The organism is Escherichia sp. MOD1-EC6819 (assembly GCF_002965765.1).
Lineage (GTDB): Bacteria > Pseudomonadota > Gammaproteobacteria > Enterobacterales > Enterobacteriaceae > Escherichia > Escherichia ruysiae.
Map to the genome: position 1 here is coordinate 57,672 of NZ_PTRG01000010.1, position 57,313 is coordinate 114,984.

General features: G+C 51.2%; 55 protein-coding genes and 1 riboswitch (2 of these 56 only partly in view). Of the genes, 28 read left to right on the top strand and 27 right to left on the bottom strand.

Going from position 1 to position 57,313, the window contains the following annotated elements; translation table 11 throughout:
- Positions 1-145 carry the 3' end of a 6-phosphogluconolactonase gene (pgl, locus tag A7Z06_RS15515; RefSeq protein WP_000815435.1) on the top strand. It extends 851 nt beyond the left edge of the window, so only the last 145 of its 996 coding nucleotides appear in the window; its start codon lies beyond the left edge, outside the window; it ends in the stop codon at positions 143-145.
- Between the two features lie 40 nt (positions 146-185).
- Here pgl and A7Z06_RS15520 read toward each other — a convergent pair whose 3' ends face one another.
- Positions 186-1,139 (bottom strand): LysR family transcriptional regulator, encoded by a 954-nt coding sequence (locus A7Z06_RS15520; protein ID WP_000679976.1) that lies wholly within the window; start codon positions 1,137-1,139, stop codon positions 186-188.
- Between the two features lie 184 nt (positions 1,140-1,323).
- Here A7Z06_RS15520 and A7Z06_RS15525 point away from each other — a divergent pair, with 184 nt between their 5' ends.
- From A7Z06_RS15525 to A7Z06_RS15535, 3 genes are all read left to right on the top strand, one after another.
- Positions 1,324-2,376, top strand: a complete 1,053-nt coding sequence (locus A7Z06_RS15525; RefSeq protein WP_000723674.1) for a 4-oxalomesaconate tautomerase — start codon at positions 1,324-1,326, stop codon at positions 2,374-2,376.
- Positions 2,377-2,451: 75 nt separating this feature from the next.
- Positions 2,452-3,885, top strand: coding sequence for an anion permease (locus A7Z06_RS15530; protein WP_001036486.1), 1,434 nt, complete (start codon positions 2,452-2,454; stop codon positions 3,883-3,885).
- Positions 3,886-4,067: 182 nt separating this feature from the next.
- Positions 4,068-6,329, top strand: a complete 2,262-nt coding sequence (locus A7Z06_RS15535; protein ID WP_000593970.1) for a hydratase — start codon at positions 4,068-4,070, stop codon at positions 6,327-6,329.
- Between the two features lie 140 nt (positions 6,330-6,469).
- Here A7Z06_RS15535 and A7Z06_RS15540 read toward each other — a convergent pair whose 3' ends face one another.
- The 3 genes from A7Z06_RS15540 to bioA all read right to left on the bottom strand — a co-directional run bounded on the left by A7Z06_RS15540 (position 6,470) and on the right by bioA (position 9,729).
- Positions 6,470-7,753, bottom strand: a complete 1,284-nt coding sequence (locus tag A7Z06_RS15540; protein ID WP_105279486.1) for a putative acyl-CoA thioester hydrolase — start codon at positions 7,751-7,753, stop codon at positions 6,470-6,472.
- A gap of 151 nt (positions 7,754-7,904) precedes the next feature.
- On the bottom strand, positions 7,905-8,381 hold the full coding sequence (locus A7Z06_RS15545; RefSeq protein ID WP_105279487.1) for a kinase inhibitor: 477 nt from the start codon (positions 8,379-8,381) through the stop codon (positions 7,905-7,907).
- A gap of 58 nt (positions 8,382-8,439) precedes the next feature.
- Positions 8,440-9,729 carry an adenosylmethionine--8-amino-7-oxononanoate transaminase gene (bioA, locus tag A7Z06_RS15550; protein ID WP_010347406.1) on the bottom strand — a complete coding sequence of 430 codons (1,290 nt, stop codon included), beginning with the start codon at positions 9,727-9,729 and terminating at the stop codon, positions 8,440-8,442.
- Positions 9,730-9,815: 86 nt separating this feature from the next.
- On the opposite strand from bioA, the gene bioB reads away from it, so the two are divergent.
- From bioB to uvrB, 5 genes are all read left to right on the top strand, one after another.
- Positions 9,816-10,856 (top strand): biotin synthase BioB, encoded by a 1,041-nt coding sequence (bioB, locus tag A7Z06_RS15555; RefSeq protein WP_000951210.1) that lies wholly within the window; start codon positions 9,816-9,818, stop codon positions 10,854-10,856.
- The gene (gene bioF / locus A7Z06_RS15560) at positions 10,853-12,007 is read left to right on the top strand and encodes an 8-amino-7-oxononanoate synthase (RefSeq protein WP_000220207.1); all 1,155 of its coding nucleotides are present in this window, start codon (positions 10,853-10,855) and stop codon (positions 12,005-12,007) included. Before bioB ends, bioF begins: the two co-directional genes overlap by 4 nt.
- Positions 11,994-12,749 carry a malonyl-ACP O-methyltransferase BioC gene (gene bioC, locus A7Z06_RS15565; protein ID WP_000246808.1) on the top strand — a complete coding sequence of 252 codons (756 nt, stop codon included), beginning with the start codon at positions 11,994-11,996 and terminating at the stop codon, positions 12,747-12,749. The genes bioF and bioC overlap by 14 nt, the downstream gene beginning before the upstream one ends.
- Positions 12,742-13,422 carry a dethiobiotin synthase gene (gene bioD / locus A7Z06_RS15570; protein ID WP_000044852.1) on the top strand — a complete coding sequence of 227 codons (681 nt, stop codon included), beginning with the start codon at positions 12,742-12,744 and terminating at the stop codon, positions 13,420-13,422. Before bioC ends, bioD begins: the two co-directional genes overlap by 8 nt.
- Before the next feature lie 573 nt (positions 13,423-13,995).
- Positions 13,996-16,017: an excinuclease ABC subunit UvrB gene (gene uvrB / locus A7Z06_RS15575; RefSeq protein WP_000042545.1), complete on the top strand. Its 2,022-nt coding sequence runs from the start codon at positions 13,996-13,998 to the stop codon at positions 16,015-16,017.
- Positions 16,018-16,227: 210 nt separating this feature from the next.
- Here uvrB and yvcK read toward each other — a convergent pair whose 3' ends face one another.
- Positions 16,228-17,136 carry a uridine diphosphate-N-acetylglucosamine-binding protein YvcK gene (gene yvcK, locus A7Z06_RS15580; RefSeq protein ID WP_010347415.1) on the bottom strand — a complete coding sequence of 303 codons (909 nt, stop codon included), beginning with the start codon at positions 17,134-17,136 and terminating at the stop codon, positions 16,228-16,230.
- Positions 17,137-17,401: 265 nt separating this feature from the next.
- A riboswitch (molybdenum cofactor riboswitch) is annotated at positions 17,402-17,546 on the top strand.
- Between yvcK and moaA the strand changes: the two genes are divergently transcribed.
- The 7 genes from moaA to A7Z06_RS15615 all read left to right on the top strand — a co-directional run bounded on the left by moaA (position 17,534) and on the right by A7Z06_RS15615 (position 23,044).
- Positions 17,534-18,523 carry a GTP 3',8-cyclase MoaA gene (moaA, locus tag A7Z06_RS15585; protein WP_001295301.1) on the top strand — a complete coding sequence of 330 codons (990 nt, stop codon included), beginning with the start codon at positions 17,534-17,536 and terminating at the stop codon, positions 18,521-18,523. It overlaps the preceding riboswitch by 13 nt.
- Before the next feature lie 21 nt (positions 18,524-18,544).
- A complete protein-coding gene (gene moaB, locus A7Z06_RS15590) occupies positions 18,545-19,057 on the top strand; it encodes a molybdenum cofactor biosynthesis protein B (protein ID WP_000084634.1) in 513 nt (170 codons plus the stop codon).
- A gap of 2 nt (positions 19,058-19,059) precedes the next feature.
- Complete coding sequence (gene moaC, locus A7Z06_RS15595) at positions 19,060-19,545, top strand: cyclic pyranopterin monophosphate synthase MoaC (protein ID WP_000080885.1); 486 nt, start codon at positions 19,060-19,062, stop codon at positions 19,543-19,545.
- On the top strand, positions 19,538-19,783 hold the full coding sequence (moaD, locus tag A7Z06_RS15600) for a molybdopterin synthase sulfur carrier subunit (RefSeq protein WP_000598612.1): 246 nt from the start codon (positions 19,538-19,540) through the stop codon (positions 19,781-19,783). The genes moaC and moaD overlap by 8 nt, the downstream gene beginning before the upstream one ends.
- Before the next feature lies 1 nt (position 19,784).
- Complete coding sequence (moaE, locus tag A7Z06_RS15605) at positions 19,785-20,237, top strand: molybdopterin synthase catalytic subunit MoaE (RefSeq protein WP_000852302.1); 453 nt, start codon at positions 19,785-19,787, stop codon at positions 20,235-20,237.
- Between the two features lie 135 nt (positions 20,238-20,372).
- Positions 20,373-21,077: a Bax inhibitor-1/YccA family protein gene (locus A7Z06_RS15610; protein ID WP_000373623.1), complete on the top strand. Its 705-nt coding sequence runs from the start codon at positions 20,373-20,375 to the stop codon at positions 21,075-21,077.
- Between the two features lie 305 nt (positions 21,078-21,382).
- The gene (locus tag A7Z06_RS15615; RefSeq protein WP_024165207.1) at positions 21,383-23,044 is read left to right on the top strand and encodes a phosphoethanolamine transferase; all 1,662 of its coding nucleotides are present in this window, start codon (positions 21,383-21,385) and stop codon (positions 23,042-23,044) included.
- A gap of 219 nt (positions 23,045-23,263) precedes the next feature.
- Here A7Z06_RS15615 and A7Z06_RS15620 read toward each other — a convergent pair whose 3' ends face one another.
- From A7Z06_RS15620 to A7Z06_RS15630, 3 genes are read right to left on the bottom strand one after another with little or no spacing between them, the layout of a single operon-like run.
- Positions 23,264-24,220 (bottom strand): lysylphosphatidylglycerol synthase domain-containing protein, encoded by a 957-nt coding sequence (locus A7Z06_RS15620; protein WP_000045485.1) that lies wholly within the window; start codon positions 24,218-24,220, stop codon positions 23,264-23,266.
- Positions 24,220-25,461, bottom strand: a complete 1,242-nt coding sequence (gene clsB / locus A7Z06_RS15625) for a cardiolipin synthase ClsB (RefSeq protein ID WP_000650350.1) — start codon at positions 25,459-25,461, stop codon at positions 24,220-24,222. Before clsB ends, A7Z06_RS15620 begins: the two co-directional genes overlap by 1 nt.
- Complete coding sequence (locus tag A7Z06_RS15630; protein WP_001113361.1) at positions 25,458-26,219, bottom strand: endonuclease/exonuclease/phosphatase family protein; 762 nt, start codon at positions 26,217-26,219, stop codon at positions 25,458-25,460. Before A7Z06_RS15630 ends, clsB begins: the two co-directional genes overlap by 4 nt.
- 132 nt (positions 26,220-26,351) lie before the next feature.
- Between A7Z06_RS15630 and A7Z06_RS15635 the strand changes: the two genes are divergently transcribed.
- A complete protein-coding gene (locus tag A7Z06_RS15635) occupies positions 26,352-26,762 on the top strand; it encodes a YbhQ family protein (protein ID WP_000871987.1) in 411 nt (136 codons plus the stop codon).
- Here A7Z06_RS15635 and A7Z06_RS15640 read toward each other — a convergent pair.
- Genes A7Z06_RS15640 through cecR form a run of 5 tightly spaced genes read right to left on the bottom strand, consistent with a single transcriptional unit; the run spans position 26,724 to position 32,365 of the window.
- Positions 26,724-27,830, bottom strand: coding sequence for an ABC transporter permease (locus A7Z06_RS15640; protein WP_000469031.1), 1,107 nt, complete (start codon positions 27,828-27,830; stop codon positions 26,724-26,726). The genes A7Z06_RS15635 and A7Z06_RS15640 overlap by 39 nt on opposite strands.
- A 10-nt stretch (positions 27,831-27,840) precedes the next feature.
- Positions 27,841-28,974 (bottom strand): ABC transporter permease, encoded by a 1,134-nt coding sequence (locus tag A7Z06_RS15645; RefSeq protein WP_000070112.1) that lies wholly within the window; start codon positions 28,972-28,974, stop codon positions 27,841-27,843.
- Positions 28,967-30,703 carry an ATP-binding cassette domain-containing protein gene (locus A7Z06_RS15650; protein ID WP_105279488.1) on the bottom strand — a complete coding sequence of 579 codons (1,737 nt, stop codon included), beginning with the start codon at positions 30,701-30,703 and terminating at the stop codon, positions 28,967-28,969. The genes A7Z06_RS15645 and A7Z06_RS15650 overlap by 8 nt, the downstream gene beginning before the upstream one ends.
- Positions 30,696-31,691, bottom strand: coding sequence for a secretion protein HlyD (hlyD, locus tag A7Z06_RS15655; RefSeq protein ID WP_024165208.1), 996 nt, complete (start codon positions 31,689-31,691; stop codon positions 30,696-30,698). Before hlyD ends, A7Z06_RS15650 begins: the two co-directional genes overlap by 8 nt.
- Positions 31,692-31,693: 2 nt before the next feature.
- Positions 31,694-32,365, bottom strand: coding sequence for a DNA-binding transcriptional regulator CecR (cecR, locus tag A7Z06_RS15660; RefSeq protein ID WP_010347468.1), 672 nt, complete (start codon positions 32,363-32,365; stop codon positions 31,694-31,696).
- Positions 32,366-32,593: 228 nt separating this feature from the next.
- On the opposite strand from cecR, the gene rhlE reads away from it, so the two are divergent.
- The 5 genes from rhlE (at position 32,594) to ybiE (ending at position 38,839) form a co-directional block, all read left to right on the top strand.
- The gene (gene rhlE, locus A7Z06_RS15665; protein ID WP_000007076.1) at positions 32,594-33,958 is read left to right on the top strand and encodes an ATP-dependent RNA helicase RhlE; all 1,365 of its coding nucleotides are present in this window, start codon (positions 32,594-32,596) and stop codon (positions 33,956-33,958) included.
- Positions 33,959-34,347: 389 nt separating this feature from the next.
- Entirely contained in the window at positions 34,348-36,498 is a 2,151-nt protein-coding gene (gene dinG, locus A7Z06_RS15675; protein ID WP_001218651.1) for an ATP-dependent DNA helicase DinG, read from the top strand.
- 27 nt (positions 36,499-36,525) lie between these two features.
- Positions 36,526-37,488, top strand: coding sequence for a DNA-binding protein YbiB (gene ybiB, locus A7Z06_RS15680; protein WP_000386505.1), 963 nt, complete (start codon positions 36,526-36,528; stop codon positions 37,486-37,488).
- 140 nt (positions 37,489-37,628) lie between these two features.
- Positions 37,629-38,714, top strand: coding sequence for a malate/lactate/ureidoglycolate dehydrogenase (locus tag A7Z06_RS15685; protein ID WP_000443549.1), 1,086 nt, complete (start codon positions 37,629-37,631; stop codon positions 38,712-38,714).
- Between the two features lie 65 nt (positions 38,715-38,779).
- Positions 38,780-38,839 (top strand): protein YbiE, encoded by a 60-nt coding sequence (gene ybiE / locus A7Z06_RS22075; protein ID WP_211180490.1) that lies wholly within the window; start codon positions 38,780-38,782, stop codon positions 38,837-38,839.
- 102 nt (positions 38,840-38,941) lie between these two features.
- Here the strand turns inward: ybiE and ybiJ are convergent, their stop codons facing one another.
- The 5 genes from ybiJ to mcbA all read right to left on the bottom strand — a co-directional run bounded on the left by ybiJ (position 38,942) and on the right by mcbA (position 43,334).
- Positions 38,942-39,202 carry a DUF1471 family protein YbiJ gene (ybiJ, locus tag A7Z06_RS15690; RefSeq protein ID WP_000849295.1) on the bottom strand — a complete coding sequence of 87 codons (261 nt, stop codon included), beginning with the start codon at positions 39,200-39,202 and terminating at the stop codon, positions 38,942-38,944.
- A gap of 264 nt (positions 39,203-39,466) precedes the next feature.
- The gene (gene ybiI / locus A7Z06_RS15695) at positions 39,467-39,733 is read right to left on the bottom strand and encodes a C4-type zinc finger protein YbiI (protein WP_000146362.1); all 267 of its coding nucleotides are present in this window, start codon (positions 39,731-39,733) and stop codon (positions 39,467-39,469) included.
- A gap of 73 nt (positions 39,734-39,806) precedes the next feature.
- On the bottom strand, positions 39,807-40,484 hold the full coding sequence (ybiX, locus tag A7Z06_RS15700) for a PKHD-type hydroxylase YbiX (RefSeq protein WP_000990155.1): 678 nt from the start codon (positions 40,482-40,484) through the stop codon (positions 39,807-39,809).
- Positions 40,485-40,525: 41 nt separating this feature from the next.
- Entirely contained in the window at positions 40,526-42,808 is a 2,283-nt protein-coding gene (locus tag A7Z06_RS15705) for a catecholate siderophore receptor Fiu (RefSeq protein ID WP_000430028.1), read from the bottom strand.
- A 265-nt stretch (positions 42,809-43,073) separates the two neighbouring features.
- Complete coding sequence (gene mcbA, locus A7Z06_RS15710) at positions 43,074-43,334, bottom strand: DUF1471 family periplasmic protein McbA (protein WP_010347475.1); 261 nt, start codon at positions 43,332-43,334, stop codon at positions 43,074-43,076.
- Positions 43,335-43,609: 275 nt separating this feature from the next.
- On the opposite strand from mcbA, the gene rlmF reads away from it, so the two are divergent.
- Positions 43,610-44,536 (top strand): 23S rRNA (adenine(1618)-N(6))-methyltransferase RlmF, encoded by a 927-nt coding sequence (gene rlmF / locus A7Z06_RS15715; protein WP_010347477.1) that lies wholly within the window; start codon positions 43,610-43,612, stop codon positions 44,534-44,536.
- On the opposite strand, the gene ybiO is transcribed toward rlmF, so the two are convergent.
- The 6 genes from ybiO to rhtA form a co-directional block, all read right to left on the bottom strand.
- Positions 44,533-46,758 (bottom strand): mechanosensitive channel protein, encoded by a 2,226-nt coding sequence (gene ybiO, locus A7Z06_RS15720; RefSeq protein ID WP_001267279.1) that lies wholly within the window; start codon positions 46,756-46,758, stop codon positions 44,533-44,535. The two genes, rlmF and ybiO, sit on opposite strands and share 4 nt — an antisense overlap.
- 116 nt (positions 46,759-46,874) lie before the next feature.
- Entirely contained in the window at positions 46,875-47,597 is a 723-nt protein-coding gene (gene glnQ, locus A7Z06_RS15725; RefSeq protein ID WP_000569080.1) for a glutamine ABC transporter ATP-binding protein GlnQ, read from the bottom strand.
- Positions 47,594-48,253, bottom strand: a complete 660-nt coding sequence (gene glnP, locus A7Z06_RS15730) for a glutamine ABC transporter permease GlnP (protein ID WP_001159053.1) — start codon at positions 48,251-48,253, stop codon at positions 47,594-47,596. The genes glnQ and glnP overlap by 4 nt, the downstream gene beginning before the upstream one ends.
- 133 nt (positions 48,254-48,386) lie before the next feature.
- Positions 48,387-49,133, bottom strand: a complete 747-nt coding sequence (gene glnH, locus A7Z06_RS15735) for a glutamine ABC transporter substrate-binding protein GlnH (RefSeq protein WP_000843874.1) — start codon at positions 49,131-49,133, stop codon at positions 48,387-48,389.
- 402 nt (positions 49,134-49,535) lie between these two features.
- The gene (gene dps, locus A7Z06_RS15745) at positions 49,536-50,039 is read right to left on the bottom strand and encodes a DNA starvation/stationary phase protection protein Dps (RefSeq protein ID WP_000100800.1); all 504 of its coding nucleotides are present in this window, start codon (positions 50,037-50,039) and stop codon (positions 49,536-49,538) included.
- Positions 50,040-50,337: 298 nt separating this feature from the next.
- Complete coding sequence (gene rhtA / locus A7Z06_RS15750) at positions 50,338-51,225, bottom strand: threonine/homoserine exporter RhtA (protein WP_010347491.1); 888 nt, start codon at positions 51,223-51,225, stop codon at positions 50,338-50,340.
- Between the two features lie 234 nt (positions 51,226-51,459).
- Between rhtA and A7Z06_RS21725 the strand changes: the two genes are divergently transcribed.
- Positions 51,460-51,525, top strand: coding sequence for a hypothetical protein (locus tag A7Z06_RS21725; protein ID WP_123058184.1), 66 nt, complete (start codon positions 51,460-51,462; stop codon positions 51,523-51,525).
- 52 nt (positions 51,526-51,577) lie between these two features.
- Positions 51,578-52,093 carry an outer membrane protein OmpX gene (ompX, locus tag A7Z06_RS15755; RefSeq protein ID WP_024212356.1) on the top strand — a complete coding sequence of 172 codons (516 nt, stop codon included), beginning with the start codon at positions 51,578-51,580 and terminating at the stop codon, positions 52,091-52,093.
- A gap of 49 nt (positions 52,094-52,142) precedes the next feature.
- Here ompX and opgE read toward each other — a convergent pair whose 3' ends face one another.
- Positions 52,143-53,726 (bottom strand): phosphoethanolamine transferase, encoded by a 1,584-nt coding sequence (opgE, locus tag A7Z06_RS15760; protein ID WP_001054642.1) that lies wholly within the window; start codon positions 53,724-53,726, stop codon positions 52,143-52,145.
- Positions 53,727-53,997: 271 nt separating this feature from the next.
- Positions 53,998-54,126 (bottom strand): manganase accumulation protein MntS, encoded by a 129-nt coding sequence (mntS, locus tag A7Z06_RS15765; RefSeq protein WP_001001762.1) that lies wholly within the window; start codon positions 54,124-54,126, stop codon positions 53,998-54,000.
- A gap of 185 nt (positions 54,127-54,311) precedes the next feature.
- On the opposite strand from mntS, the gene mntR reads away from it, so the two are divergent.
- Complete coding sequence (mntR, locus tag A7Z06_RS15770) at positions 54,312-54,779, top strand: manganese-binding transcriptional regulator MntR (RefSeq protein WP_000091012.1); 468 nt, start codon at positions 54,312-54,314, stop codon at positions 54,777-54,779.
- On the top strand, positions 54,776-55,894 hold the full coding sequence (locus tag A7Z06_RS15775) for an anion transporter (protein WP_000056471.1): 1,119 nt from the start codon (positions 54,776-54,778) through the stop codon (positions 55,892-55,894). Before mntR ends, A7Z06_RS15775 begins: the two co-directional genes overlap by 4 nt.
- A gap of 57 nt (positions 55,895-55,951) precedes the next feature.
- Here A7Z06_RS15775 and ldtB read toward each other — a convergent pair whose 3' ends face one another.
- On the bottom strand, positions 55,952-56,872 hold the full coding sequence (gene ldtB, locus A7Z06_RS15780; protein ID WP_001056379.1) for a L,D-transpeptidase: 921 nt from the start codon (positions 56,870-56,872) through the stop codon (positions 55,952-55,954).
- 218 nt (positions 56,873-57,090) lie between these two features.
- On the opposite strand from ldtB, the gene A7Z06_RS15785 reads away from it, so the two are divergent.
- A protein-coding gene (locus A7Z06_RS15785; protein ID WP_000961452.1) for an ABC-F family ATPase crosses the window boundary here: on the top strand, positions 57,091-57,313 show its 5' end (the start). Its footprint extends 1,370 nt past the window's final position; 223 of the gene's 1,593 nt are visible here — the first part of the coding sequence; its start codon is at positions 57,091-57,093; the stop codon falls past the right edge of the window.

The window sequence follows — 57,313 nt, forward strand, 5'->3', positions numbered from 1 at the left end:
CAGTGGCAAGTATCTGATTGCCGCCGGGCAAAAATCTCACCACATCTCAGTTTACGAAATTGTCGGCGAGCAGGGGCTACTGCATGAAAAAGGTCGCTATGCGGTCGGGCAGGGGCCGATGTGGGTGGTGGTGAACGCACACTAACCGTTGAGTTACCCGGCGCAGTATTTCCTGCGCCGGGGTATTACCCCATCTCCTGTAACGCATGTCTCTGGCGTTCGACGATATTGGTCCATAAATTGTCTTTATCATCAGTCCACAAATTAATCAGCAAGGCAAAAAAGCGTTCTGCTGCCGGAGAAAGCACGGCATCTTTGCGACGAATAATCCCCAATGTCCGACGTATAACGGGTTCCACCAGCGGGATACCAATAATAGAAGAATAGGGCGCATGAGGCATTGCCAGGCCAGGAAGCGCCGAAATCCCCAGTCCTGCTTCCACCAGTCCTAATGACGTCGAAAGATGACGCACTTCGTAAAACCAGTCCAGCTTCCAGGGTTTGTCGGACAATTTTTGCTCAATCAGCAGTCGGTTGCCGCTGGAGGAGCGCACGCCAATCATTTTGTAACCTACCAGTTCCTGCCATTCCACCAGCTGCTTTTTGGCTAATGGGTGGTCACGCCGACAGGCCAGCACAAACGGCTCGTTGACCAGTGGCGTAAAATCGATGGATGAATTTGTGATGTTGTTCATGTTTATGCCAAAGTCCGATTCGTTGCACAGCACCGATTCCATGCAATTATTCGTGCCTTGTTCCAGAATTCGCACTTTAATATTGGGATATAGCTCATTAAATTTGCCAATTGCCAACGGCAAGAAATAAAAAACAGCGGTAGGAATACACGCTAATGTCACCATACCACGATGATAAATATTCATATCGCGAATATTAAACAGTGTTTCATCGAATTTCTTTATTAATTCCCGCGCCTCAGGAAGCAACATTCTCCCCGCTTTTGTTAAAGTAACCTTGCGAGTTGTACGCTCAAAGAGTTGAATATGTAAATCCTCTTCCATCTTTTTTATTCTGCGCGTTAATGCAGGTTGCGTAATATTAAGTAATTTAGCAGCATTGTTAAATGAACTGGACTCTGCCAGCGTGACAAATGCTTTCATACTTGATAACTCATGCTTCATTATTACTCCGGAAAATGGAAGCGGTGCTTTTTAGTGATTTGCAGTTAAACCAGTTTAACTGCCTTTTAATCACTTAAATTAATGAAAAAATGTTATTAATCGTGAAGCTAAAGTCATTAGAGATGCTTTGCCCTTAATGTAACCATATCGCAATAAGTTATGTTTTTAAATTGAGGGCATTATTATGAAAAAAATACCCTGCGTGATGATGCGAGGTGGAACCTCGAGGGGCGCGTTCCTGTTAGCGGAACATTTACCCGAAAATCAAACGCAGCGCGATAAAATATTGATGGCAATTATGGGTTCCGGTAATGATCTGGAAATTGACGGTATCGGCGGAGGTAATCCGCTGACCAGTAAAGTCGCCATTATTAGCCGTTCCAGCGATCCGCGTGCTGATGTCGATTATTTGTTTGCGCAGGTAATCGTCCATGAGCAACGTGTCGATACCACACCTAACTGCGGCAATATGTTGTCTGGTGTTGGGGCATTCGCCATTGAAAATGGTTTGATTGCAGCGACATCACCGGTCACCCGCGTGCGTATCCGTAACGTCAATACAGGCACGTTCATCGAAGCCGATGTGCAAACGCCAAACGGTGTCGTCGAGTATGAGGGTAGCGCCAGAATTGATGGTGTGCCAGGGACGGCCGCGCCGGTCGCGCTCACTTTTCTGAATGCAGCAGGAACGAAAACCGGAAAAGTCTTCCCGACAGATAAACAAATTGATTATTTTGACGATGTCCCGGTGACTTGTATCGATATGGCGATGCCAGTCGTTATTATTCCGGCTGAATATCTGGGAAAAACAGGCTATGAATTACCAGCGGAACTGGATGCCGACAAAGCATTATTAGCCCGCATTGAATCTATCCGTCTACAAGCGGGTAAAGCAATGGGCTTGGGCGATGTCAGTAATATGGTTATCCCTAAACCTGTACTTATTTCTCCAGCACAGAAAGGTGGGGCAATTAATGTGCGTTATTTTATGCCGCATTCTTGCCATCGCGCGCTGGCGATAACTGGTGCTATTGCCATTTCCAGTAGCTGTGCGCTGGAAGGCACCGTCACCCGACAAATCGTCCCTTCTGTAGGATACGGCAATATCAATATTGAACACCCCAGTGGTGCGCTTGACGTTCATTTAAGCAATGAAGGTCAGGATGCCACGACGTTACGTGCATCTGTTATTCGGACGACTAGAAAAATATTTTCCGGTGAAGTTTATCTTCCTTGAAAAAATTCGTTGTCAGGATAAGGACAATCAATAAAGGACTTCTGTATGAGTCATACAGAAAGAACAGGATTTTAAATGAATAAGAAATCGTTATGGAAGCTAATTCTGATATTAGCGATCCCATGTATTATTGGCTTTATGCCTGCTCCGGCAGGATTAAGCGAACTGGCGTGGGTACTGTTTGGTATCTACCTGGCGGCAATTGTTGGTCTGGTTATTAAGCCATTCCCGGAACCTGTCGTACTGTTAATTGCGGTTGCCGCTTCAATGGTCGTCGTGGGTAACTTATCCGATGGTGCGTTTAAAACCACCGCCGTATTAAGCGGTTACTCTTCCGGTACAACCTGGCTGGTGTTCTCTGCGTTCACCTTAAGCGCCGCGTTTGTTACCACCGGCTTGGGTAAACGTATCGCCTATTTGCTGATTGGTAAAATTGGTAGCACAACCCTCGGGCTGGGTTACGTTACCGTATTCCTCGATCTGGTACTGGCTCCGGCAACACCGTCTAACACCGCGCGTGCGGGCGGCATTGTGTTACCGATCATCAACAGCGTGGCGGTGGCTTTGGGGTCAGAACCGGAAAAAAGCCCGCGTCGTGTTGGACATTACCTGATGATGTCCATTTACATGGTCACCAAAACCACCAGCTACATGTTCTTTACCGCAATGGCGGGGAACATTCTGGCGCTGAAAATGATCAACGACATTCTGCACCTGCAAATTAGCTGGGGTGGATGGGCGTTGGCCGCCGGTTTGCCGGGCATCATTATGCTGCTGGTCACTCCGCTGGTGATTTACACCATGTATCCGCCAGAAATTAAGAAGGTGGATAACAAAACTATCGCTAAAGCGGGTCTTGCCGAACTGGGACCGATGAAAATCCGCGAAAAAATGCTGCTCGGTGTCTTTGTGCTGGCGCTGCTGGGCTGGATTTTCAGTAAGTCTCTGGGGGTTGATGAATCCACTGTGGCAATCGTTGTTATGGCAACCATGCTGCTGTTGGGTATTGTGACCTGGGAAGATGTGGTTAAAAATAAAGGCGGCTGGAATACCTTAATCTGGTACGGCGGTATTATCGGTTTAAGCTCCTTATTATCAAAAGTTAAATTCTTCGAATGGTTAGCTGAAGTCTTTAAAAATAACCTGGCATTTGATGGTCATGGCAACGTTGCCTTCTTTGTCATTATTTTCCTTAGCATCATCGTGCGTTATTTCTTCGCTTCTGGTAGCGCCTATATCGTTGCTATGTTGCCGGTATTTGCCATGCTGGCGAACGTCTCCGGCGCACCGTTAATGTTAACTGCGCTGGCGCTGCTGTTCTCCAACTCCTACGGCGGCATGGTCACTCACTATGGCGGCGCGGCTGGTCCGGTTATCTTCGGTGTTGGCTATAACGACATTAAATCCTGGTGGTTGGTCGGTGCGGTACTGACGATATTAACCTTCCTGGTGCATATCACCCTTGGCGTATGGTGGTGGAATATGCTGATCGGCTGGAACATGCTGTAAATATACTCGTCATACTTCAAGTTGCATGTGCTGCGTCTGCGTTCGCTCACCCCAGTCACTTACTTATGTAAGCTCCTGGGGATTCACTCGCTTGTCGCCTTCCTGCAACTCGAATTATTTAGAGTATATCCATTTATTATCTTTCTGCGCACTTTACGGTGCGCAGATATCTGGAGCATTTGATGATCAAGTTATCTGAAAAAGGCGTGTTTCTCGCCAGTAATAACGAAATAATTACCGAAGAACATTTCACCGGCGAAATTAATAAAGAAGAAGCAAAAAAAGGCACTATTGCCTGGTCTATTCTCTCTTCTCATAATACATCCGGAAATATGGACAAACTTAAAATTAAGTTTGATTCATTAGCCTCTCACGATATTACCTTTGTTGGTATTGTACAGACCGCTAAAGCGTCCGGTATGGAACGTTTTCCGCTACCGTATGTGCTGACCAACTGCCATAACTCACTGTGCGCAGTTGGCGGCACCATTAACGGTGATGACCATGTTTTTGGTTTATCGGCAGCGCAGCGTTATGGCGGTATTTTTGTGCCTCCGCATATTGCTGTAATCCATCAATATATGCGTGAAATGATGGCAGGCGGCGGCAAAATGATCCTCGGTTCAGACAGCCACACCCGTTACGGTGCATTAGGGACAATGGCGGTCGGTGAGGGCGGCGGCGAGCTGGTAAAACAACTGCTTAATGATACCTGGGATATCGACTATCCGGGGGTTGTTGCGGTGCATTTGACCGGAAAACCAGCACCTTATGTGGGACCGCAAGATGTGGCGCTGGCGATCATCGGCGCGGTGTTCAAAAACGGCTACGTCAAAAATAAAGTGATGGAGTTCGTGGGGCCGGGTGTTGCTGCGCTCTCTACCGATGTCCGCAACAGCGTTGACGTGATGACCACTGAAACCACCTGTTTAAGTTCCGTCTGGCAAACCGATGAAGAAGTCCATAACTGGCTGGCGCTGCACGGTCGCGGCCAGGATTACTGCCAGCTTAATCCACAACCGATGGCGTACTACGATGGCTGCATCAGCGTTGATCTAAGCGCCATCAAACCAATGATTGCGCTGCCGTTCCACCCAAGCAACGTGTATGAAATCGACACGCTGAACCAGAACCTGACCGATATTCTGCGTGAGATTGAAATTGAGTCCGAGCGCGTGGCGCACGGTAAAGCCAGACTCTCGCTGCTGGATAAAGTGGAAAATGGACGCCTGAAAGTACAACAGGGGATTATCGCCGGCTGTTCTGGCGGTAACTATGAAAACGTTATCGCCGCAGCAAATGCGCTGCGCGGTCAATCCTGTGGCAATGATACCTTCTCGCTGGCGGTTTACCCGTCATCGCAGCCGGTGTTTATGGATTTAGCCAAAAAAGGCGTGGTAGCAGATTTGATTGGCGCAGGCGCAATCATCAGAACCGCGTTCTGCGGCCCATGCTTTGGGGCGGGTGATACGCCAATCAACAACGGTTTGAGTATTCGCCACACCACGCGTAACTTCCCGAACCGCGAAGGCTCTAAGCCAGCTAATGGGCAGATGTCAGCGGTTGCATTAATGGACGCCCGTTCTATCGCTGCGACTGCGGCAAACGGTGGCTATTTAACCTCTGCCAGCGAGCTGGATTGCTGGGACAACGTGCCGGAGTACGTTTTCGATGTGACGCCGTATAAAAATCGTGTCTATCAGGGTTTTGTGAAAGGGGCGACCCAGCAACCGTTGATCTATGGACCGAACATCAAAGACTGGCCGGAATTGGGTGCGCTGACTGACAATATCGTCCTCAAAGTGTGCTCGAAGATCCTCGACGAAGTGACCACTACCGACGAATTGATTCCTTCCGGTGAAACCTCTTCTTATCGTTCAAATCCGATTGGTCTGGCGGAGTTTACCCTGTCACGCCGCGATCCAGGCTATGTTGGCAGAAGTAAAACCACTGCTGAGCTGGAAAATCAACGTCTGGCGGGGAATGTCAGCGAGCTGGAATCCGTATTTGCCCGTATTAAACAGATTGCTGGTCAGGAACATATTGATCCGCTGCAAACTGAAATTGGCAGCATGGTTTATGCGGTCAAACCAGGTGATGGTTCTGCGCGTGAACAGGCGGCGAGCTGCCAGCGTGTGATTGGCGGTCTGGCGAATATTGCCGAGGAATACGCGACTAAACGTTACCGTTCTAATGTCATCAACTGGGGGATGTTACCGCTGCAAATGGCAGAAGTGCCGAACTTTGAAGTGGGGGATTACATTTATATTCCTGGCATTAAAGCGGCGCTGGATAATCCAGGTACGACCTTCAAAGGTTATGTGATCCATGAAGATGCGCCGGTTACGGAAATCACGCTGTATATGGAAAGTCTGACTGCTGAAGAGCGCGAGATTATCAAAGCGGGTAGTTTGATTAACTTCAATAAAAACCGTCAGATGTAAAAAGCGCCATGTGAATGTAGGTCGCATCCGGCACTTATTGTCGGATGCGATGCTGGCGCATCTTATCCGACCTACGAATCGCATCGACCCGTAGGCCGGATAAGGCGTTTACGCCGCATCCGGCAAATAGTTAGCAACGCTTATTTCTTTGCTTCTGCAACCACTTTGCTACCCACGCCACGGTTATTGTATTCCCACATGCGGTTGTAGTTAGTGTCATTCAGATTGCGCTGTACTTCGTCGTTATCATCAACGCTGCCGGTATTACCCGCAAATGGACGATTAGAAATCACCGCGTCGGCCCACGGTTTAGCCGTGTTAAAGCCTTCGTTGATGGCGCTATCACGGATCACTACCTGACCGTTGGTATTGGCATCAACATCCAGCGAGCGGCCCAGCTGTGCGACGCCATCACCGGAGGCATTGAAACGGCTATTTACGGCAAGGAAACCGTAGTAAATATTGGACAGCGTAGCCGGTGCGAACACATACGCTTCTTGCTGAGTACGTGAGTTCACCACGCGGAATTCGGTATTATCGAACACCACTGCACCACGGCCGGAAACGATATCCACATCCCCTTCGATGTAGCTATTAGTTACCAGAGTACGCGGCTGACGATTCGTTTCCAGACGGTTTTGTACACCGCTGTTGGTGACAAAGAAGGTATTCTGACGACCAAGAATGTTAACGTTGTTGATCTGTACTTTGTCGCCATCAGTACGCAACGCCACCGCCGGATGGTTACCCGCATCTACGCTATCGCCCAGAGTGTTTTCGATGGTCAGGTTTTGCAGTTGCAGGCCATTGTTTTGTGACCAGAAGACCGCAGAACAGAGAACGCCGATGCTGTTGCTGCGTTTGCTCTGGCAACTATCGTACATATACCACGCTGGTTTACCGGGCATATATTTGCCGCGTGGGTTAACGTCATGACGCCAGTCAGCAGGGCTCATTCCACCATCAAGGGAAAGTCCAATTTTCACATCAATCGGTTTTTCGCCCATGCCGTAGACAGTGATTCCGCCCGGTGCCGCAGGGACATAAACCGTACCTTCATACTCACCTGGCATCACGGCAATATACTGGCGCTTATTAGTACGCTTGATAATTGCCGCATCTACCGCCGCCTGAATCGTGGTATGCGTTACACCTTGAGTACCCGCCGTGCCGACAACAAAGTCAGGTTGCGCAGGCAGGGTAATCGGGGAAGGATTCCATGCTGCAGCACCTGGCGTCAGGGAGGCAAAATAGTGTTGAGCATCGAAATTCTGCGCTTCTTTTGCCGACAGAATCGGGCGAGAAGACGTACCAGGTGCTACTTGATCGGAAGGGCGTTGATCGGGCGGTGTTGAGCTACAGGCGGTCAGCGTCACGCCAAAAGCCAGTGCCAGCGCCAGACGGGAAACTGAAAATGTGTTCACAGGTTGCTCCGGGCTTTGAAATGGAAAAATGAATCCGTTGAAGCCTGCTTTTTTATACTAACTTGAGCGAAACGGGAAGGTAAAAAGACAAAAAGTTGTTTTTAATACCTTTAAGTGATGTCAGATGGCCTTGCACCATCTGACAGAACATTTAACTGAACATCGCGGTAATTGATGCGCTGGCGAGAGAGTGGAAATGAACGTTAAAACCGACCATCGCGCCGCTGGCACCTTCATCGACATCAATACGTTCTACATTCAGCGCGTGAACAGTAAAAATGTAGCGATGAGTTTCGCCTTTCGGCGGCGCTGCGCCATCGTACCCGGTTTTACCAAAATCGGTGCGTGTCTGGAGCACGCCATCAGGGATTGCTACCAGACTAGAGCCAAATCCTTGCGGCAATACACGGGTATCAGCGGGTAAGTTAACAACTACCCAGTGCCACCAGCCGGAGCCGGTTGGCGCATCCGGGTCGTAGCAGGTGACAACAAAACTTTTCGTTCCCGCAGGAACATCATCCCACGCCAGATGTGGCGAAATATTATCGCCATCGTAACCCATGCCGTTAAAGACATGACGATGCGGCAGCTTATCGCCATCGCGCAGATCGTTACTGATGAGTTTCATGAACCCTCCTTTCTTGTTTGCAGAAAGTGTAGCCAGAAACCCTCACGCTGACTTCCCGTTATTGGCAAAAAAATGTTTCATCCAGTACGGCGCGATTTACCGCTGCGGTCAGGCGCTGCAACTGTTCCGGGCGAATAATATAGGGCGGCATCAGGTAAATCAGTTTGCCAAAAGGCCGGATCCACACACCCTGCTCGACAAAGAATTTTTGCAGTGCTGCCATATTCACCGGACGAGTGGTTTCGACTACGCCAATTGCCCCCAGCACGCGCACATCGGCAACCATTTCGGCGTCACGGGCTGGTGCCAGTTGCTCACGTAGTTGCGCTTCAATATTTGCCACCTGCTGGTGCCATTTACCGGATTCAATAATCGTCAGGCTGGCGTTCGCTGCCGCGCAGGCCAGTGGATTGCCCATAAAAGTTGGCCCGTGCATAAAGCAACCAGCTTCGCCGTTACTGATAGTTTCTGCAACCTCGCGCGTGGTGATCGTGGCGGAAAGGGTCATCGTGCCGCCGGTTAAGGCTTTACCGAGGCACAAAATGTCCGGCGCGATTTCTGCATGTTCACAGGCAAACAGTTTGCCGGTTCGACCAAATCCGGTGGCGATTTCGTCAGCAATCAGCAAGATACCTTCACGATCGCACATTTTGCGGATTCGTTTTAACCATTCCGGATGATACATGCGCATCCCGCCTGCGCCCTGGACAATCGGTTCAATGATCACCGCAGCGATTTCATGACGATGCGCTGCCATCAGGCGCGCAAAGCCCACCATATCGCGCTCATCCCATTCGCCGTCCATGCGGCTTTGCGGGGCTGGAGCAAACAAGTTTTCTGGCAGATAGCCTTTCCACAGGCTGTGCATAGAGTTGTCAGGATCGCATACCGACATCGCGCCAAAAGTATCGCCATGATAACCATTGCGGAAGGTCAGAAAACGCTGGCGTGCTTCGCCTTTGGTCTGCCAGTACTGCAACGCCATCTTCATCGCCACTTCCACCGCTACGGAGCCGGAGTCCGCGAGAAAAACGCACTCCAGCGGTTGTGGCGTCATTGCCACCAGTTTGCGGCATAGCTCGATGGCGGGCGCATGGGTGATACCGCCAAACATCACATGCGACATGGCATCAATTTGCGACTTCATCGCCGCATTAAGCTGCGGGTGATTGTAACCGTGGATCGCCGCCCACCAGGACGACATACCGTCAACCAGGCGTCTGCCGTCAGACAAAATCAGCTCGCAACCTTCCGCGCTCGCCACCGGATAAACCGGCAGCGGGGAGGTCATGGATGTGTACGGGTGCCAGATATGGCGTTGGTCAAAGGCAAGATCGTCCATTGTCATAATCGACTTGTAAACCAAAATGAAAAGATTTAGGTTTACAAGTCTACACCGAATTAACAACAAAAAACACGTTCTGGAGAAGCCCCATGGCTCACCGCCCACGCTGGACATTGTCGCAAGTCACAGAATTATTTGAAAAACCGTTGCTGGATCTGCTGTTTGAAGCGCAGCAGGTGCATCGTCAGCATTTCGATCCTCGTCAGGTACAGGTCAGCACTTTGCTGTCGATTAAGACCGGAGCTTGTCCGGAAGACTGCAAATACTGCCCGCAAAGCTCGCGCTACAAAACCGGGCTGGAAGCCGAGCGGTTGATGGAAGTTGAACAGGTGCTGGAGTCGGCGCGCAAAGCGAAAGCGGCGGGATCGACACGTTTCTGCATGGGCGCGGCGTGGAAGAATCCGCACGAACGCGATATGCCCTATCTCGAGCAGATGGTGCAGGGGGTAAAAGCGATGGGGCTGGAGGCGTGTATGACGCTGGGGACATTAAGTGAATCCCAGGCGCAGCGCCTTGCGAATGCCGGGCTGGATTACTACAACCACAACCTCGACACCTCGCCGGAGTTTTACGGCAATATCATTACCACGCGTACCTACCAGGAACGCCTCGATACGCTGGAAAAAGTGCGCGATGCCGGGATCAAAGTCTGCTCAGGTGGCATTGTGGGCTTAGGCGAAACGGTGAAAGATCGCGCCGGATTATTGCTGCAACTGGCAAACCTGCCGACGCCGCCGGAAAGCGTACCAATCAACATGCTGGTGAAGGTGAAAGGCACGCCGCTGGCGGATAACGATGATGTCGATGCCTTTGATTTTATTCGCACCATTGCGGTGGCGCGGATCCTGATGCCGACCTCTTATGTGCGCCTTTCTGCCGGACGCGAGCAGATGAACGAACAGACTCAGGCGATGTGCTTTATGGCCGGAGCTAACTCGATTTTCTACGGTTGCAAACTGCTGACCACGCCGAATCCGGAAGAAGATAAAGACCTGCAACTGTTCCGCAAACTGGGGCTGAATCCGCAACAAACCGCCGTTCTGGCGGGCGATAACGAACAACAGCAACGTCTGGAACAGGCGCTGATGACCCCGGACACCGACGAATACTACAACGCGGCAGCCCTATGACCTGGCAGGAGAAGATTAACGCGGCGCTCGATGCGCGGCGTGCTGCCGATGCCCTGCGTTGCCGTTATCCGGTGGCACAAGGCGCCGGACGCTGGCTGGTGGCGGACGAACGGCAGTATCTGAACTTTTCCAGTAACGATTACTTAGGTTTAAGCCATCATCCGCAAATTATCCGTGCCTGGCAGCAGGGTGCGGAGCAATTTGGCGTCGGTAGTGGCGGTTCCGGTCACGTCAGCGGTTATAGCGTGGCGCATCAGGCGCTGGAAGAAGAACTGGCCGAGTGGCTGGGTTATTCGCGGGCGCTGCTGTTTATCTCCGGTTTTGCCGCTAATCAGGCGGTCATTGCCGCGATGATGGCGAAAGATGACCGCATCGTTGCCGACCGGCTTAGCCACGCCTCCTTGCAGGAAGCGGCCAGTTTAAGTCCGGCGCAGCTTCGCCGTTTTGCTCATAACGATGTCGCTCATCTGGCGCGCCTGCTTGCTTCCTCCTGTCCAGGGTTGCGACTGGTGGTGACAGAAGGCGTATTCAGTATGGACGGCGATAGTGCGCCGCTGACGGAAATCCACCGTGAGACGCAACAGCACAATGGCTGGTTGATGGTCGACGATGCCCACGGTACGGGTGTTATCGGTGAACAGGGGCGCGGTAGCTGCTGGCAACAGCAGGTGAGGCCGGAATTGCTGGTTGTTACGTTTGGCAAAGGATTTGGTGTCAGCGGTGCGGCGGTGCTTTGCTCTGAAACTGTGGCGGATTATCTGCTGCAATTTGCCCGCCATCTTATCTATAGCACCAGTATGCCGCCCGCTCAGGCGCAGGCATTACGTGCGTCGCTGGCGGTCATTCGCCGTGATGAGGGTGATGCACGGCGCGAAAAACTGGCGTCACTCATTGCGCGTTTTCGTGCCGGAGTACAGGATTTGCCGTTTACGCTTGCTGATTCATGCAGCGCCATCCAGCCATTGATCGTCGGTGATAACAGCCGTGCGTTACAACTGGCAGAAAAACTGCGCCAGCAAGGCTGCTGGGTCACGGCGATTCGCCCGCCAACCGTACCCGCTGGTACTGCGCGACTGCGCTTAACGCTAACCGCAGCGCATGAAATGCAGGATATCGACCGTCTGCTGGAGGTGCTGCATGGCAACGGTTAATAAACAAGCCATTGCAGCGGCATTTGGTCGGGCAGCCTCACAGTATGAGCAACACGCAGAGTTACAGCGTCAGAGCGCCGATGCCTTGCTGGCAATGCTCCCGCAACGCAAATACGCCCGTGTGCTGGACGCTGGCTGTGGACCTGGCTGGATGAGCCGCCACTGGCGCGAGCGCAGCGAGCAGGTGATGGCGTTAGATCTCTCGCCGCCAATGCTTGCCCAGGCACGCCAGAAGGATGCCGCAGATCATTATCTGGCGGGGGATATCGAATCCCTGCCGTTAGCGACTGCGACGTTCGATCTTGCATGGAGCAATCTCGCGGTGCAGTGGTGCGGTAATTTATCCACGGCATTAGGTGAGCTTTGTCGCGTAGTACGCCCCGGCGGCGTGGTGGCATTTACCACGCTGGCGCAGGGATCGCTCCCTGAATTACATCAGGCGTGGCAAGCGGTAGATGAACGGCCTCATGCTAATCACTTTTTACTACCCGCTGACATTGAACAGGCGCTGAAAGGCTTATGTTATCAACACCATCTTCAACCCATCACTCTGTGCTTTGATGATGCGCTCAGTGCCATGCGTTCGCTGAAAGGCATTGGCGCAACGCATCTTCACGCAGGGCGCGATCAGCGAGTATTAACCCGTTCACAGTTACAACAACTGCAACTGGCCTGGCCGCAACAGCAGGGGCGATATCCCCTGACTTATTATCTTTTTTTGGGAGTAATTACTCGTGAGTAAACGCTATTTTGTCACCGGAACGGACACCGAAGTGGGTAAAACCGTTGCCAGTTGCGCACTGTTGCAGGCCGCGAAGGCCGCAGGTTACCGGACGGCAGGCTACAAACCCGTTGCCTCTGGTAGCGAAATGACTGCAGAAGGTTTACGCAACAGCGATGCACTGGCGTTACAGCGCAACAGCAGCCTGCAGCTGGATTACGCCACGGTGAATCTATATACCTTCGAAGAGCCGACCTCGCCGCATATCATCAGCGCGCAAGAGGGCAGGCCAATTGACCCATTGGTGATGAGTGCCGGATTACGTGCGCTGGAACACCAGGCTGAGTGGGTGCTGATAGAGGGCGCGGGCGGCTGGTTTACGCCGCTTTCGGATTCCTTCACGTTTGCAGATTGGGTAACGCAGGAACACCTGCCGGTGATACTGGTGGTAGGCGTGAAACTCGGCTGTATTAATCATGCGATGCTGACAGCACAGGCAGTACAGCAGGCAGGGCTAACACTCGCAGGCTGGGTGGCGAACGATGTCACGCCGCAGGGTAAACGCCACAGTGAATATATGGCTACGCTCACCCGAATGATCCCCGCGCCGCTGCTGGGGGAAATTCCCTGGCTTCAGGAAAATCCAGAAAGTGCGCTAACCGGAAAATATATAAATCTCACATCACTGAAGTAGCAAAAAAATTGGTTGAATTGCGAGCGAGATCGCGTCTTCGGTCGCCCGTAATTTAACCAACCAAATGCTAAAAAAATCGCGAAAAAAATTTTACCCCGGCATTATACGATTAGTATGGGAATTGCCCAGGCGGCTGGACATAGGGGCTGCAGGTAGTTATCCACTATTCCTGTGGATAACCATGTGCATTAGAGTTAGAAAACGTAAGGTAAGCGAGAGAATACGCGGCTTGCACGCAAATTGGCGCTAAAGACGGCTTAAATAAATATTTTTTATTTTTCAATCTGTTAGATAAATGCAATGGCTGTCAGGAAAGTGTCATCTCCTGCAATAAATCCGTCATCAGCCATCTTGACAAATGTTAAAAAAGCCATTGCTCTGGGGATAACCCTGCAGACCAGAGTTTTATCTCGTCACAGGGTCAATTTTGCCTACGGTTGAGACCTTAGTTTACGGCGTAACAGAAATGTTGTGGTGTGAGACTGTTTTTTTATCCAGTATAATTTATTGGCATTATTAATCATGACGAGTAAAATTACACACCTGCCCGCCCATTCCTTCAGGTAGCAACTCATGAGTAAACCATTCAAACTGAATTCCGCGTTTAAACCTTCTGGCGATCAGCCGGAGGCGATTCGACGCCTCAAAGAGGGGCTGGAGGATGGCCTCGCGCATCAGACTCTGCTTGGCGTGACGGGGTCGGGGAAAACCTTCACTATTGCTAATGTCATCGCTGACCTGCAACGCCCAACTATGGTGCTGGCGCCCAACAAAACGCTGGCAGCGCAACTATATGGTGAGATGAAAGAGTTCTTCCCGGAAAACGCGGTGGAGTATTTCGTCTCCTATTACGATTACTATCAGCCAGAAGCCTATGTTCCGAGTTCAGATACGTTTATTGAGAAAGATGCCTCAGTAAACGAACATATCGAACAGATGCGACTTTCAGCAACCAAAGCGTTGCTGGAGCGGCGAGATGTCATTGTCGTAGCGTCAGTTTCCGCAATTTATGGTCTGGGCGATCCTGATTTATATCTCAAGATGATGCTGCACCTCACGGTCGGTATGATTATCGATCAGCGCGCGATCCTGCGTCGCCTGGCGGAGTTGCAATACACCCGCAACGACCAGGCATTCCAGCGCGGCACTTTTCGCGTGCGGGGTGAGGTGATCGACATCTTCCCGGCAGAGTCCGACGACGTTGCGCTACGTGTAGAATTGTTCGACGAAGAAGTGGAACGTCTCTCGCTTTTCGACCCACTAACCGGGCAGATTATCTCGACCATTGCGCGTTATACCATCTACCCGAAAACGCACTATGTTACGCCGCGCGAGCGCATTGTGCAGGCGATGGAAGAGATTAAAGAAGAACTGGCGGATCGGCGCAAGGTACTGCTGGCAAATAACAAGTTGCTGGAAGAGCAGCGGCTGACCCAGCGTACCCAGTTTGATCTGGAGATGATGAATGAGCTGGGATATTGCTCGGGCATCGAAAACTATTCTCGCTTTCTTTCCGGGCGTGGGCCTGGCGAGCCACCGCCGACGCTGTTTGATTACCTGCCTGCCGATGGGCTGCTGGTGGTTGATGAATCACACGTCACCATTCCGCAGATAGGCGGTATGTATCGCGGCGACCGGGCGCGTAAAGAAACGCTGGTGGAGTATGGTTTCCGCCTGCCATCGGCGCTGGATAACCGTCCGCTGAAGTTTGAAGAGTTCGAAGCATTAGCCCCGCAAACCATCTATGTTTCCGCGACGCCCGGCAACTATGAACTGGAGAAATCTGGCGGCGACGTGGTGGATCAGGTGGTGCGTCCAACCGGATTGCTTGATCCAATTATCGAAGTGCGTCCGGTCGCGACCCAGGTCGATGATCTTCTTTCAGAAATTCGCCTGCGGGCGGCAATTAACGAACGCGTTCTGGTGACGACGCTGACCAAGCGGATGGCGGAAGACCTCACCGAATATCTCGAAGAACACGGCGAGCGCGTGCGTTATCTTCACTCCGACATTGATACCGTTGAACGTATGGAAATCATCCGCGACTTGCGTCTGGGCGAGTTCGATGTGCTGGTGGGGATCAACTTACTGCGCGAAGGTCTGGATATGCCGGAAGTGTCGCTGGTGGCAATCCTCGACGCCGACAAAGAGGGCTTCCTGCGTTCTGAACGTTCGTTGATCCAGACCATTGGTCGTGCGGCACGTAACGTTAACGGTAAAGCGATTCTCTACGGCGATAAGATAACCCCGTCAATGGCGAAAGCGATTGGCGAAACCGAACGTCGCCGCGAGAAACAGCAGAAGTACAACGAAGAGCATGGCATTACACCACAAGGGCTGAACAAGAAAGTGGTCGATATCCTGGCGCTGGGGCAGAACATTGCTAAAACCAAAGCCAAGGGCAGAGGGAAAGCGCGCGCGATTGTTGAGCCGGATAATGTGCCGATGGATATGTCGCCAAAAGCGTTGCAGCAGAAAATCCATGAACTGGAAGGGCAGATGATGAAACACGCACAAAACCTGGAGTTCGAAGAGGCGGCGCAAATTCGTGACCAGTTGCATCAGTTGCGTGAGCTGTTTATTGCGGCTTCGTGACGAGATGAAAAAGCCGGAATGTTCTTCTGGTTTGAGGCTGATGAGAAACGTAAAATTGCCTGATGCGCTACGCTTATCAGGCCTACATGCACTCTGCAATATATTGAATTTGCGCGATTTGTAGGCCGGATAAGGCGTTCACGCCGCATCCGACATGAACAACGCGCACTTTGTCTGCAATCTGACGCGGAATGTTCTTCCGGTTTTCCGTTAACCCAACGCCTGTAACGCCTTTTCCAGTGCGTTATGTAACAACTGGCGGTCATGACGATAGGGGATATCGCTGGCCTCCAGTACATCCTGAATCACTATTCTGTCGGTGACCGCAGAAACATCCACTTTCGGCCCAACGACGACGGCATCAATAACCTTCTTGCCGACATACTGCTCCATAATCGCCAGCTTATTTTCCAGTTTCAGATTCGCCGCTGGTAGGCTAAGTTCACGTCCCAGATTGCCGATATAGACCATCGGTGCTGGCGTGCGGCGTAATGCCTGCGCCATTTCCTTAAGCAGCAGGATCGGCATCAGGCTGGTATAAAAACTGCCTGGCCCGATAAGAATCAGATCTGCTTCATTGATAGCATGTACAGCTTCACGCGTAGCAGGCACATTAGGGGTTAACAGTAATTCCTGAATCGGCGTGGTTAACTGGTCAATATTTACCTCGCCGTAAACTTCATGCCCCTGATCGTCAATCGCCATCAGATCAACGGGATGCTCTGACATCGGAATCAAATGCGCATCCACTTTCAGCAGATTACGAATTAAATTGATGGCTTCCAGAGGCCGCACGCTAAGGTGGTCCAGCGCCTTTAACATCAGGTTTCCAAGGTTATGCCCGGAAAGCTCGCCATTACCGCCAAAACGATATTCAAACATCGCGGAAGCGACGCTGGGTTCTGTAATTAACTGATTAAGACAGTTGCGCATATCGCCCCAGGCAATACCGCCTTCTGAGCGGCGAATACGCCCTGTTGAACCACCGTTATCGGTGGTGGTCACAATGCCCGTTAAACGAGAACCCAAAGACGAAAGTGATGAGAGAACGCGTCCCAGTCCATGCCCTCCGCCGAGAGCAACGACACGATCAAGGTCAGCCAGCGTACGATTGCGCATATAAATTCCTGAAGTCAGATTATCCGCGCTACAGTAGCGCAACTGACAGGGAAACAGCAATTAACCCGCCAATATTGAGGATACAAATAATTGTTTTCTACCTCTAAAGGACGATATACGCACTGCATTGCTGATGATGTACATCAAAGTAAAACCATCATTTTCCCTTATTCTGTAGGGAAATAGCACGATCATGACGCTATATACATGATTACATAGCGGAAAGTGTGAATGGTAAAAATCTCATTTACACGCTAGTATCGGCATAACCACTAAACACTCTAGCCTCTGCACCTGGGTCAACTGATACGGTGCTTTGGCCGTGACAATGCTCATAAAGATTGCCACCAGGGCGAAGGAAGAAATGACTTCGCCTCCCGTATCTGGAAAGGTGTACATGGCTTCACAACTGACTGATGCATTTGCGCGTAAGTTTTACTACTTGCGCCTGTCGATTACCGATGTGTGTAACTTTCGTTGCACCTACTGCCTGCCGGATGGCTACAAGCCGAGCGGCGTCACTAATAAAGGCTTCCTGACCGTCGATGAAATTCGTCGGGTTACTCGCGCCTTCGCCAGTCTGGGCACCGAAAAAGTGCGTCTGACAGGCGGCGAGCCGTCTTTACGTCGCGACTTTACCGATATCATCGCCGCTGTGCGGGAAAACGACGCTATTCGCCAGATTGCGGTCACCACCAATGGTTATCGCCTGGAACGCGATGTCGCGAACTGGCGCGATGCAGGCCTGACGGGCATTAACGTCAGCGTTGATAGCCTCGACGCCCGTCAGTTTCATGCCATTACCGGGCAGGATAAATTCAACCAGGTAATGGCAGGCATCGATGCTGCATTTGAAGCCGGGTTTGAGAAGGTTAAAGTCAATACCGTGCTGATGCGGGATGTCAATCATCATCAACTCGACACCTTTCTGAACTGGATCCAGCATCGCCCCATTCAGCTGCGTTTTATCGAACTGATGGAAACGGGCGAGGGCAGCGAACTCTTCCGCAAGCACCATATTTCTGGTCAGGTTCTGCGTGACGAGCTGCTGCGTCGCGGCTGGATCCATCAGCTTCGTCAACGCAGCGACGGCCCCGCACAAGTCTTTTGTCATCCGGATTACGCCGGAGAGATCGGCCTTATCATGCCGTATGAAAAAGACTTCTGCGCCACCTGCAACCGCCTGCGCGTCTCCTCCATTGGTAAACTCCATCTCTGCCTGTTTGGTGAAGGCGGCGTTAACCTGCGCGATCTGCTGGAAGACGATACCCAGCAACAGGCGCTGGAAGCGCGTATTTCGGCGGCGCTGCGGGAGAAAAAACAGACCCATTTCCTGCATCAAAACAACACCGGTATTACGCAAAACTTATCGTACATTGGCGGTTAAAACGTCAAAAGGAGAGATCAGATGAGTCAGGTAAGCACTGAATTTATCCCGACCCGTATTGCTATTCTTACGGTTTCTAATCGTCGCGGTGAAGAAGACGATACCTCCGGTCACTATCTGCGCGACTCGGCGCAGGAAGCAGGCCATCACGTTGTCGATAAAGCCATTGTCAAAGAAAACCGCTACGCCATTCGCGCTCAGGTATCTGCGTGGATCGCCAGTGACGATGTACAAGTGGTGCTGATTACAGGTGGTACTGGCCTGACAGAAGGCGATCAGGCGCCAGAAGCACTGTTGCCGCTGTTCGATCGTGAAGTCGAAGGCTTCGGCGAAGTGTTCCGTATGCTGTCGTTCGAAGAGATTGGCACCGCAACGCTGCAATCTCGGGCGGTGGCGGGTGTTGCTAACAAAACGCTGATTTTCGCGATGCCCGGCTCGACTAAAGCGTGCCGCACCGCCTGGGAAAATATCATCGCCCCGCAGCTGGATGCCCGTACGCGTCCGTGCAATTTCCATCCACATTTGAAGAAATAAGTATGTCGCAACTGACCCATATCAACGCCGCTGGCGAAGCGCACATGGTGGATGTCTCCGCCAAAGCGGAAACTGTGCGTGAAGCGCGCGCCGAAGCCTTTGTCACCATGCGCAGTGAGACGCTGGCGATGATCATTGATGGTCGCCATCACAAAGGCGACGTATTTGCCACTGCGCGCATTGCCGGTATTCAGGCGGCAAAACGCACCTGGGATCTGATCCCGCTTTGTCATCCGCTGATGCTCAGCAAAGTTGAAGTCAATTTACAGGCTGAGCCGGAACATAATCGGGTACGAATTGAAACGCTTTGCCGCCTGACCGGGAAAACGGGTGTCGAAATGGAAGCATTAACCGCAGCCTCCGTGGCGGCGCTGACCATTTATGACATGTGCAAAGCGGTGCAAAAAGATATGGTGATTGGTCCGGTACGTTTGCTGGCGAAGAGCGGCGGCAAGTCGGGTGATTTTAAGGTGGAAGCGGATGATTAAAGTTCTTTTTTTCGCCCAGGTGCGCGAGTTGGTGGGAACAGATGCAACCGAAGTGGCTGCGGATTTCCCAACCGTTGAAGCGTTACGCCAACACCTGGCAGCGCAGAGCGATCGCTGGGCGCTGGCGCTGGAAGATGGCAAATTGCTGGCTGCCGTCAACCAGACGCTGGTGAGTTTTGACCATCCGCTGACTGACGGCGACGAAGTTGCTTTCTTCCCGCCGGTAACCGGAGGTTAAGATGGCAGAAACCAAAATTGTTGTCGGATCTCAGCCTTTTAGCGTTGGGGAAGAGTACCCGTGGCTGGCTGAGCGTGACGAAGATGGTGCAGTGGTCACGTTTACCGGTAAGGTGCGCAACCATAACCTGGGCGACAGCGTCAAAGCATTAACCCTCGAACACTATCCGGGGATGACGGAAAAAGCACTGGCGGAAATCGTGGATGAGGCGCGTAACCGCTGGTCGCTGGGGAGAGTCACGGTGATTCATCGCATTGGCGAATTATGGCCGGGCGATGAAATCGTATTTGTCGGGGTCACCAGCGCGCATCGTAGCAGCGCGTTTGAAGCCGGGCAGTTTATTATGGACTATCTCAAAACCCGCGCACCGTTCTGGAAGCGCGAAGCCACGCCGGAAGGCGACCGCTGGGTTGAAGCCCGGGAGAGCGATCAGCAGGCGGCGAAACGCTGGTAGTTTTTTGTTGGCCGGATAAGGCACCGCTGCATCCGGCAATTTCATCGCTCTGGACATACGTTTACGCTGCGTCGATGCACACCCTCATCATTTGCAGTATCCTTTAGATATTCCTTATATCTTCAGGAGAAAGTCATGGACAGATTCCCACGTTCAGATTCAATCGTACAACCCCGTGCTGGCTTGCAAACCTATATGGCGCAAGTCTATGGCTGGATGACAGTTGGTTTGTTACTGACCGCATTTGTTGCCTGGTATGCAGCCAACTCTGCTGCCGTTATGGAGCTGCTATTCACTAACCGTGTCTTCTTAATCGGTTTGATAATCGCGCAATTAGCTCTGGTTATCGTGTTATCAGCGATGATTCAAAAACTCAGCGCGGGCGTAACGACGATGCTCTTTATGCTTTATTCGGCGCTAACGGGCTTAACGCTCTCCAGTATTTTCATTGTCTACACTGCCGCCTCTATTGCCAGTACCTTCGTTGTCACCGCCGGGATGTTCGGCGCGATGAGTCTGTATGGTTACACCACGAAACGCGATTTAAGTGGCTTCGGCAATATGCTATTTATGGCATTAATTGGTATCGTCATAGCCTCGCTGGTGAACTTCTGGCTGAAAAGCGAAGCATTAATGTGGGCAGTCACTTACATCGGCGTGATTGTCTTTGTTGGACTGACGGCGTATGACACTCAGAAACTGAAAAATATGGGTGAACAGATTGATACCCGCGACACGTCGAACCTGCGTAAATATTCCATTCTTGGCGCCTTAACGTTGTATCTGGACTTCATCAACCTGTTCCTGATGTTGCTGCGGATCTTTGGCAACCGCCGTTAAACGCATTTCTTATAAAAATCCCGGAACGACACCGGGATTTTTTATCTATTCGATAATAAGTATATATTTAAAAAATAGACATAAAGATATAATTCACATTGATTATATCTATGCATATGATGCATTTTTATAAATCTGGTATACCTATAAGAAAATAGAGTACAATCCTACGGTTTTATTAATGGCTGGCGATATTCATCTGTTAAATAAATGCTTGCGGGTAAAAATCAATCATCTGCTGATAATATATTTTAATGGGATTAATTTTTAAATATATATTCATATAATAAATGGATCAGGGTTCTATGTCTTTCGTATTACCATCGATAACGGCTTATCCTCGGCAGTCAAAAAAATACATTTTCATCGCATTGCTACTTGTGTCTGTATTACTCCAGCTTTGGCCTGTTTATTTTTTACAGCCATTGAGAGTTATCCTGCGCGTCGGTATCTGCAACTTGCTAATCATCCTGTGTTTGACAGGGTGTTATCGATTATTTGTTGGGAAAATAGTCGCATTGAGTGTGTCACTATTATTGACCATTAATTTTATAGTCGCGCTTTGTACATGGCAAATTTATCAAAGTGAATTTAATATTATCTTTGCAATGAGTATCATGGAAACCCACTGGTCTGAAGTGAAAGCAATGTCGGGGTTATATCTATCCTGGATGCCAGTATGTGTTGTTTATTTCTTGCTGACTTATTTTTCTATACCCATGGGCGTTAAGTGTGTGTCTACTAAGGTTCAATGTGCATCACTGGTGATACTATTAATATTTATCTCATGGTTTAGTTACAATCAATGGAGTAAACAGAAAAAAGATGGTCTTGGAGGATACTCTCCATTAAGCTCCAGGGTGTTAAGATTTACACCATTTTATACCGCTGCCGATTTTATTATTGCTTATCGAGATATTTCTTTTGCCAGAGAAATAAAACAAATTGATATGGATTTACCGGGATTGATCGCTAAAGAAACGGATATTGAAAATTATGTTATTATCGTAGGGGAGTCTGTACGGCGCAGTAATATGAGTTTGTATGGCTTTGGTATCAATACCACGCCTGTACAAAATGAGATTGGACCACAGGCGCTTATCTTTGATAATGCGGTTTCCCCAGCGGCGGCAACAGTAACTTCTGTTCCGATGATCCTTAGTAAAGCGACAACAGAAAGTTTTACCGCTGCGGACTTATCAAATAATGTTATTGCCGTAGCTAATAAAGTGGGGTATCAGACTACCTGGTTAAGTACTGTGGGTATGTCCGGGAAGCATAATAACTATATTACGCTCATTGGTCGTTCCAGTAATAATACACATTGGGTAAGCGAGGAATACGATGATAGCCTTCTGCCGTTGTTGGATGAAGCATTAAAAGTCAAGGGTAAGAAATTAATACTGCTACATGGTAATGGTAGCCATGAAATTGCCTGTACACGCTACCCTGAATGGGCAGATAAAATTAAAACTGGGGATAAATACGAGGATTGCTACAACAACTCCATACGATTTACCGATTACATCATTGGTGAAATCATGAAAAGACTGGAGGGAAGTAAATCCTCATTACTCTATTTTTCTGACCACGGTCTGGAGAAAAATCCCAATATTCCATCGTATTATATGCACGCCGCAGATACTCCCAGTAAAGAAGCCTACGATGTACCGCAATTTATCTGGTATAGCCAGGCTGCTATCGCCAGTCAACCGCGTAAACTTGGACACATTCAAGAAGTTTATTCATTGCTTAATAACTATGCGATGATTCTTGACTGGCTGGGCATCTCTACCCACGAAGAGCATTGCAATTCGCCATTATCTCAGTGTTATCGTCCGCACTCCTCTATTCCAGTAACGGATGGCACCCGAGCTAAAATATATGAATATAAAGATCTGCGAGACACCTTTACATCACCGAAGAAAAAGGTTTCTTATCGCGAAGCCAGTCCGAATCCGCTGTAATTTTATGCTGAGAGGACATCGCCAGATGTCCCCTGATGATTATTAAGGAAACAACAAACATTACTCTGGCGTAAAACATACTTTGTTAAAGGGCTGTAGCGTATCAGAATGCAGGAAAGCATTAGTTGTGTAGGGCGGGTAAGGCGTTCACGCCGCATCCGCCATGAACAAATAGCACGTTGCTAACAATCTGCACAAACCAAAGAACTTAACTAAACATCACATCGCCGCTTCATTTTTCGCCCGTAGCTTCTTCGCCTGGCTTTCCAGCAACAGGTAACAGATCAGCGCCAGCAGCAGCGGGATAAAGTAGTACAGGACACGGTAAGCGAGTAGGGCGGCGATAATCGTTCCTTTGGATGTATGTTCCCCTGCCAGTAGCGCGATAAACACCGCTTCCAGCACACCAATCCCCGCCGGAATATGCACGATGACACCAGCAATACTACTAACCAGCAACACGCCCAGTACAAAGAAATAGTTCACGCTTTGACCGAGTAACAGCCAGATAATCGCTCCCATTACCATCCAGTTAACGCTGGAAATCAGCATCTGGGCGAGGGCGAATTTCCATGAAGGTAGCACCAGCTTTTGCCCTTTGATGGTCATATGGCGGTGTTTAGCGAAGGCGCAAAACCATAAATAGACTGCAATTATCAGCAGCAAACCAATGCCGAGAATACGCAGCGTGGTTTGATCGATATACCAGTGATCCGGCAGTTCCACCACGCCCACGGTAAAAATAATCCCGGCCAGCAAAATATAGCCCAGCCAGTTGGTGGTAATACTCAGCGAGAAAATCCGTGTAATAGTGCTACCCGGTAATCCCAGGCGGGAGTAAAGACGATAGCGCATACCAATGCCGCCAACCCAGGTACTAAGCGTCAGGTTGAAGGCGTAGCAGATAAACGACACCAGCATCACCTGACGTTTCGCCAGTTTATGACCGCAGTAAGAGCGAGCAAGCAGGTCATAGCAGCCGTAAATCAGATAACTGACGACCACCAGCCCGACCGCACTGAGCAGCGCAACGCGATTGTAGTCACGGATGACCTTCCAGACCTCTTCCCAGTCCACCTTTTTGGCGTAGACCACCAGCAACACAATCACCGCGATAAAAAACAGCCAGGTGAGGATCTTCTTTACTAAGCGCCAGCGCGGGTGTGATTTACTCATCAGGGTTTCACCCCCGTATTTTCAGTTTCTACCCGATCCTGAGTTTCCATTGCCGGCTGCGCGGGCGGATCAACTTGCGCCAGACGTGGCGTGTGCGCCGGAAGCCAGCCCACCAGCGCCGGGAAATGGCGTAAAAAGTGGAATGCCAGCACGCTTTTAGTCAGGTTCCACCAGGTGCGTTTTGGCAGCATGGTTTCATCTACCTGCTGGCAGTCAGCGGCGATGATGCCATTCAGATTGTCGCGTAGCGTCTGGTTAAAATGACGATCGTGGATGATAACGTTTGCTTCAAGATTCAGCGACAAACTGAGCGGATCGAGGTTACTGGAGCCCACCGTCGCCCAGTGATCGTCCATCAATGCCACTTTGCCGTGGAGCGGGCGGCGGCGATATTCAAACACCTGAACGCCGCCTTTAACCAGATAGTTATACAGCAAGCGCGCGCCGACTCTGACAATAGGCATATCCGGTTCACCCTGAATAATCAGTTTGATCCGCACCCCGCGCCGTGCCGCTTTACGCAAGGCGTGCAAAAATCGATAGCCGGGGAAGAAGTAGGCGTTGGCGATAATCACTTCCCGCCGCGCCTGAGTGAGCATTTTCAGATAGTGACGTTCGATATCATCGCGATGTTCTTCGTTATCGCGCCAGACCAGCAATACCTGCGCTTCTCCCGGCTGGCGGTTCTCTTCCGCTTTGTGATGACGTCGCCACCAGCGCCGTGCCGCGCTTTGTCCGGGCAGATTTTCCAGTTCAAATTGCAGAATATCTTCGACAATTGGCCCTTCGAGGCGTACCGCGTAATCCTGTTTAGCCTCTGGACCGTAGCTGGACATATGCTCGGCGGAGTAATTCAGCCCGCCAATAAAGGCGATACGTGCGTCGATCACCACAATTTTGCGATGCATCCGGCGAAACACATTGGTGCGCATACCGAACAGGCGAGGGCGGGGATCGTAATAACGAAACACCACGCCAGCCGCCGTCAGTTCATTGACAAACTCATCGCTGAGATCCGGCGAACCGTAGCCATCCAGCAAGACTTCCGCTTTAACCCCGCGTCGTGCAGCGTCCAGCAATGCTGCGTGTAATTGTTTACCGACGTCATCCTCGAACCAGATAAACGTTTCAAGAATAATGCGTTCTTGCGCCTCACCAATCGCTTTAAATACAGCGGGATAATATTGCTCGCCGTTCTCCAGCAACTGGATCTTATTGCCTTCGCGCCAGCTACATTTCATAAATGAATCTCCGCACTTAAAGGGGCATGATCAGAAAGGTGTCGCCATGTCCGCAGCGGCAACGCGGTTGGCGCGCTGGCGCTGGCATTTTTGACATAGATCCTGTCCAGACGTAGTAGAGGAAATTGCACTGGAAACGTGCGCGCCGGGCGTCCGTGGGCGCGGGTAAATATCTCATCCAACCCGGCCTGTACTTTTAAGGGATGATTGGCTTTTTGCCGCCAGTCGTTGAAATCACCCGCCACTAAAACGGGTTCGTCGGGCGGAAGCTGGTTCACCCATTCGGCGAGCATCGTAAGCTGCGCCTGACGGTGTGCCTCACGCAGGCCAAGATGCACGCACATCACATGAATCGCTTTCCCGGTCACCGGTGGCACAATGCGGCAATACAGTACGCCACGTTTTTCCGCTCCATCGACAGAAACATCACGATTTTCATAATGTTCAATGGGATAGCGTGACAGCACCGCGTTTCCGTGATGCCCTTCTGGATACACAGCATTGCGACCGTAGGCAAAATCGCTCCACATGGTGTCGGCAAGAAACTCGTAGTGCGAGGTATCGGGCCAGTTTTCCACATGCAGCGGATGAACTTCGTGCGCGCCCATCACTTCCTGCAGGCAAACAATATCGGCGCTGACGGTGCGCACCGCGTCGCGAAGTTCCGGCAAAATGAAGCGTCGGTTAAACGCGGTAAAGCCTTTGTGAATATTGATGGTGAGTACCTTGAACGAAAATTGTTGTGTTTGATCGGGCATAATTTTCCTGTCTTTGCCTCTTATCTCATTGAAATAGTGTAGTCGGCGTCACAAAAAGGTGCGGTCTTACGGAATTTTCCGTAAAGTTCGGTACTCTGAGTTAGTAGAGATAAATTCTTCAGGAGAGAAGCCATGAAGTGGCAACAACGTGTTCGTGTCGCAACTGGCCTAAGTTGCTGGCAGATTATGTTGCATTTACTGGTAGTGGCGCTGCTGGTGGTGGGCTGGATGAGTAAAACCCTGGTTCACGTCGGCGTGGGATTGTGCGTGCTGTATTGCGTAACGGTAGTGATGATGCTGGTGTTTCAGCGCCACCCCGAACAACGCTGGCGCGAGGTGGCAGACGTACTGGAAGAGCTGACCACCACCTGGTATTTTGGCGCGGCGCTGATTGTGCTGTGGCTGTTGTCCCGCGTACTGGAAAACAACTATTTGCTGGCAATTGCTGGGCTGGCGATCCTTGCCGGCCCGGCGGTGGTGTCGTTACTGGCGAAAGATAAAAAGTTACATCACCTTGCGTCTAAACATCGCGTACGCCGCTGACCCTGTCGTGGCCGTTATCACCAGTAGCGGCCACAAACTGTTCCACACAATATCCAGACTCGCATCCTTCAAATAAATCTGCTTGGTAATGTCCGTAAAGTGGCGGATAGGGTTAATCCACGTCAGGTTTTGCAGCCATACTGGCATGTTCTCCACCGGCGAAACGTAACCGGAAAGCAGAATGGCGGGCATCATAAAGACGAACACGCCGATAAACGCCTGCTGTTGCGTTGAACAAAGTGATGAAATCAACAGACCGAATCCCACCAGCGATAAACCGTAAATCACCATCGTAAAGTAGAACAGCGCCAGCGATCCGGCGAAGGGGATTTGATACGCCCAGATACCAATCGCCAGCACAATAGTGGCCTGGAAGGTGGCGACAATTAATGCCGGTACGGCTTTGCCGATGAATATCTGCCAGGTGGTGAGGGGCGAAACCAGTAGCTGATCGAGCGTTCCCTGTTCGCGTTCGCGGGCGACAGAAAGTGAAGTGACGATCATCACGCCGATAGTGGTGATCATGGCGATCAGTGATGGCACCACAAACCATTTGTAGTCGAGATTTGGGTTATACCAGTTGCGTACCACCAGCTCGCTGTTGTTGGGTTTCGGTTTTCCTTCCAGCAGCTCCTGCTGATAATTTTTGACGATCTGTTGCAGGTAGTTGGCGGCAATTTGCGCACTGTTGGAGTTACGCCCGTCGAGGATCAACTGCAACGGCGCGGTCTGGAAGGTATCCAGTTTGCGCGAGAAGTCAGCCGGGAAACGCACCAGCAGTAGCGCCTTTTGTGTGTCGATGGTTGGGCGGATCTCCTGTGGGCTTTTCAGTAGCAGCACATGGGTAAAGGCGCTGGCGCGGGCAAAACGTTGAGTAAGTTCTACCGAATGCTCGCCGTTATCTTCATCGTAGATGGCGATGGTGGCATTAGTCACTTCCAGCGTGGCGGCAAACGGGAACAGGATCACCTGAATAAGCACGGGTAAAATCAGAATCGCTCGCGTCTGCGGTTCGCGCAGCAACGACTGCAACTCTTTGCGGATTAACGTCCATAAGCGATGAAACATGCTCTTCTCCCTAATCCAGCCGACGTTTGGTTTTCAGCCACGTCAGGCCGATAAACATCACCGCCGAAGCGATCAAAAACAGCACGTTCACCACCAGTACCACCGGAATATTCCCGGCGAGGAACAGGCTTTGCAGGGTGCTGACGAAATAACGTGCGGGAATAATGTACGTCACCGCGCGGATCACCGCTGGCATACTGTCTATCTGAAATATAAAGCCGGAAAGCATAATCGACGGCAGGAAAGCGGCGTTCAGTGCCACCTGAGCGGCGTTGAACTGGTTGCGGGTAATCGTAGAAATCAGCAGCCCCATCCCCAGCGTACTGAGTAAAAACAGGCTGGTGATAAAAAACAGGATCAGCAGCGAACCGCGATAGGGCACGCCGAGAATAAACACCGACACCAGCATACAGAGCAGCATCGCCAGCATACCGAGGAAATAATAGGGGATCAGCTTACACAGCAGCAGTTCCGTGCGGGTAATCTCCGTAGAGAGCAAAGCCTCCATAGTGCCGCGCTCCCACTCCCGCGCCACCACCAGCGAGGTGAGGATCGCGCCGATGACCGTCATGATAATGGTTACCGCACCGGGGATAATAAAGTGCTGGCTTATCGCCGCCGGGTTAAACCAGTAGCGTGTCTGGACGTCGATAAGCGGTTCAAAGGTCTGCCCGTTGTCCTCTGCCCGCTGCATTTGCCAGATCTGCCAGATCCCTTCGACATAACCCTGCACAAAGTTGGCGGTATTCGGTTCGCTGCCGTCAGTGATCACCTGAATCGGCGCGGTCGCGTTGGCGCGCTCCATCTGTTCGGCGAAATCCACGGGAATCACCACCAGACCACGAATTTTCCCCGCCTGCATTTTGGCGATCAGTTCCTGACGGTTATCGCTGATGGTGGCGTCAATATAGGGCGAGCCGGTCATAGTGTGGGTGAAATCCAGCGCCGCTTCGCTACGCTGCTCCAGCAAAATCCCGACGCGCAGCTTGCTGGAGTCGAGGTTAATGCCGTAACCAAAAATAAACAGCAGCAACAGCGGGATCACCACCGCAATCAGCCAGCTACTTGGATCGCGAATGATCTGCCGCGTCTCTTTGACGCACAGCGCCCGCACGCGACGCCAGGAAAGGATCGGGTTACTCATTGCCATGCTCCTTATCCCAGTCGTGGATCAATTGAATAAAGGCTTGCTCCATAGTGGGATCGGGTTGCTCATCGTTAGCCGACTGTGCTTTCAAATCATCCGGCGTACCGCTGGCAATCAGCTTCCCGCGATACACCAGCCCGATGCGGTCGCAATATTCCGCTTCATCCATAAAGTGGGTGGTGACCATCACCGTGACGCCTTTCTCTACCATGCTGTTGATATGCAGCCAGAACTCGCGGCGGGTGAGGGGATCGACGCCGGAGGTCGGTTCATCAAGAAACAGAATGTCCGGTTCGTGCATTAGCGAGCAGGCCAGCGCCAGCCGCTGTTTAAAACCCAACGGCAGTTCATCGGTGGCATGTGAGGCGATACTTTTCAGGCCAAATGCCTCGCTCATACGGGAGATTTTTTCGTTCTGCGCCCGACCGCGTAAGCCATACACGCCGGAGAAAAAACGTAAATTCTGTTCGACTGTCAGATTGCCATAGAGCGAAAACTTTTGCGCCATATAGCCGAGATGCTGGCGTGCTTTACCGGAACTCTCTTTCAGATCCATGCCCAGCACCAGCGCCTGACCAGAGGTCGGCACCAGCAAACCGCACATCATCTTAAAGGTGGTCGATTTACCCGCGCCGTTTGGCCCCAGCAAACCAAAAATCTCCCCACGTTTAACGGCAAAGTTGACGTGATCGGTGGCGGCAAAATCACCAAATTTTTTGGTCAGTTCTTTCGCCTCGATCACCGTTTCGTCCGGTGTGCCTTCTACCGTATGTAATATTGCGCCCAGCGGCGATTCCGAGGTTCCGGCACCGCCGAGCAAATCAATAAACGCATCTTCAAAACGTGGTGTGGTTTCGTTGATGTTGATTTCTGGCATCCCGTCGGCGCGACGAATATCGTCTGGTGTGGCCTCTTTTTTGAGGATCAGACGTACCGATTTCCCCTGAATCATGCCGTCGCTGACCTGTGGCAGTTTCAATGCTCGTTGCAACAGTTTGCGGTTGCCTTCGTGTGGACTGGTCATCAGAAAACTGCGTCCGGCCATGGTTTGTGTCAGGGCTTTTGGTTCTCCCTGATACAGCAACTCGCCTTCGTTCATCAGTAACACGTCACGGCACTGCTCGGCTTCGTCGAGATACGAGGTGCTCCAGAGGATTAACATCCCTTCGCCCGCCAGCTCATGCACCATCTGCCACAGTTCGCGCCGTGAGATAGGGTCAACGCCGACGCCGGGTTCATCGAGCAGCAACACTTTCGGTTCGCCCACCAGGGTACAGGCCAGGCCGAGTTTTTGTTTCATCCCGCCGGAGAGCTTACCCGCCAGGCGCCCGGTAAACGGGCCAAGAGACGTAAACTCCAGCAGGCGAGCAAAAGTCTGTTTACGTGCTTCACCGGTGACGCTGCGTAAATCCGCGTACAAATTGAGGTTTTCCATCACCGTGAGATCTTCATACAGACCGAATTTCTGCGGCATATAGCCGAGCACCGCGTGCAGCGCAGCGTCGTTTTTGATCGGATCAAAACCGATAACTGTGGCCCTGCCGCTGTCAGGTTTCAGCAACCCGGCCAGCATCCGCATCAGCGTGGTTTTGCCCGCGCCGTCCGGCCCTACCAACCCCGTCACATAACCAGCGTGAATGGTGCAGTCGAGTGGCGCGACGGCGGGCTTATCCATGCCCGGAAAGCGTTTTTCCAGGCCGTTCAGCGTGATAACGGCATCATTCATGTCCTGCCTCGTCACCGAATTGCACCGTCACTGGCATTCCCTGGCGTAACGCATCATCGGCGTCGGTCACCACAATACGCAGGCGATAGACGAGGTCGGTACGCAGATCCGGCGTTTCGACGGTTTTCGGGGTAAATTCAGCAGTCGGCGAAACGAAACCAATCTGCCCGTGATACGGCTTGTCCGGGCGACCATCGGTATAAAGCAGCACTTTTCGCCCCGGCTGGGCCTGGTCAAGATTACGTTCGTCAACATAGGCACGCACCCACACCGGACGAGTTAGTGAAACGGTAAACACCGTGCCACCTTCATTGAGAACCGTGCCTGGCTCCACCGCGCGCGTTAACAGCGTGCCATCAGACGGTGCGACCAGCGTCGAATCCTGCAAATTCAGCTCCGCCTGCGCCAGTTGCGCCTGTGCCTGTTCGAGGCTGGCTTTTGCCTGGGCGATATCCTGTTCACGGTTACCGGAACGGTACTGACGTAATTTATCCTGAGCTGATTTCAGCGTTGCCTGCGCCTGGTCGCGCGAGGAGCGGGCATTTTCCAGGTCATTTGCCGAAATGGTGCGGCTTTTCCACAACCCTTGCTGACGGTTATAGAAGTTCTGCGCATAGTCATACGCGGCTTGCGCTTGTTTCACCGCTGCGGCGGCCTGAGCGATTTCTTCATCGCGATACCCGGCAAGCATCAGGTCGTACTGCGCCTGTGCCACCGAAACGCCTGCTTTCGCCTGCATCAGGGCAATCTCATACGGCTTATGATCCAGTTCGCCCAGAACCTGGCCCGCTTTGATCGCATCACCTTCGTCCACCGCCAGCGACTCAACACGACCACCGACACGGAAGCTTAGATTCACGGTGCGAATATCCACATTGCCATACAGCGTCAGGCCGTTATCCTGGCGGCTTTGATACCACCAGTAGCCTCCGGCAACCACGGCGGCAAGTACCACAACCACCAGTCCAATCACGACAGGTTTTTTCATCACTACAAACTCCTTTGCGATAATCCTTGCAAAATCAGGTCGATATGACAGGTTACCGTCTGGTTGATCAGTTCGGTCTTTTCTCCATCGAACGCGCTCCAGCCGGTGCGTAACAGAATCGTTTCTTTACCAAGACGAAACGCCAGAATCTCGCCAAGTAATGCATGGGTATGGAGGATCATACGGGTATCGTTGGCATCACAACCGGTCCAGGCGGCGATCAGACGCGTAAGATGGCTGTGTAACGGGCTAATCACCTGTTCGTGCACCAGATGGTAGGCCGCCGTAGGAGAGAGCTGCTCACGGGAGATAAACTTACTGAGGTTGACGGTGTCATCCTGGGTGAGCAGCTTAATCATGTTCCTGCAGGCGCGAAGGATCAGTTCACGGATAGCTGCGCGATCAGGCTGTGGTTGTGCGAACAAGCGTTCGGCTTCTTCGGCGTGCGGACGGAACTGCTCGCCAATAAAATCGGCAATCCACTGGGCGCAGGCGAGATATAAATCTTCTTTCGAACCGAAGTAATAGGTAATAGCAGCGATATTCTGCCCGGCCAGGGCGGCGATATCGCGGGTGGTGGCGTTCATTCCATACTCACCAAACTGCGCCAGTGCAGCAGCAATCAGCTGCTTTTTCGCCTGTTCACCTTTGGTTGTCATGGCAGGACTATTCATAGCACAGCCCATTCTTAATCAAATGATTGATTAAGATTATGACTCATTTTTCGCGTTGTCCAGTATGGCTAAGAATTTGAGCAACGTCAGTCACAGGGATAATTTATGCGCTGCGTCACAAAAACTGCTACACTCCGCTCCCTCATGACATTGTGGTTTTTGTCATTTTCCTTTTCAGTATCTCCCTGAAAACTACACCGGTAACGGTCGGGGCGGTTCGGAGTAGTTATGTCTTTCGATTCTTTGGGTTTAAGCCCTGATATCCTGCGCGCCGTTGCCGAGCAAGGTTACCGTGAACCCACCCCTATTCAGCAGCAGGCGATCCCTGCGGTGCTGGAAGGCCGCGACCTGATGGCCAGTGCCCAGACCGGCACCGGCAAAACAGCGGGCTTTACGTTACCGCTGTTGCAACACCTGATTTCCCGCGAGCCGCACGCCAAAGGGCGTCGTCCGGTGCGCGCGCTCATTCTTACCCCGACCCGTGAACTGGCGGCGCAGATTGGTGAAAACGTCCGTGATTACAGCAAATACCTGAACATTCGTTCGCTGGTGGTGTTTGGTGGCGTCAGCATTAACCCGCAGATGATGAAGCTGCGTGGCGGTGTTGATGTGCTGGTGGCAACGCCGGGGCGTTTGCTGGATCTGGAACACCAGAACGCGGTGAAACTGGATCAGATAGAGATCCTCGTCCTTGATGAAGCTGACCGTATGCTCGATATGGGCTTTATCCACGATATTCGTCGTGTGTTAACAAAACTGCCCGCGAAGCGCCAGAACCTGCTGTTCTCCGCGACTTTCTCTGACGAGATTAAAGCTCTGGCAGAAAAACTGCTGCATAACCCGCTGGAAATCGAAGTTGCACGCCGCAATACCGCCTCTGAGCAGGTAACCCAGCACGTTCACTTTGTTGATAAGAAACGCAAACGGGAATTGCTGTCACACATGATTGGTAAAGGTAACTGGCAGCAGGTGCTGGTGTTTACCCGTACCAAACATGGCGCTAATCATCTGGCTGAACAATTAAATAAAGATGGTATTCGCAGTGCGGCGATCCACGGTAATAAATCGCAAGGTGCGCGTACCCGTGCATTGGCCGATTTTAAATCTGGTGATATTCGTGTACTGGTGGCAACTGACATCGCCGCGCGTGGCCTGGATATCGAAGAGTTGCCGCACGTCGTCAACTATGAGCTGCCAAACGTACCGGAAGATTATGTCCACCGTATCGGGCGTACCGGTCGTGCCGCCGCCACCGGCGAAGCGTTATCGCTGGTGTGTGTTGATGAGCACAAACTGTTGCGCGATATCGAAAAACTGCTGAAAAAAGAGATCCCGCGCATTGCAATTCCGGGCTATGAGCCGGACCCGTCAATCAAAGCCGAACCGATCCAGAATGGTCGCCAGCAACGCAGTGGCGGCGGTCGTGGGCAAGGTGGTGGTCGCGGTCAACAGCAACCACGCCGCGCTGAAGGTGGAGCGAAGTCTGGTAACGCGAAACCCGCAGAAAAACCATCTCGTCGTCTCGGCGATGCCAAACCGGCAGGCGAACAACAACGTCGCCGCCGTCCGCGTAAACCTGCCGCTGCGCAGTAATCTTTTATGCCGGGCTATGCCCGGCAGCAGACTGATGACAAAGTCCCAAAAGTGCCTGGACAGTCCCCTCTCCCCTTCGGGGAGAGGGTTAGGGTGAGGGGAACAAACCCGCACTGGCGTGATTATTTACCCTCACCCCGACCCTCTCCCTAAAAGGCTGAGGGGGAAAACCGTACCTGTTTTTGGCTATTAAGCCAGTTTGTCAGCAATCTTATGCCGGGCTATGCCCGGCATAAGATTGCTGACAATGATGTTTCTCCCGATGCGGGAAATCCCCGCATCCGGAAAACGTTATTGCGAGCCGCTTTCCAGAAACAGAAAAACCATTACCCCTGAAAACCGAAAAATGCCACAATATTGGCTGTTTATACAGTATTTCAGGTTTTCTCATGGCATTAACCGCCGCGCTTAAAGCGCAAATTGCCGCCTGGTATAAGGCGCTTCAGGAACAGATCCCCGACTTTATTCCCCGTGCGCCGCAGCGGCAGATGATTGCGGACGTCGCCAAAACGCTGGCCGGAGAAGAAGGGCGGCATCTGGCGATTGAAGCCCCCACCGGCGTTGGGAAAACGCTCTCCTATTTGATTCCTGGCATCGCCATTGCCCGCGAAGAGCAAAAAACGCTGGTGGTCAGTACCGCCAACGTGGCGTTGCAGGATCAGATCTACAGCAAAGATTTACCTTTGCTGAAAAAGATCATTCCCGATCTCAAATTTACCGCCGCTTTCGGGCGTGGGCGCTACGTTTGCCCGCGTAACCTGACGGCGCTCGCCAGTACTGAACCCACGCAACAGGATCTGCTCGCTTTTCTTGACGACGAACTGACGCCTAATAATCAGGAAGAGCAAAAACGCTGTGCAAAGCTGAAGGGCGATCTCGACACTTATAAATGGGATGGCCTGCGCGATCATACGGATATCGCTATTGATGACGATCTCTGGCGCCGTTTGAGTACCGACAAAGCCAGTTGCCTGAACCGCAACTGTTACTACTACCGCGAATGCCCGTTTTTTGTGGCTCGTCGGGAGATTCAGGAAGCGGAAGTGGTGGTGGCAAACCATGCGCTGGTGATGGCGGCGATGGAAAGCGAAGCGGTATTGCCAGACCCGAAAAACTTGCTGCTGGTGCTGGATGAAGGGCATCACCTGCCGGATGTAGCACGGGATGCGCTGGAGATGAGCGCCGAAATCACCGCGCCCTGGTATCGGCTGCAACTTGACTTGTTCACGAAACTGGTCGCCACCTGCATGGAGCAGTTTCGCCCGAAGACGATCCCGCCGCTGGCAATCCCTGAACGTTTGAATGCGCATTGTGAAGAGTTGTATGAGCTTATCGCCTCTTTAAACAACATTCTCAATCTCTATATGCCTGCCGGGCAGGAGGCTGAGCACCGGTTTGCGATGGGCGAACTGCCTGATGAAGTGCTGGAGATCTGCCAGCGGCTGGCGAAACTGACAGAGATGTTGCGTGGTCTGGCAGAACTATTCCTCAACGATTTAAGCGAGAAAACCGGCAGCCATGACATTGTGCGCCTGCATCGGCTTATTTTGCAGATGAACCGCGCGCTGGGAATGTTTGAGGCGCAAAGCAAACTCTGGCGGCTGGCCTCGCTGGCGCAATCTTCCGGTGCGCCAGTGACCAAATGGGCGACGCGGGAAGAGCGTGACGGGCAGCTACATCTCTGGTTTCACTGCGTGGGGATCCGCGTCAGCGATCAGCTGGAAAGGCTGCTGTGGCGCAGCATTCCGCACATTATTGTCACTTCCGCGACCTTGCGTTCGTTGAACAGTTTTTCGCGTTTGCAGGAGATGAGCGGGCTGAAAGAAAAAGCGGGCGATCGCTTCGTGGCGCTGGATTCACCGTTCAACCACTGTGAGCAGGGCAAAATTGTTATTCCCCGGATGCGCGTTGAGCCTTCTATCGACAGCGAAGAGCAGCATATTGCCGAAATGGCCGCCTTTTTCCGTGAGCAGGTGGAGAGCAAAAAGCATCTCGGCATGTTGGTGCTGTTTGCCAGCGGACGGGCGATGCAGCGGTTTCTCGACTATGTGATGGATTTACGTCTGATGCTGTTAGTGCAGGGAGATCAGCCGCGCTACCGCTTAGTTGAATTGCATCGCAAACGCGTCGCTAACGGTGAACGCAGTGTACTGGTAGGTTTACAGTCATTTGCCGAAGGGCTTGATTTGAAAGGCGATCTGCTCAGCCAGGTGCATATCCATAAAATCGCCTTTCCGCCTATCGATAGTCCAGTGGTGATTACCGAAGGCGAATGGCTAAAAAGTCTTAACCGCTACCCGTTTGAGGTGCAAAGCCTGCCGAGTGCTTCGTTTAATCTGATTCAGCAGGTTGGGCGTCTTATTCGAAGCCACAGTTGCTGGGGCGAGGTGGTTATCTACGACAAACGCTTGTTGACCAAAAATTATGGCAAGCGACTACTGGACGCATTACCGGTATTTCCGATAGAGCAACCGGAAGTCCCTGAAGGTATAGTTAAAAAGAAAGAAAAAGCGAAATCCCCACGCCGTCGGCGGCGTTAATGATGTGAGTCAGGTAAGGAGTCGTAAATGGACTATCGCAAAATCATCAAAGAGATCGGGCGCGGAAAAAACCACGCGCGCGATCTGGATCAGGATACGGCGCGCGGTCTGTATGCCCATATGCTCAATGGCGAAGTGCCTGACCTTGAGTTGGGTGGTGTATTGATTGCACTGCGTATCAAAGGGGAAGGGGAAGCAGAGATGCTCGGCTTTTACGAAGCCATGCAAAATCACACCATCAAGCTAACGCCCCCCGCCGGCAAGCCGATGCCGATTGTCATCCCCAGTTACAACGGTGCGCGTAAACAGGCCAACCTGACACCGTTGCTGGCGATTCTGCTGCATAAACTCGGTTTTCCGGTGGTGGTTCACGGCGTGAGTGAAGATCCGACTCGCGTGCTGACCGAAACCATTTTTCAACTGATGGGGATTGCGCCAACGCTACATGCCGGACAAGCACAGGCGAAGCTTGACGAGCACCAGCCGGTATTTATGCCCGTAGGCGCGTTTTGCCCGCCGCTGGAAAAACAACTGGCAATGCGCTGGCGGATGGGCGTGCGTAACAGTGCGCATACCCTGGCGAAACTGGCGACACCGTTTGCCGAAGGTGAGGCACTGCGTCTTTCCAGCGTCTCGCATCCGGAATACATCGGGCGAGTCGCGAAATTCTTTAGCGATATTGGCGGACGGGCGCTGTTAATGCACGGCACCGAAGGCGAAGTCTATGCTAATCCGCAACGCTGCCCGCAAATAAATCTTATTGACCGCGAAGGGATGCGGGTGCTGTATGAAAAACAGGACACTGCTGGCAACGAGCTACTGCCACAAGCAAAAGACCCGGAAACCACGGCGAAGTGGATTGAGCGTTGCCTGGCAGGCAACGAACCAATTCCTGAGTCACTGAACATCCAGATGGCTTGCTGTCTGGCGGCGGCGGGCGAAGTGGCAACCATTAGCGATGGTCTGGCGCGCATTAAACAATCCTTTTAATTTCTTCCTCAGCCGGATGATGACTGTCATCCGGTCTTTACTCCACTGCACCATGAAAGTGCAGCATCTTTATTGACCTTCCCGTGTGCGGCGCGCAGCATAAAAAAACAACAGGCATATAACATAAACAGGAGTTAACCATGGAAAGTGGTCATCGCTTTGATGCCCGGACGCTGCACAACTTTGTCCTGACTGTGTTTCGTCAGATGGGTAGCGAGGAACAGGAAGCAAAATTAGTAGCAGATCATTTAATCGCAGCAAATCTGGCAGGACATGATTCACATGGTATTGGCATGATCCCGAATTATGTGCGTTCCTGGCAGCAGGGCTATTTGCAGATCAACCATCACGCCAAAATTGTCAAAGATGCGGGGGCTGTGGTCACGCTTGATGGCGATCGTGCATGTGGTCAGGTCGCTGCATATGAGGCCATGGCTCTGGGGATTGAAAAAGCACGTCACCACGGCATTGCTGCCGTGGCGCTGCGTAACTCACATCATATCGGGCGCATTGGTTATTGGGCGGAACAGTGCGCGGCGGCGGGTTTTGTCTCTATCCACTTTGTCAGTGTGGTAGGGAGTAAGGCTGTCGCGCCGTTCCGTGGTCGTGACAGTCGCTTTGGCACAAATCCGTTCTGCGTGGTCTTTCCCCGAAAAGATAATTTCCCGCTGTTGCTTGATTACGCCACCAGCACCATTGCGTTTGGTAAAGCGCGTGTGGCCTGGCATAAAGGCGTGCCCGTACCACCTGGTTGCCTGATCGACGTTAATGGCGTGCCAACGACCGATCCGGCAGTCATGCTGGAGTCACCGTTAGGAGCGTTGCTGGCCTTTGCTGAACATAAAGGTTATGCCCTGGCAGTGATGTGCGAAATTCTCGGTGGTGCACTTTCTGGCGGCAAAACTACTTATCAGGAAACATTGCAGCACAGCCCCGATGCCGGTTTTAACTGCATGACGACCATTATCATTAACCCGGAGCTGTTCGGTGCGCCAGATTGTGCAACGCAGTCCGAAGCCTTTGCCGAATGGGTGAAAGCCTCGCCGCATGATGACGATAAACCGATTTTGCTGCCGGGTGAGTGGGAAGTGAACACGCGTCGCGAACGGCAGGAGATGGGGATCCCGTTGGATGCCGGAAGCTGGCAGGCAATTTGCGACGCAGCGCGGCAGATTGGTATATCAGAAGAGACGTTGCAGACTTTCTGCCAGCAATCAGTCAGCTAAAAAAAGCCCGTCCAGTGACGGACGGGCAAACAAGGGTAACATAGGATCAATGAGGGTTGGAGTACATGCGTCTGTCGGCAAATAGACAGGGAAATACTTGTGCTGGACGTAGCGTAAACGCCTGATCCGTCCAACGGTTCGGATTTTGTAGGCCTGATAAGACGCGGTAGCGTCGCATCAGGCATCTGTTGCCGGATGCGGCGTAAACGCCTTATCCGTCCTACGAATTACTTATAAATTACCGCAGTACCGCTTAATTTATTGTTGTTGGTGGCGGAAGTAATGCTGTATCCACTAGCACCGGCTGCTGCCGCTTTCTCAGCCAGTTTTGCTTCCAGGGCATCGAGGGTGGATGCGCCATCGGCAGAAACCACGCCGATTTTATTCATGTTCTGTGCCTGGGATGCCGTGACCGGCTCCGCCGCGAATACGCCAAAAGACAGAGTGGAAAGCGCCATAGCAGCAACAATAGTATTGATAGTTTTCATAATTAATCTCTCGCAGGTGATTTTTGTATAAGTGACGTTGTTTCGTCGATGTGATGAGTATCACGTTTTTTTACGAGAGATAAAATCGAAGAGAATTGACCGCCTTGTTCAAATAAATTGATTGATATCTAACATGCTGATAATCCATTCATTTATCGTATGTATGAACCAATTTTGTAACATGTGGCAGTTACGGCTGCGTTAAAGGCACGGAATGCCACGCAAAATACAAATTATACACGCTAAACATCCCGCCAGTTGTAGTTAACGTAACTGGCTGTCTTTCGAACCTCTGCGATTATATCCTGTATAAGATGGTTTTTGTAAATCTTTCTCCTGCTGACAATGAATGCATAAGCGCACGCCAGGAATGGCTTCCCGACGAGCCTGCGGGATGGGGGCACCGCACTCTTCACATTCATACAGGCTTTCGCCACGCGGAATTTCACCCCTGGCGCGGGCAATCGCATCTTCAATTGTACTGTTGATCTGTTCGTTGACGGCGTCATCGTTAGCCCAACCGGATGCCATATCGTCCTCCTCATATCAATGCTTGTACTGTTAAGTGTAGCTAATCCAGGGATGAACCTGGGCAGTTCAAGCGTCAGATCTCCGACCATTCCCGCAGCAGATTATGATAAAGATTGAGTAGCGACAGGATCTCTTCTCCTTCGCCGTAGCGGCTTTTGAGTGACTGAATATTGTTGTCCAGTTCGAACAGCATGGCGCGCTTTTTATCATCGCGGATCATTGATTGTATCCACATAAATGATGCCACCCTTACGCCGTGCGTTACGGGGGTCACACAGTGCAGGCTGCTGGAGGGATACAACACCAGATCGCCAGCCGGGAGTTTTACCCGATGTTGCCCGAAGGTGTCATTGACGACCAGTTCGCCGCCTTCGTAACTTTGTGGATCGCTCAAAAACAGCGTGGCGGAAAGATCGGTGCGCATCCAGCCGTTTTGTGGATGACTGCGTACTGCGCCATCCACATGAAAACCATAGGTTTCATTGTTCCGATAGCGATTAAACAGCGGTGTGGAAATGGTACGCGGCAAGGCAGCGGCAAAGAACAAAGCATGTTGTTTAACCGCGTTCAGCACTTCATTTTGTAATGCGGCATATAACGCGCTGCGGGTATCTACCTGTTGATTATTCTTGACCTGCGCGCCTTGTGCGCCGGTGGTGACGCGTCCATCAATCCATTCGGCTTGTTCCAGTTGTGCACGAAAGCGGGCGACGTCCTGTGGCGATAACACGCCGGGAATGTGGTACATCATATAAGTTCTCCAAAAAGTGGGGCTTTCACCCCACATCTGAATCAGAAATGCATATTGGCGGTGAGCAGGAAGGTTCTTGGCTCGCCCGGGTGATAACGGTAGCCGCTCTTATTGATTGAGGCGACGTAATCGGTATCAAACAAGTTGTAGACGTTTAGCTGGAAGTCGAGATTGCGATTAACCCGATACCCCAGTTTGGCGTCGGCGACCCAATAACTTTCGGTAAATGCTGGCGTTCCCACCGCGCCGTCTGAACCTTTATGCATACTGCCGATATACCGTGCGCCCGCACCAACGGAGATATCATCGGTTGCCTGATACTGGCTCCATAGGGTAAAGGCGTGCTCCGGGGTATACGGCAGCGATGAGGAACCATCCTGGGCAACTTCTTTGCCGTTTTTGATGGTTGCTTTTTGCTGGGTATAGCCGCCAATCACCTGCCACGCGGGAGTGATATTCCCGGCCACGGATATCTCATAGCCTTCGACGCGTTTCTTACCGTATTGCGAATAAGTCCCGTCATCATTTTGCTCAACTTCATTTTCGATATCAGTACGGAACAGCGCGGCGGTGAGCAACAGGCGTTTATCCAGAACCTGCCATTTGGTGCCAATCTCGCTGGTGTTAGCTTTTTGCGGTTTAAAATCGGTGCGGTTGGCACTGTTACCGCTACCAGACTGCGCAAGGGCGAAATTACTGCCGCCCGGCGGCTGCTGGGAAACGGCATAGTTAATATAGACATTGCCGTTTTCCGTCAGGTGATACAGCGCCCCGGCTTTCCAGTTCACCAGATTGCCCGACTTGGCGGTGTCGACGGTGGTGACCGGAGAACCTTTCGCTACGCCATCAGGGCAGGTGATGGCACCGCGTCCGCTGCCGCCGCAGGCGGTGGCACTGTCATATTCAGTATGATAATTGTCCAGCCGAACTCCGCCATTTAGCTCAAAATCACGGGTGATTTGCAGCGTATCGAAGGCATAAATCGCGAAGGTATCCGTCTGACCATTAGCGTTTGCGCCATTGCGCGTCAGGCCGCCAGGATGAATGCTACTGTCAGGATGATAAATATTCACCGCCGGTAACGTCACCGGATTAACGCCGTAGTTGGTCTGCGTTTCGCGGGTAAATTCCACGCCGGTACTGACGTCATGACCAATTGAACCGGTATAAAATGCCGATGTCAGGTTAGTCTGGTTGGTGAGGATTTTATTGCTTACATCTTTGGTATTCGCCGTGCGTGACCATGTCCAGCTATCCACATCGCTGGTGGGCTGGGTAATATTTGACGCCCCTCCCATAATCGCCGTCATCAGATAATCCTGCTTCACGCGCGACCAACGTGTGGTATTGCGAATCGTGGTGTTATCGCTGATGTCGTGCTCAAAACGCATGGTGGCAGTATCGGTGGTCGAATCGTCGTAATCGGAATCCGTACCATAAAAGTTATGTGTATCAACTTTTCCGGAATGATTCAGCGCCGCCGTACCCGCAGAAGGTGCGGAATAGCCCGGTAAACCAATGGTCGGAATGCCGCCGTCTGGCGTATTGTGTTGGGTAACGTGTAAATAGTTGAGATACAAACGATTCGATGTACCAAGACCAAATGCCACGGAAGGGGCGACGCCGTAACGCTCATTTTTGACTTTATCGCGCCCGGCATCGTGCGTTTTTTCGCCCATCATATTCAGACGTACCGCTGTAGTATCGCCAATGACCTGATTAACGTCCAGAGTGCCGCGACGGAACCAGGCGCTACCAATACTGGCGGAGGCGTCAATACCTGAATCATTGCGCGGCTGTTTGCTGATCATATTGATTGAGCCAGTCGGCGCGCTGCGCCCGTAGTCGGTGCCGGACGGCCCTTTAATCACTTCGACCTGTTCGGTATTGAAGGTGTCGCGCGAGACGCTGCCAATATCGCGAATGCCATCAATATAAATGCTGTTAGAGGTATCGGCGCCGCGCATATAAATAGCGTCGCCAGTGGTGGAGTTACCGTTCTCACCAGCAAAAAACGCACCCACGCCGGGAACGTTTTTGAGCGCGTCGGTAAGGTTGGTTGCGCCCTGATCTTTAATCACTTGTTCAGAAATCACCGTCATCGTGCGGGTAGTATCCGCTACCGGACGCGAGAATTTCGGATCGGCAGATTGTTGTGGCGCATAAAGCGAAGGCGTTGATGCTTCGACAACCAGCGTGTCATCCGCGTTAGTTTGCCCTTCGGCGGCGAGTGCCTGAGCCACAGGCGTGATGCCAATACAAAGACCGGCAAAGAACGTGAGCGAATGAAATTGTCTGGCAGGGAAATTGCGATTGTTTTCCATTTTTGCAGGTGACTTTTTCTTATATGTTGAAGTTTTCACTTTCACGAGAAAGCATCTCTGCGGATGCGATGCCACTGTTAATCCCGTAAAAGTGTTCGTGCAAGTGATAATAATTTTGATAAGCATTATCACTTGGCGCGATTTTCTATCACCCATTGCACGAAAAAGAAATACATTTATTTACATTGTGTTCATATTTGATGTTTTTTGATTACAAATTGGGCGAAAACTGCATCCAGAGGTGAATGCAGTTGCGTTGGTGGGGTTATTTGTAGATGGTTGCAGTACCGAACATCTGGTCATTTCCGCCTGCGGAATTAATGACATAACCTTTCGCGCCTTGTTCGCGCGCTTTTTCTGCCAGTTTATCCTCCAGATCGCTTAGGTTAGATGCGCCGGTCGCCGAAACGGTTCCGGCGGGTCGTAGTTGACCGCTGTCCTGGTTACTCAGTGGTTGCGCGGCATAAGCCGTGAAGGTGATTCCGCTCAGGACGGTGGCAATCAGTAGTGCGAGGCACTTTTTCATAATGACATCCTCATAAATACAACGAGTAGTGCATGATAAGTGTAGGTCTCCTGTGCGATGGAAATGACGCAAAAAATTGACAGAGATGTGCTTATTTTTTGAACAAAATAATTTTACAAAACCAGACAAATCAATGACATGAAGAACACTGATTTTTATGATGAATTGATAAAAAATGAAGTCGGGTTAAGGTTTTGAAGCATGTTAAACGCAGCCAGATATTTACCCTGCTGCGTTATGCGGGTATCTTACGCCGCTGCTTAAAGGAGAATGCTATGTCCGCCCAGAAACCGGGGTTACACCCGCGCAATCGTCATCACAGTCGCTACGATCTCGCCACGCTTTGTCAGGTGAATCCTGAACTGGCGCAATTCCTTACGCTTACCCCTGCCGGTGAGCAAAGCGTTGACTTCGCCAATCCGCTGGCAGTGAAGGCGCTCAACAAGGCGCTGTTGGCACATTTTTATGCTGTGGCGAGCTGGGATATCCCTGACGGTTTTCTCTGCCCACCAGTGCCGGGGCGGGCAGATTATATTCATCATCTTGCCGATTTACTGGCTGAGGCAAGCGGAACAATTCCAGCCAATGCCAGTATTCTGGATATCGGTGTTGGTGCGAATTGTATTTATCCGCTGATTGGTGTGCATGAATATGGCTGGCGTTTTACCGGTACAGAAACTAACAGCCAGGCGTTAAGCAGTGCGCAGGCGATCATTAGTGCTAATCCGGGGCTTAACCGCGCCATTCGTCTGCGTCGGCAAAAAGAGAGTGGGGCGATTTTTAACGGCATCATCCACAAAAACGAGCAATACGACGCGACCTTGTGTAACCCGCCATTCCACGATTCCGCCGCTGCGGCGCGGGCAGGTAGTGAGCGTAAACGCCGTAACCTGGGGCTGAGCAAAGACGATGCACTGAACTTTGGCGGCCAGCAACAGGAGTTGTGGTGTGAAGGCGGTGAAGTCGCCTTTATCAAAAAGATGATTGAAGAGAGCAAAGGCTTCGCGAAGCAGGTGATGTGGTTTACCTCACTGGTATCTCGTGGTGAAAACTTACCGCCGTTGTATCGTGCCCTGACGGACGTGGGCGCGGTGAAGGTGGTTAAAAAAGAGATGGCCCAGGGGCAAAAGCAGAGTCGCTTTATTGCCTGGACCTTTATGAACGACGAGCAGCGCCGCCGTTTTGTCTATCGCCAGCGTTAAAGCGTTGGCTCCCCCGGCGGCAGCGGTTCAGCCGGGGTCGCGCCCGGAGCAGGCAGCACCTGATAAGTCTGCACCGGCGCGCGAACACCCGCCAGGTCGAAATGTTTTTTCACCTGGCTGTCGAGGGCAAAGCGTACCGTCCACTGTTTGAGTGGCAGTGTGGTGAACGAAACACGCAACGTAAACGCGGTATTGCTTAAGCCGACAATGCCGGCAAAGTTCGGTTCACCAATAATCAGCCCGCGAATTTCTTCATTTTCCATCAATTCCGCTACCGCATCTTTCAGTGCCTGATTGGCTTTATCGGCATCTTCATGACGATCGACATCATAATTGGCGACCACCGAACCAATGCCACGGACGAAGTTAGCAAAGGTGGTTATCGAAGACCACGGAATAATGTGATATGCCCCGGTATCCTGACGCACGCCCACGGAGCGAATCGACATCCGTTCCACCGTGCCGGTCAACGGCCCGATGGTAACCAAATCTCCAGTGTTCATGCCGTTTTCAAACTGAATGAACACGCCGGTAATAATATCTTTTACCAGCGTTTGCGAACCAAACGAGATAGCCAGGCCTAATGCCCCGGCACCTGCCAGCAGTGGCGCGATATTGACGCCGATTTCCGACAACACAATCATGATGGTGATGGTACTGATGATTACCGCCAGCGCATTACGGAACAGCGTCAGCAGGGTGCGCGTGCGGGCGCTGGGCAGCGGGCGGCCATGAATATCCGAAGCCAGCCGGTTTTCGATCAAACTGGCGAGCACTGTCCAGCCAACCGCCGAGAAGAAAAGGATGAGCGCGATACGGATCAGGATATCCACGGTTTTCTGCCCCGCGCCGTTTTGCAGCCAGTTCCAGAAATCGAACAGCCCCCAGGCGCTAAGTAGCAGCATCACTGCCACGCATACCGTCAGAATACGCGCCGTTTTCAGCGCCGCTGATAGCCAGCCGTTCAGCCGTTTTTGCAGCTCCGGATAGTTACGCTGAGTATGTGGCGAGAGGGTGATGGTCTTCGCCAGCCAGCGGGAAAACATACCGGAAACAAACGCTGCGATACCAATAATCGCCAGGCTGCGCACCGTTGCACCCATCATAAATTTCAGGCTGTTGCCCGGATCGAACAACGAAAAGAAAAACAGCACAATAAAATAGGCGCTTGCCAGCCAGTGCCACACCAGCGCAAAAGCGCGAATAAACAGGCTGAAGAATGCCAGCGAGTGCTCCGCAAAGTTGAGCAGATGCTGGGTGATCTCTTTTTTATTACGAAAGATCAGATAGAGCGCCCAGACGGTCATGCACAGCATGATTATCACGTTGGCGAGCGCCCCGATTTGCACATTCACCTGATTAGAGATAATTGGCACTGCCACAATCAGTCCATAACCAATCAGACTGCTTAACCAGCTAAGGCGGCGGCACCAGTAGCGGGCGCTTTCATCCTGAATATTGAACGGGCGCAGCTCTGCCACGTTCGGGCAGAAAATCAGGCGTAAAACAGCTTTGAAAAACTCAATCAGAGCGAAAGCATTGAGAAACAGGCTTTGTTGAAAAGCAATGGTTTTACTACCGGCGTTCAGGTTGTCGCTTAATACCTGGCCGACAAATAACGTCAGTGCCAGCAACAGCAAATCGATAATAAACGCCCCGATAATCATCGCCGGAAGCTGTAACCAGTTGCTGCGCTCACGGTTTTTTTGCCGCGCCCACTGACCCATTTTGCGATATAACGGCAGCGCGCACAGGCGAATCAGCCAGTAAAAGCCAAACACCAGCACCGCTAGCATTGAAAAATGGGTCAGCGCGTTGTTGAAGGTTTGCGGGTTAAAGGGTTTATGCGGGGAGCCAGTGATATTACGGTAAAGTTGCCCGAAGCGCGCGGAGAGTGCTTCGCCATAATGGCGGCTGATTTCAGTCACCTTTTGCAGCACGGTTTGCTCTTCAACCAGCGTCGGCGGTACGATTTTCGGTACGGGGTCTGTGGGGGGCGTGGCGGCAACGGTGCGTAGCTGGTCGATCAACTCTTTGCGCGAGGTGTCATTATCCAGCACGTCCGCCAGTGCGCCATAGGCCGCTTTTTTTTGTTCGATATCCGGTTCTGAAACCGGTTCAGAGGTTGAATCTGTTGTTGCTGTGGTTGTTACGCCGGGTATGGACACCGCGTGGGCAGGTGCGCCCAGCAGGCAGATGAGGATGAACAGGATCCACCGCATGACTCCTCCAGTGAGAAAACAAAGCAAAAAGATAAGTATAGATGCTGGGGGAGGGGCGATTTGAAATGAGAGGAATCTGGTGTGCCTCCCTTTCGGGGGAAAGGGAGGCTGAGAAGTTAAGAGACGTGCTGTAAAAATTCCTGCAAACGCTGGCTCGGTGGGTTCTTGATCAACACCTGCGGATCGCCATCTTCCGCAATCCGGCCTTTATCAATAAAGATTAGACGTGAAGCCACTTTCTCAGCAAAACCGATTTCGTGGGTCACGATCACCATCGTCATCCCTTCTTCAGCCAGATCCTGCATAACCTTCAGCACTTCATGGCGCAGTTCAGGATCGAGAGCGGAAGTCGGTTCATCGAACAGCATCATTTTCGGCTTCACCGCCAGCGCACGGGCAATCGCTACGCGCTGCTGCTGACCACCAGAAAGTTCGGAAGGGTAGTGATGCGCGCGTTCTGCCAGACCGACCTTCGCCAGTAACTCACGAGCCAGTTTTTCCGCCTCTTCTTTGTTTGCGCCACGCACGCGTAGAGGGCCAAACATCACGTTTTCCAGCGCCGTCAGATGCGGGAAGAGGTAAAACTGCTGGAACACCATACCCGCTTCCTGGCGAATCAGTCGTTCGTCAACTTTCGGATCGTTAACCTTCAGACCATCGACAATCAGATCGCCAGAGGTAATTTCTTCCAGTTTGTTGATGCAGCGCAGCAGGGTTGATTTACCGGAACCAGAAGGCCCGATAATCACCACCACTTCACCCTGGGCAATGTTCAAATCGATATTGTGCAGCACCTGGGTTGGCCCAAAATGCTTGGAGACGTTTTTAAATTCAATCACAGGATTTTCATCCTTCTTTCCAGACGACGCAGAATAAAGCTCAGCACCAGGGTAATAATCAGATAGAACACCGCCACGGCGCTCCAGATCTCAAGGGCGCGGAAGTTGCCGGCAATAATTTCTTGCCCCTGACGAGTCAGTTCCGCCACGCCGATAACAATAAACAGCGAGGTGTCTTTAATGCTGATGATCCACTGGTTGCCCAGCGGCGGCAGCATACGGCGCAGTGCCAGCGGTAAAATGACGTAGCGAATGGTTTCCCAACGTGAAAGACCGAGCGCCAGTCCTGCTTCACGAAAACCTTTGTGAATAGACAGCACAGCACCACGCGTGATTTCCGCAATGTACGCGCCGGAGTTGATCATGATGGTGACCACCGCCGCAGTAAACGGGTCGATGCGTAAGTCGTTAAACGCCATCGGCAGGGCGAAGTAGATAAACATCACTTGGACGACGATAGGTGTGCCGCGAATCACTTCAATAAAGACTAGCGCGACGTGGTTGGCTATCCAACCGCCAAAGGTGCGTGCAAAACCTGCCGCCAGTCCGATCACCAGGCCGCCAGCCAGACCGAGGATCGAAATCCACAGGGTCATTTTGGCGCCTTCAATCAGAAGCGGAATGGCAGGCCAGATGGCACTCCAGTCAAACTGCATATGTTGTTCCTGTTACCGTGGTGTAAATAATCAAATTCAGGGTAATTAATGGTGTTGGAGCAGGCCTGTGCCCCTCTCCCCTCTCCCCAGAGGGGAGAGGGGACTGTCCGTGCGCTTTACAGGCGTGGTGTTATTATTTCGGTTCAGTACCGAACCACTTTTTGTAGATTTCGTTGTAAGTTCCGTTTTCGCGCAGAGTTTTCAACGCGCCGTTAACTTTGTCACGCAGCTCGTCGCTACCTTTCGGGAAAGCAATACCGTATTGCTGTGCTTCCAGAGAGTCGCCCACCGCTTTAAACTGGCCGTTACCAGCGGTTTTGATGAAGTAAAGAATGTTTGGTGTATCGTGCAGGACGGCGTCTGCGCGGTTAGTACCCAGTTCCATATAGGCGTTATCGATGTTCGGGAACTGTCGCAGATCTTTGGTTTTGATGTTCGTCTTCGCGTAATCAACGGAGCCAGTGCCGCTCTTCACTGCAACCACTTTACCGTCGAGATCTTTCACGCTTTTCACATCGTTGTTGTTCGCTTTCACCATCACTAACAGACCGCTTTTGTAGTAGCCGTCAGAGAAATCGATCGCTTTTTTACGCTCGTCGGTGATAGTGATGCCCGCCAGCGCCAGATCGACGTTTTTGGTTTGCAGCGCCGGAATGATACCGCTGAAATCCATCGGTTTCAGCTCGTAATCCAGCTTCAGTTCTTTGGCGATTGCCGCCCACAGATCGACATCAAAGCCCACGTATTTGTCGCCCTGTTTAAATTCAAACGGAACGAAAGCGGTATCTGTCGCGACAACTAATTTTTTATCTGCGGCATGGGAAGAAACCGCAAAAGCCAGGGTCAGTGCTGCCAGTGAAACTTTTAATACAGACTTCATAGCATTTCCTTTTTTCTATCCACGGGACGATCCCCTGCGTAACATTTACCTATATGAAAAAATCGTGCCAGTTTTGCAACTCGTTGATTTTTCGAGAGGCGATAAAAATGCATTGCACGATTTATGAGGCAACACCGTTAGATTGCACCATTATGGGGCGCCAAAGTGGTGCGCTAAAATAGTGCAGTCAACACAATGATTATTTAGCGTAAATCCTGATGAAAAAACAATCTTTATGTAACGATTGTGTGATGATGTTGATACAAAAAGTTTACTTTATCAGGCTGGAAGGGCAATGGGATGCACTAAAAAAGTGCGTAGAGACAGGGCATCAAAAAAACGGCCCCCTTTCAGGAAGCCGCTTTTATTGTTTGTTAACGTTTTGAACCATCAGCGGTGGTGTTATTCGATGTTAGATTCGATAAACCACAGGAATTTATCCAGGTCGCGGGAGGCGGCGGTCAGGATATCTGCAGTATCATCATCTTTTGCTTCACCAATGGCTTTACGTACATCATTGGCGACAATTGCATAACGATCCGCCAGCTCTTTCAGGTGATCCTGAACGTTGTGGATGTCCAGCGGGTAGCTTTTCAGTGGTGTTTTGCTATTGATAACTTGAGTGGTGCCAAGGGCAACGCCGCCCAGTTGTACCGCGCGTTCAGCCATGGTATCCAGATGATCGATCAGAGCGGTACGGAAGCCATCCAGCATTTCATGTACGGCAATGAAGTTAGCGCCGCGCATATTCCAGTGTGCCTGTTTGGTAATCAACGAAAGATCAATAAACTGGATAACCTGACGATTCAGCAACTCTACTGTCGCTTTTTTCTCGCTGTCAGAGACATCGTTGCGGGTATAAAGCAGATTGGTCGCTTTTGATTTAACTAATTTAGCGGTACTCATAATTTCATATCCTCTTGATGTTATGTCCCAGTAATTAACGAGACTAAGTATAGCACCGGCTATGTGTTCCGCTATTCTGGCTGTTCCTATCACACTAATAGTGGTAACAAACGTAAAAAATAAAACTGCATAAAATACAGTTGGTTATATATTATAGTAAGAATAATTCTTATTTATATATTCACCAGGAATTTTCGGAATAAATATGCTTTTGTATAGTCAGATATATAAGGATGTGGCAGGTGAAATTTAGCGAAATATTCTGCATGGTTATGCATAACCATGCAGAATTGTAAATTTAATTAATATCTATTTCTTCTATTTTGCTCTCTTTGCGTGCTGTCAGCGTGGAACCCATTGAAGCAGCGATGATTGCGCCGAGCGCCAGAATCTGTATTGGCGTCAGCATCTCACCGAGGAAAATCATCCCGGAAATGGCGGCCAGTGCTGGTTCCATGCTCATCAGCGTACCAAATGTCCGCGTCGGCAAACGGGTGAGGGCAATCATCTCCAGCGAGTAGGGCAGAGCGGTCGAGAGAATTGCGACAGCTAAACCTAATGGAACAACCGACCAATGCCAGAGAGCCTCTCCAGCCTGTAACGCACCGATTGGCACGAAAATTAATGCCGCAATCAGCGAACCGATCGCCACCGTCGCAGGGCCGTGTTCAGCACCAGCACGTTGCCCACTTAATATGTAGATAGCCCAACAAGCACCGGCACCGAGCGCCAGCGCACAGCCGGTTAAATCGACATGGGAAACATCTTGCCCCAGCGGCAGCAGGAACCACAGACCGAGCACTGCCAGCAAAACCCAAACGAAATCTACCGGGCGACGATAGGAGAACAGCGCCACCGCCAGTGGCCCGGTGAACTCCAGCGCAACTGCAATTCCCAGAGGTACAGTCTGAATAGAGAGATAAAAGAGATAGTTCATCCCACCCAGAGATACACCGTAAAACAACAGCGGCAACCGTTGTTCTCTGGCAAAACGCAGCCGCCACGGTTTAAAGAAAGCGATAAGAATCAGTGTTCCCAGTGCAAGGCGCAGCGCAGTCACTCCAGGCGCGCCAACCAGTGGAAAAAGTGATTTTGCTAATGAAGCCCCACCCTGAATAGACGCCATGGCAACGAGCAATATGACTATTGGTAACCAGACCGGCATTTTACGTAATGACCCTGGCATCCTTTCTCCCATAAAGTTGTATAGCAAGGTAAAGCGTGGAGTGTACTGGATGTACCAGTGGGTGGTTGAGCATTTGTTGAAAAATTTTTTCCCCGTTTTGGCTAAAATGCGCCAGGATTGATGGATTCATCAGTTTGCTGATTAAGAATAATCTGGATGAGAGAGTGTGAATATATGCGTAATACTTACGCAGTTCACTGAAAAAATGATTTAAATTTAGATGGATAGCGGTGAATGGAAACGTTCTGTTACACGAAATGGCCCGTTAGACATCACAAATCGCCAAGAGTTTCCCATTAATTTTTGATATATTTAAAACTTAGGACTTATTTGAATCACATTTGAGGTGGTTATGAAAAAAATTGCATGTCTTTCAGCACTGGCCGCAGTTCTGGCTTTCACCGCAGGTACTTCTGTAGCTGCGACTTCTACCGTAACTGGTGGTTATGCACAGAGCGACGCTCAGGGCAAAATGAACAAAATGGGCGGTTTCAACCTGAAATACCGCTATGAAGAAGACAACAGCCCGCTGGGTGTGATCGGTTCTTTCACTTACACCGAGAAAAGCCGTACTGCAAGCTCTGGTGACTACAACAAAACCCAGTACTACGGCATCACTGCTGGTCCGGCTTACCGCATTAACGACTGGGCAAGCATCTACGGTGTAGTGGGTGTGGGCTATGGTAAATTCCAGACCACTGAATACCCGACCTACAAACATGACACCAGCGACTACGGCTTCTCCTACGGTGCGGGTCTGCAGTTCAACCCAATCGAAAACGTTGCTCTGGACTTCTCTTACGAGCAGAGCCGTATTCGTAACGTTGACGTAGGCACCTGGATTGCCGGTGTTGGTTACCGCTTCTAATCACTTCGGTGATATAAAAAATCCGCCTCTCGGGGCGGATTTTTTTATCTTAAGATTTGGGATCGAATATATCGGTTCCGAGATGGTTGTAATCAACCTTTTGTAACTGGAAGTTAGTGATGTATATCGGCCCGGCTTTCTTCTCAGAGATAAACGGGTAATTGATGTTGATCTCCTTCGCTTTAATCCCTGTCCATTGAGAGAAAAAACCTAAGAAGTCATTGGCTGAACGGCGGGCTTTAATTATCCGGTGCGCTTTATCGTCGCTGGAAATGACCATAAAAGGCACCTGGAAATTTTGCTGATATTTATCGTCATGAGCCAGATATTGCACTTCTTTACCGCGTTCTTTAAAGGCCAGACCGTGGTCAGAAAAGTAAACCAGCGAGAAACTGCTACCGCTGTTGCGTAACTGGTCATAGAGTTTGCGCAGTAAATCGTCTGTTTGCGTCATGGTGTAGAGATAGCACGACGTCTCTTTCGATTGCACAAAGGTTTCGTATTTGCCTTGTGTCCGGTCGCAGGCCTGCGGATGTGAGCCCATCAGATGCAAAACAATCAGTTGCGGTTGCGAGTGTTCTTGCGCCAGCACCTGAGCGGTCATGTCCAGTAACGCTTCGTCTTTGGTGTTCTTATCTGCTTCAAAATTACCTTCTTTCAGGAAGTGTACTTCATCTGCACGTTTGGCAATGCTGGCGATGGCGGTATCGTACTCACCAATTTGTCCCTGATTGGAAAACCACCAGGTCTGAAAACCTGCGCGGTTGGCCAGGGTCACAAAGTTATCCTGAAATTGTGGTTTGCCATCGACGACGCGGTTAAGCGTTAAGCCGAGCGATTTTTGCGTGGAGCCGCTGGCGGCAATGTAATCAGCGAAGAGCAGACCGTTAACGCTGCTGGCAAACGGGGTGTTATTCCAGTGACCGCCAAAGGCACCGAGAGCGTCGCGACGTGCGCTTTCACCGATCACCACCACATAGGTCTGATATTTCGGCTTAACGGCAGTAACCGTCCAGGTATCTTTCATCCCGGAAAGTTTTGCCATCCGCTCTTGCTCTTCAATCACCTCGTTATTGTTGACGATGACATCCTTAGCGAAACGAAATACCGGATAGCCAGTATCCTTCAATTTAAATACGCCGCCCCAGGCCAGGTTTTGAACCGGAGCGACAAAAAATGTCGCCACGCTGAATACCAGACACAGGCTGTCGAATTTACTCCAGCGCGTTTTTTCACTCTCTTTTTTTCGCCGGACAGCTATCACGCCGAGCGCAAAAATAAATAAGCCGACCAGGTAGCTGTACCACGGAAAAATCGTCAGGATTTCAGTTGACTCTTCCATATTGGTGGAGTGCAGGGCCAGCAAGGTATTGAAGTTAGGCGCGCCGTAGGCCTGAGCAAAAGGGAAATAACAGGCTGCCACTAATGAACTGACGCCGACCAGGACTTTTTGCACGCGAGGCAATGTCCGCCATAGCAAAAGCAAAATCGCCGTAAACGCGGCGGTGTAGAGAAAACTGAAGGGATAGCCTAAGCCGAGATTAATTAATAGCGACTGTAAAAAGTAGAACGCAGTCCACGGGCTAAATACCCGGCTACGGGTAACAAGCGATTCTTTGAGGGTTAAATTCATATGCCACTATCGTAACAAACGCCATGTGCTTACCCTGGCGTCAAGGGTCAATACCTGCAAGAGTGCGTGAAGAGGGGAAAAGGGTCCGCATCCGCGAGCCGCAATATACGCAGGGCTGCAAGAAGATAGAGCGAGCCGCCGTTCAGGTCAACTACTGACGAACAAATCTTTTGCGAAGAAGATTGCAAATCTGACAAAAAGTGGGGGTTTTCAGGCAGTAAAGATTTATGCCTGCAATAAAGCAGGAGTGAAGCGGCGTACCGCGACGCCGCTATTTATTGGAGGGTTTATCCTGCTGCGGTTTATTGTTGACCATATCGCACAACATCGAGAGCAGCATTAACCGTACTTTAAAGGGAGAATGACTAAACACGCGCATACACCTCTTGAACTCATTCATAAGACCTCCTGACTTGCTAATCCCGTCACTCCTTGAGGGATGATTGCATTACATACAGATATAGCACAGGCTATATTATATAGCTATTGCTAAAACGTTAATTTTTTGTGCCTTCGCAACTCTGGTTTACAATGTGCGCACGAAATAAGAACGCTATATATGTGTCACCATAATGAGGAAGCACAATGAGTCGTCGCGCAGGTACGCCAACAGCAAAAAAAGTGACGCAGTTAGTGAACGTGGAAGAGCACGTTGAAGGGTTTCGCCAGGTAAGAGAAGCGCATCGCCGCGAACTTATTGACGATTATGTTGAGCTGATTTCTGACCTGATAAGAGAAGTAGGGGAAGCCCGTCAGGTGGATATGGCTGCCCGGCTGGGGGTTTCGCAACCGACGGTGGCTAAAATGCTTAAGCGGCTGGCAACCCTGGGGCTGATTGAAATGATCCCGTGGCGTGGCGTGTTTTTAACGGCGGAAGGAGAGAAGCTGGCGCAGGAAAGCCGCGAGCGCCATCAGATAGTCGAAAATTTCTTGTTGGTGTTGGGCGTCAGCCCGGAAATTGCCCGTCGCGACGCGGAAGGCATGGAACACCATGTCAGTGAAGAGACGCTGGACGCCTTTCGTTTGTTTACCCAGAAACACGGTGCCAAATGAGCCTGCCTTTTTTACGCACGCTGCAAGGCGATCGCTTTTTTCAGTTATTAATTCTCGTTGGTATCGGATTAAGTTTTTTTGTTCCCTTTGCGCCGAAATCCTGGCCTGGCGCTATCGACTGGCACACCATCATTACCTTAAGTGGCCTGATGCTGCTGACCAAAGGTGTTGAATTAAGCGGTTATTTTGATGTGCTTGGGCGCAAAATGGTGCGCCGTTTTGCTACTGAGCGTCGGCTGGCGATGTTTATGGTGCTGGCGGCGGCGCTGCTTTCTACCTTTCTGACCAACGATGTCGCGTTGTTTATTGTTGTCCCGCTGACCATCACGCTGAAAAGACTGTGTGAGATCCCGGTTAATCGGCTGATTATTTTTGAGGCACTGGCAGTGAATGCTGGATCGCTGCTGACGCCGATTGGTAATCCGCAAAATATCCTTATCTGGGGACGTTCGGGTCTTTCGTTTGCCGGTTTTATTGCACAGATGGCACCGTTGGCTGGCGCAATGATGCTGACATTGCTGCTGCTGTGCTGGTGTTGTTTCCCTGGAAAGGCGCTGCAATATCATACGGGGACGCAAACGCCGGAGTGGAAACCACGGCTGGTGTGGAGTTGTCTGGGACTGTATATCGTCTTCCTTACGGCGCTGGAGTTGAAACAAGAGCTGTGGGGGCTGGTGATTGTGGCAGTGGGGTTTACGCTGCTGGCGCGTCGCGTGGTGCTGAGTGTGGACTGGACGTTGCTGCTGGTGTTTATGGCGATGTTTATCGACGTCCATTTACTGACCCAGCTTCCGGCGTTGCAAGGCGTGTTGAGTAACGTGAGTCATTTATCCGAACCCGGATTATGGTTAACGGCGATTGGTTTATCGCAGGTGATCAGTAACGTGCCGAGCACGATTTTGCTGCTCAATTATGTACCACCGTCTTTATTACTGGCATGGGCGGTAAACGTAGGTGGTTTTGGCTTATTACCCGGATCGCTGGCAAATTTGATTGCGCTACGGATGGCGAACGATCGCCGGATCTGGTGGCGTTTCCATCTCTATTCGATACCGATGCTGTTGTGGGCGGCGCTGGTAGGATACGTTTTGTTAGTTATGTTCCCGGCAGTGTAAGAGCCGACAAATAAAAAAGGCGGATTATGAGTCCGCCTTTGCTTTAAGTTTTAAAGATTAATTCAGACGAACCGGCATCCCGGAACGGTTTTGAATAGCCTGATCCAGAACAGCCTGATCGACATCCGGCTGACCAGTCACTGTCTGCACGCTCTTGGTTAGCGTAATTGGCACAATTTCCTGACCTTCAAATTGGGCTTCGGTGGTAGACAGCGGGTTATGGACTTCAATATAACGGCTGCCGTCCGGCTCGGTGGTCGCTTTTACCGGCTCATCAATAAACTGTACGCGAGTACCGACCGGCACTTTCTCGAACAGGAATTTGATGTCTTCGTTACGCAGGCGCACACAACCGTGGCTTACGCGCAGGCCGATACCAAAGTTGGCGTTGGTGCCGTGGATAGCGTACAGGCGACCGATATACAGTGCGTACAGCCCCATCGGGTTATCCGGGCCAGCCGGAACGACAGCCGGAAGCGGTTCGCCCGCAGCGCGGTATTCTGCATGCATTTTAGCGGTCGGCGTCCAGGTCGGGCCTGCTTTCTTACGCTCTACTTTGGTGGTCCAGTTGATAGGTGTGTCTTTGCCTAACTGACCAATGCCGATCGGCAGTACGATAACGGTGTTAGTTCCTTTCGGATAGTAATACAGACGCATCTCTGCGCTGTTAATCACAATGCCTTCATGAACAGTGTCCGGCAGGATCAGTTGCTGCGGAATATTCAGTACGGTGCCGCCTTTCGGCAGGAAGGTATCCACACCAGGGTTCGCTTCCATCATATTGGAAAGCCCCATCTGATACTCCGCCGCAAAGTACTCCAGCGGCTGAGTGTTACCTTCAGGGATAGTGATCACCTGATTCTGACCAACCAGGCGACTCCCGTCGGTTGGCAGAGGATAAGTTACCGCTGAAGCGGTACTGCAAAAGCCGACAACAGCGAAGGCCGCTGCGAATAACGTTTTCAATTTCATATTCATGTTAAGCGAGATTTCGTGCCTGGCAGGCCATTAGGTTGAGAATATTAGAGTATTGGAAGCGCATTATATGTTCATTCCAGCTAACAGTGAAATCAGATGTGTACTAAATCACATTTTTTGCCTTTGGGAAGAGTGTAGACCTTAAGCGGGGGACGGGATCTTCTTTCAGACTTATGGCATAATGCGCGGTTTGTCATATCTCTTTTCAGGATACGCCTGTGTTAGTTTCCAGTAACGTCACCATGCAGTTCGGCAGTAAGCCGTTGTTTGAAAACATTTCCGTCAAATTTGGCGGCGGCAACCGTTACGGCCTGATTGGCGCGAACGGTAGTGGTAAATCCACCTTTATGAAGATCCTCGGCGGCGACTTAGAGCCGACGCTGGGTAACGTTTCCCTCGATCCCAACGAGCGCATTGGTAAGCTACGTCAGGATCAATTTG

What these genes read in the sequence shown, in the direction of transcription:
- A7Z06_RS15520 (WP_000679976.1), bottom strand. Translation starts at nt 1,139, where the DNA reads ATGAAGCATGAGTTATCAAGTATGAAAGCATTTGTCACGCTGGCAGAG.
- A7Z06_RS15525 (WP_000723674.1), top strand. Translation starts at nt 1,324, where the DNA reads ATGAAAAAAATACCCTGCGTGATGATGCGAGGTGGAACCTCGAGGGGC.
- A7Z06_RS15530 (WP_001036486.1), top strand. Translation starts at nt 2,452, where the DNA reads ATGAATAAGAAATCGTTATGGAAGCTAATTCTGATATTAGCGATCCCA.
- A7Z06_RS15535 (WP_000593970.1), top strand. Translation starts at nt 4,068, where the DNA reads ATGATCAAGTTATCTGAAAAAGGCGTGTTTCTCGCCAGTAATAACGAA.
- A7Z06_RS15545 (WP_105279487.1), bottom strand. Translation starts at nt 8,381, where the DNA reads ATGAAACTCATCAGTAACGATCTGCGCGATGGCGATAAGCTGCCGCAT.
- bioA (WP_010347406.1), bottom strand. Translation starts at nt 9,729, where the DNA reads ATGACAATGGACGATCTTGCCTTTGACCAACGCCATATCTGGCACCCG.
- bioB (WP_000951210.1), top strand. Translation starts at nt 9,816, where the DNA reads ATGGCTCACCGCCCACGCTGGACATTGTCGCAAGTCACAGAATTATTT.
- bioF (WP_000220207.1), top strand. Translation starts at nt 10,853, where the DNA reads ATGACCTGGCAGGAGAAGATTAACGCGGCGCTCGATGCGCGGCGTGCT.
- bioC (WP_000246808.1), top strand. Translation starts at nt 11,994, where the DNA reads ATGGCAACGGTTAATAAACAAGCCATTGCAGCGGCATTTGGTCGGGCA.
- uvrB (WP_000042545.1), top strand. Translation starts at nt 13,996, where the DNA reads ATGAGTAAACCATTCAAACTGAATTCCGCGTTTAAACCTTCTGGCGAT.
- yvcK (WP_010347415.1), bottom strand. Translation starts at nt 17,136, where the DNA reads ATGCGCAATCGTACGCTGGCTGACCTTGATCGTGTCGTTGCTCTCGGC.
- moaA (WP_001295301.1), top strand. Translation starts at nt 17,534, where the DNA reads ATGGCTTCACAACTGACTGATGCATTTGCGCGTAAGTTTTACTACTTG.
- moaB (WP_000084634.1), top strand. Translation starts at nt 18,545, where the DNA reads ATGAGTCAGGTAAGCACTGAATTTATCCCGACCCGTATTGCTATTCTT.
- moaC (WP_000080885.1), top strand. Translation starts at nt 19,060, where the DNA reads ATGTCGCAACTGACCCATATCAACGCCGCTGGCGAAGCGCACATGGTG.
- moaD (WP_000598612.1), top strand. Translation starts at nt 19,538, where the DNA reads ATGATTAAAGTTCTTTTTTTCGCCCAGGTGCGCGAGTTGGTGGGAACA.
- moaE (WP_000852302.1), top strand. Translation starts at nt 19,785, where the DNA reads ATGGCAGAAACCAAAATTGTTGTCGGATCTCAGCCTTTTAGCGTTGGG.
- A7Z06_RS15610 (WP_000373623.1), top strand. Translation starts at nt 20,373, where the DNA reads ATGGACAGATTCCCACGTTCAGATTCAATCGTACAACCCCGTGCTGGC.
- A7Z06_RS15615 (WP_024165207.1), top strand. Translation starts at nt 21,383, where the DNA reads ATGTCTTTCGTATTACCATCGATAACGGCTTATCCTCGGCAGTCAAAA.
- A7Z06_RS15620 (WP_000045485.1), bottom strand. Translation starts at nt 24,220, where the DNA reads ATGAGTAAATCACACCCGCGCTGGCGCTTAGTAAAGAAGATCCTCACC.
- clsB (WP_000650350.1), bottom strand. Translation starts at nt 25,461, where the DNA reads ATGAAATGTAGCTGGCGCGAAGGCAATAAGATCCAGTTGCTGGAGAAC.
- A7Z06_RS15630 (WP_001113361.1), bottom strand. Translation starts at nt 26,219, where the DNA reads ATGCCCGATCAAACACAACAATTTTCGTTCAAGGTACTCACCATCAAT.
- A7Z06_RS15635 (WP_000871987.1), top strand. Translation starts at nt 26,352, where the DNA reads ATGAAGTGGCAACAACGTGTTCGTGTCGCAACTGGCCTAAGTTGCTGG.
- A7Z06_RS15640 (WP_000469031.1), bottom strand. Translation starts at nt 27,830, where the DNA reads ATGTTTCATCGCTTATGGACGTTAATCCGCAAAGAGTTGCAGTCGTTG.
- A7Z06_RS15645 (WP_000070112.1), bottom strand. Translation starts at nt 28,974, where the DNA reads ATGAGTAACCCGATCCTTTCCTGGCGTCGCGTGCGGGCGCTGTGCGTC.
- A7Z06_RS15650 (WP_105279488.1), bottom strand. Translation starts at nt 30,703, where the DNA reads ATGAATGATGCCGTTATCACGCTGAACGGCCTGGAAAAACGCTTTCCG.
- hlyD (WP_024165208.1), bottom strand. Translation starts at nt 31,691, where the DNA reads ATGAAAAAACCTGTCGTGATTGGACTGGTGGTTGTGGTACTTGCCGCC.
- cecR (WP_010347468.1), bottom strand. Translation starts at nt 32,365, where the DNA reads ATGAATAGTCCTGCCATGACAACCAAAGGTGAACAGGCGAAAAAGCAG.
- rhlE (WP_000007076.1), top strand. Translation starts at nt 32,594, where the DNA reads ATGTCTTTCGATTCTTTGGGTTTAAGCCCTGATATCCTGCGCGCCGTT.
- dinG (WP_001218651.1), top strand. Translation starts at nt 34,348, where the DNA reads ATGGCATTAACCGCCGCGCTTAAAGCGCAAATTGCCGCCTGGTATAAG.
- ybiB (WP_000386505.1), top strand. Translation starts at nt 36,526, where the DNA reads ATGGACTATCGCAAAATCATCAAAGAGATCGGGCGCGGAAAAAACCAC.
- A7Z06_RS15685 (WP_000443549.1), top strand. Translation starts at nt 37,629, where the DNA reads ATGGAAAGTGGTCATCGCTTTGATGCCCGGACGCTGCACAACTTTGTC.
- ybiJ (WP_000849295.1), bottom strand. Translation starts at nt 39,202, where the DNA reads ATGAAAACTATCAATACTATTGTTGCTGCTATGGCGCTTTCCACTCTG.
- ybiI (WP_000146362.1), bottom strand. Translation starts at nt 39,733, where the DNA reads ATGGCATCCGGTTGGGCTAACGATGACGCCGTCAACGAACAGATCAAC.
- ybiX (WP_000990155.1), bottom strand. Translation starts at nt 40,484, where the DNA reads ATGATGTACCACATTCCCGGCGTGTTATCGCCACAGGACGTCGCCCGC.
- A7Z06_RS15705 (WP_000430028.1), bottom strand. Translation starts at nt 42,808, where the DNA reads ATGGAAAACAATCGCAATTTCCCTGCCAGACAATTTCATTCGCTCACG.
- mcbA (WP_010347475.1), bottom strand. Translation starts at nt 43,334, where the DNA reads ATGAAAAAGTGCCTCGCACTACTGATTGCCACCGTCCTGAGCGGAATC.
- rlmF (WP_010347477.1), top strand. Translation starts at nt 43,610, where the DNA reads ATGTCCGCCCAGAAACCGGGGTTACACCCGCGCAATCGTCATCACAGT.
- ybiO (WP_001267279.1), bottom strand. Translation starts at nt 46,758, where the DNA reads ATGCGGTGGATCCTGTTCATCCTCATCTGCCTGCTGGGCGCACCTGCC.
- glnP (WP_001159053.1), bottom strand. Translation starts at nt 48,253, where the DNA reads ATGCAGTTTGACTGGAGTGCCATCTGGCCTGCCATTCCGCTTCTGATT.
- glnH (WP_000843874.1), bottom strand. Translation starts at nt 49,133, where the DNA reads ATGAAGTCTGTATTAAAAGTTTCACTGGCAGCACTGACCCTGGCTTTT.
- dps (WP_000100800.1), bottom strand. Translation starts at nt 50,039, where the DNA reads ATGAGTACCGCTAAATTAGTTAAATCAAAAGCGACCAATCTGCTTTAT.
- rhtA (WP_010347491.1), bottom strand. Translation starts at nt 51,225, where the DNA reads ATGCCAGGGTCATTACGTAAAATGCCGGTCTGGTTACCAATAGTCATA.
- ompX (WP_024212356.1), top strand. Translation starts at nt 51,578, where the DNA reads ATGAAAAAAATTGCATGTCTTTCAGCACTGGCCGCAGTTCTGGCTTTC.
- opgE (WP_001054642.1), bottom strand. Translation starts at nt 53,726, where the DNA reads ATGAATTTAACCCTCAAAGAATCGCTTGTTACCCGTAGCCGGGTATTT.
- mntS (WP_001001762.1), bottom strand. Translation starts at nt 54,126, where the DNA reads ATGAATGAGTTCAAGAGGTGTATGCGCGTGTTTAGTCATTCTCCCTTT.
- mntR (WP_000091012.1), top strand. Translation starts at nt 54,312, where the DNA reads ATGAGTCGTCGCGCAGGTACGCCAACAGCAAAAAAAGTGACGCAGTTA.
- A7Z06_RS15775 (WP_000056471.1), top strand. Translation starts at nt 54,776, where the DNA reads ATGAGCCTGCCTTTTTTACGCACGCTGCAAGGCGATCGCTTTTTTCAG.
- ldtB (WP_001056379.1), bottom strand. Translation starts at nt 56,872, where the DNA reads ATGAATATGAAATTGAAAACGTTATTCGCAGCGGCCTTCGCTGTTGTC.